The sequence below is a fragment of the Segatella copri genome (assembly GCF_009494395.1).
Classification (GTDB): Bacteria; Bacteroidota; Bacteroidia; order Bacteroidales; family Bacteroidaceae; genus Prevotella.
In genome coordinates this window covers 169,906-227,576 of sequence record NZ_VZCB01000079.1, presented here as the reverse complement: position 1 = coordinate 227,576, position 57,671 = coordinate 169,906, and the positions used below count along the sequence as shown (strand labels likewise).

The 57,671-nt window shown below is 47.5% G+C and carries 46 protein-coding genes, 1 tRNA gene and 1 pseudogene (1 of these 48 running past the window's edge); 22 read left to right on the top strand and 26 right to left on the bottom strand.

The features are described 5' to 3' along the window. Nucleotides 1-342, bottom strand: the beginning of a protein-coding gene (locus F7D73_RS10625) for a DUF4954 family protein (protein WP_153096309.1). It extends 1,515 nt beyond the left edge of the window; 342 of the gene's 1,857 nt are visible here — the first part of the coding sequence; it begins with the start codon at nucleotides 340-342; its stop codon lies off the left edge, out of view. A 21-nt stretch (nucleotides 343-363) separates the two neighbouring features. After that, nucleotides 364-1,611, bottom strand: a complete 1,248-nt coding sequence (hflX, locus tag F7D73_RS10620) for a GTPase HflX (RefSeq protein WP_153124559.1) — start codon at nucleotides 1,609-1,611, stop codon at nucleotides 364-366. 548 nt (nucleotides 1,612-2,159) lie between these two features. On the opposite strand from hflX, the gene F7D73_RS10615 reads away from it, so the two are divergent. Continuing rightward, nucleotides 2,160-4,160 carry a glycoside hydrolase family 97 protein gene (locus F7D73_RS10615; RefSeq protein ID WP_153124557.1) on the top strand — a complete coding sequence of 667 codons (2,001 nt, stop codon included), beginning with the start codon at nucleotides 2,160-2,162 and terminating at the stop codon, nucleotides 4,158-4,160. Between the two features lie 148 nt (nucleotides 4,161-4,308). Here F7D73_RS10615 and clpB read toward each other — a convergent pair whose 3' ends face one another. Further along, nucleotides 4,309-6,825, bottom strand: a complete 2,517-nt coding sequence (gene clpB, locus F7D73_RS10610; protein WP_153124555.1) for an ATP-dependent chaperone ClpB — start codon at nucleotides 6,823-6,825, stop codon at nucleotides 4,309-4,311. Between the two features lie 412 nt (nucleotides 6,826-7,237). Between clpB and F7D73_RS10605 the strand changes: the two genes are divergently transcribed. The 6 genes from F7D73_RS10605 (at nucleotide 7,238) to rodA (ending at nucleotide 13,878) form a co-directional block, all read left to right on the top strand. After that, nucleotides 7,238-7,831: an IMP cyclohydrolase gene (locus F7D73_RS10605; RefSeq protein ID WP_153124553.1), complete on the top strand. Its 594-nt coding sequence runs from the start codon at nucleotides 7,238-7,240 to the stop codon at nucleotides 7,829-7,831. Between the two features lie 129 nt (nucleotides 7,832-7,960). Then, on the top strand, nucleotides 7,961-8,983 hold the full coding sequence (locus tag F7D73_RS10600) for a rod shape-determining protein (protein ID WP_006847875.1): 1,023 nt from the start codon (nucleotides 7,961-7,963) through the stop codon (nucleotides 8,981-8,983). Between the two features lie 85 nt (nucleotides 8,984-9,068). Beyond that, the gene (mreC, locus tag F7D73_RS10595; protein ID WP_153124551.1) at nucleotides 9,069-9,947 is read left to right on the top strand and encodes a rod shape-determining protein MreC; all 879 of its coding nucleotides are present in this window, start codon (nucleotides 9,069-9,071) and stop codon (nucleotides 9,945-9,947) included. A gap of 54 nt (nucleotides 9,948-10,001) precedes the next feature. Further along, complete coding sequence (gene mreD / locus F7D73_RS10590) at nucleotides 10,002-10,499, top strand: rod shape-determining protein MreD (protein ID WP_153124549.1); 498 nt, start codon at nucleotides 10,002-10,004, stop codon at nucleotides 10,497-10,499. Nucleotides 10,500-10,516: 17 nt separating this feature from the next. Then, nucleotides 10,517-12,367 carry a penicillin-binding protein 2 gene (mrdA, locus tag F7D73_RS10585; RefSeq protein WP_153124547.1) on the top strand — a complete coding sequence of 617 codons (1,851 nt, stop codon included), beginning with the start codon at nucleotides 10,517-10,519 and terminating at the stop codon, nucleotides 12,365-12,367. Between the two features lie 47 nt (nucleotides 12,368-12,414). Further along, nucleotides 12,415-13,878, top strand: a complete 1,464-nt coding sequence (rodA, locus tag F7D73_RS10580; RefSeq protein WP_153124545.1) for a rod shape-determining protein RodA — start codon at nucleotides 12,415-12,417, stop codon at nucleotides 13,876-13,878. A 67-nt stretch (nucleotides 13,879-13,945) separates the two neighbouring features. Here the strand turns inward: rodA and F7D73_RS10575 are convergent, their stop codons facing one another. From F7D73_RS10575 to F7D73_RS10560, 4 genes and pseudogenes are all read right to left on the bottom strand, one after another. Continuing rightward, entirely contained in the window at nucleotides 13,946-14,431 is a 486-nt protein-coding gene (locus F7D73_RS10575; RefSeq protein WP_153124543.1) for a gliding motility lipoprotein GldH, read from the bottom strand. Further along, nucleotides 14,428-15,810: a PSP1 domain-containing protein gene (locus F7D73_RS10570; RefSeq protein WP_218416912.1), complete on the bottom strand. Its 1,383-nt coding sequence runs from the start codon at nucleotides 15,808-15,810 to the stop codon at nucleotides 14,428-14,430. The genes F7D73_RS10575 and F7D73_RS10570 overlap by 4 nt, the downstream gene beginning before the upstream one ends. 91 nt (nucleotides 15,811-15,901) lie before the next feature. After that, nucleotides 15,902-17,041, bottom strand: a pseudogene (locus F7D73_RS10565) (ATP-binding protein); the annotation flags it as partial. Between the two features lie 80 nt (nucleotides 17,042-17,121). Next, nucleotides 17,122-18,078 carry a methylenetetrahydrofolate reductase gene (locus tag F7D73_RS10560; protein ID WP_153124538.1) on the bottom strand — a complete coding sequence of 319 codons (957 nt, stop codon included), beginning with the start codon at nucleotides 18,076-18,078 and terminating at the stop codon, nucleotides 17,122-17,124. Between the two features lie 159 nt (nucleotides 18,079-18,237). Here F7D73_RS10560 and xylE point away from each other — a divergent pair, with 159 nt between their 5' ends. After that, nucleotides 18,238-19,689: a D-xylose transporter XylE gene (xylE, locus tag F7D73_RS10555; RefSeq protein WP_153124536.1), complete on the top strand. Its 1,452-nt coding sequence runs from the start codon at nucleotides 18,238-18,240 to the stop codon at nucleotides 19,687-19,689. Nucleotides 19,690-19,860: 171 nt separating this feature from the next. On the opposite strand, the gene F7D73_RS10550 is transcribed toward xylE, so the two are convergent. The 4 genes from F7D73_RS10550 to F7D73_RS10535 form a co-directional block, all read right to left on the bottom strand. Further along, a complete protein-coding gene (locus F7D73_RS10550; RefSeq protein WP_153124533.1) occupies nucleotides 19,861-20,511 on the bottom strand; it encodes a DUF4840 domain-containing protein in 651 nt (216 codons plus the stop codon). A gap of 250 nt (nucleotides 20,512-20,761) precedes the next feature. Continuing rightward, nucleotides 20,762-20,834, bottom strand: a tRNA-Lys gene (locus F7D73_RS10545). Nucleotides 20,835-20,900: 66 nt separating this feature from the next. Next, a complete protein-coding gene (locus F7D73_RS10540) occupies nucleotides 20,901-22,109 on the bottom strand; it encodes an AI-2E family transporter (protein WP_228117711.1) in 1,209 nt (402 codons plus the stop codon). A 69-nt stretch (nucleotides 22,110-22,178) separates the two neighbouring features. Further along, complete coding sequence (locus tag F7D73_RS10535; protein ID WP_153124531.1) at nucleotides 22,179-22,760, bottom strand: thymidine kinase; 582 nt, start codon at nucleotides 22,758-22,760, stop codon at nucleotides 22,179-22,181. 95 nt (nucleotides 22,761-22,855) lie between these two features. Here F7D73_RS10535 and rsmI point away from each other — a divergent pair, with 95 nt between their 5' ends. Further along, complete coding sequence (rsmI, locus tag F7D73_RS10530; protein WP_153124529.1) at nucleotides 22,856-23,593, top strand: 16S rRNA (cytidine(1402)-2'-O)-methyltransferase; 738 nt, start codon at nucleotides 22,856-22,858, stop codon at nucleotides 23,591-23,593. A 148-nt stretch (nucleotides 23,594-23,741) separates the two neighbouring features. Continuing rightward, nucleotides 23,742-24,593 carry a hypothetical protein gene (locus F7D73_RS10525; RefSeq protein ID WP_153124527.1) on the top strand — a complete coding sequence of 284 codons (852 nt, stop codon included), beginning with the start codon at nucleotides 23,742-23,744 and terminating at the stop codon, nucleotides 24,591-24,593. Nucleotides 24,594-24,685: 92 nt separating this feature from the next. Here the strand turns inward: F7D73_RS10525 and F7D73_RS10520 are convergent, their stop codons facing one another. After that, the gene (locus tag F7D73_RS10520) at nucleotides 24,686-25,132 is read right to left on the bottom strand and encodes a nucleoside deaminase (RefSeq protein ID WP_153124525.1); all 447 of its coding nucleotides are present in this window, start codon (nucleotides 25,130-25,132) and stop codon (nucleotides 24,686-24,688) included. A gap of 103 nt (nucleotides 25,133-25,235) precedes the next feature. Between F7D73_RS10520 and F7D73_RS10515 the strand changes: the two genes are divergently transcribed. From F7D73_RS10515 to pyrH, 3 genes are all read left to right on the top strand, one after another. Then, the gene (locus F7D73_RS10515) at nucleotides 25,236-25,613 is read left to right on the top strand and encodes a YraN family protein (protein ID WP_153124523.1); all 378 of its coding nucleotides are present in this window, start codon (nucleotides 25,236-25,238) and stop codon (nucleotides 25,611-25,613) included. 71 nt (nucleotides 25,614-25,684) lie between these two features. Next, on the top strand, nucleotides 25,685-26,422 hold the full coding sequence (locus F7D73_RS10510; protein ID WP_153124521.1) for a biotin--[acetyl-CoA-carboxylase] ligase: 738 nt from the start codon (nucleotides 25,685-25,687) through the stop codon (nucleotides 26,420-26,422). Between the two features lie 44 nt (nucleotides 26,423-26,466). Next, nucleotides 26,467-27,177 carry a UMP kinase gene (pyrH, locus tag F7D73_RS10505; protein WP_153124519.1) on the top strand — a complete coding sequence of 237 codons (711 nt, stop codon included), beginning with the start codon at nucleotides 26,467-26,469 and terminating at the stop codon, nucleotides 27,175-27,177. A 79-nt stretch (nucleotides 27,178-27,256) separates the two neighbouring features. Here the strand turns inward: pyrH and pssA are convergent, their stop codons facing one another. Together pssA and F7D73_RS10495 are read right to left on the bottom strand one after the other, a co-directional pair. Continuing rightward, the gene (gene pssA, locus F7D73_RS10500) at nucleotides 27,257-27,985 is read right to left on the bottom strand and encodes a CDP-diacylglycerol--serine O-phosphatidyltransferase (protein ID WP_153124517.1); all 729 of its coding nucleotides are present in this window, start codon (nucleotides 27,983-27,985) and stop codon (nucleotides 27,257-27,259) included. Between the two features lie 3 nt (nucleotides 27,986-27,988). Next, a complete protein-coding gene (locus F7D73_RS10495; protein ID WP_153124515.1) occupies nucleotides 27,989-28,681 on the bottom strand; it encodes a phosphatidylserine decarboxylase family protein in 693 nt (230 codons plus the stop codon). Nucleotides 28,682-28,846: 165 nt separating this feature from the next. Between F7D73_RS10495 and dnaE the strand changes: the two genes are divergently transcribed. Together dnaE and trxA are read left to right on the top strand one after the other, a co-directional pair. Then, on the top strand, nucleotides 28,847-32,557 hold the full coding sequence (gene dnaE, locus F7D73_RS10490) for a DNA polymerase III subunit alpha (RefSeq protein WP_153124513.1): 3,711 nt from the start codon (nucleotides 28,847-28,849) through the stop codon (nucleotides 32,555-32,557). Between the two features lie 50 nt (nucleotides 32,558-32,607). Beyond that, nucleotides 32,608-32,922, top strand: coding sequence for a thioredoxin (gene trxA / locus F7D73_RS10485; RefSeq protein WP_153124511.1), 315 nt, complete (start codon nucleotides 32,608-32,610; stop codon nucleotides 32,920-32,922). Nucleotides 32,923-33,453: 531 nt separating this feature from the next. Here trxA and tsaE read toward each other — a convergent pair. Next, a complete protein-coding gene (gene tsaE, locus F7D73_RS10480) occupies nucleotides 33,454-33,864 on the bottom strand; it encodes a tRNA (adenosine(37)-N6)-threonylcarbamoyltransferase complex ATPase subunit type 1 TsaE (RefSeq protein WP_153124509.1) in 411 nt (136 codons plus the stop codon). 69 nt (nucleotides 33,865-33,933) lie between these two features. Next, on the bottom strand, nucleotides 33,934-35,502 hold the full coding sequence (locus F7D73_RS10475) for a bifunctional response regulator/alkaline phosphatase family protein (protein WP_153124507.1): 1,569 nt from the start codon (nucleotides 35,500-35,502) through the stop codon (nucleotides 33,934-33,936). Nucleotides 35,503-35,693: 191 nt separating this feature from the next. Here F7D73_RS10475 and F7D73_RS10470 point away from each other — a divergent pair, with 191 nt between their 5' ends. Together F7D73_RS10470 and F7D73_RS10465 are read left to right on the top strand one after the other, a co-directional pair. Then, nucleotides 35,694-35,969 carry a LysO family transporter gene (locus F7D73_RS10470; protein WP_153124505.1) on the top strand — a complete coding sequence of 92 codons (276 nt, stop codon included), beginning with the start codon at nucleotides 35,694-35,696 and terminating at the stop codon, nucleotides 35,967-35,969. After that, nucleotides 35,966-36,568 carry a lysine exporter LysO family protein gene (locus F7D73_RS10465; RefSeq protein WP_153124503.1) on the top strand — a complete coding sequence of 201 codons (603 nt, stop codon included), beginning with the start codon at nucleotides 35,966-35,968 and terminating at the stop codon, nucleotides 36,566-36,568. Before F7D73_RS10470 ends, F7D73_RS10465 begins: the two co-directional genes overlap by 4 nt. A 58-nt stretch (nucleotides 36,569-36,626) precedes the next feature. Here F7D73_RS10465 and F7D73_RS10460 read toward each other — a convergent pair whose 3' ends face one another. The 5 genes from F7D73_RS10460 to F7D73_RS10440 all read right to left on the bottom strand — a co-directional run bounded on the left by F7D73_RS10460 (nucleotide 36,627) and on the right by F7D73_RS10440 (nucleotide 43,661). Next, the gene (locus F7D73_RS10460; protein ID WP_367383714.1) at nucleotides 36,627-39,806 is read right to left on the bottom strand and encodes a tetratricopeptide repeat protein; all 3,180 of its coding nucleotides are present in this window, start codon (nucleotides 39,804-39,806) and stop codon (nucleotides 36,627-36,629) included. 15 nt (nucleotides 39,807-39,821) lie between these two features. Further along, the gene (locus F7D73_RS10455) at nucleotides 39,822-40,625 is read right to left on the bottom strand and encodes a metal ABC transporter permease (RefSeq protein WP_153124501.1); all 804 of its coding nucleotides are present in this window, start codon (nucleotides 40,623-40,625) and stop codon (nucleotides 39,822-39,824) included. 72 nt (nucleotides 40,626-40,697) lie between these two features. Next, nucleotides 40,698-41,081, bottom strand: coding sequence for a hypothetical protein (locus F7D73_RS10450; RefSeq protein WP_153124499.1), 384 nt, complete (start codon nucleotides 41,079-41,081; stop codon nucleotides 40,698-40,700). A 75-nt stretch (nucleotides 41,082-41,156) separates the two neighbouring features. Then, nucleotides 41,157-42,398 (bottom strand): 3-phosphoshikimate 1-carboxyvinyltransferase, encoded by a 1,242-nt coding sequence (locus F7D73_RS10445; RefSeq protein ID WP_153124497.1) that lies wholly within the window; start codon nucleotides 42,396-42,398, stop codon nucleotides 41,157-41,159. A 36-nt stretch (nucleotides 42,399-42,434) separates the two neighbouring features. After that, a complete protein-coding gene (locus F7D73_RS10440; RefSeq protein ID WP_153124495.1) occupies nucleotides 42,435-43,661 on the bottom strand; it encodes a zinc-dependent metalloproteinase lipoprotein in 1,227 nt (408 codons plus the stop codon). A gap of 397 nt (nucleotides 43,662-44,058) precedes the next feature. Here F7D73_RS10440 and F7D73_RS10435 point away from each other — a divergent pair, with 397 nt between their 5' ends. Next, complete coding sequence (locus F7D73_RS10435; protein WP_153124493.1) at nucleotides 44,059-44,565, top strand: hypothetical protein; 507 nt, start codon at nucleotides 44,059-44,061, stop codon at nucleotides 44,563-44,565. A 232-nt stretch (nucleotides 44,566-44,797) separates the two neighbouring features. Here F7D73_RS10435 and F7D73_RS10430 read toward each other — a convergent pair whose 3' ends face one another. The 5 genes from F7D73_RS10430 to F7D73_RS10410 all read right to left on the bottom strand — a co-directional run bounded on the left by F7D73_RS10430 (nucleotide 44,798) and on the right by F7D73_RS10410 (nucleotide 49,766). Further along, on the bottom strand, nucleotides 44,798-45,553 hold the full coding sequence (locus tag F7D73_RS10430; protein WP_153124491.1) for an exodeoxyribonuclease III: 756 nt from the start codon (nucleotides 45,551-45,553) through the stop codon (nucleotides 44,798-44,800). An 89-nt stretch (nucleotides 45,554-45,642) separates the two neighbouring features. Beyond that, nucleotides 45,643-46,236, bottom strand: a complete 594-nt coding sequence (gene folE / locus F7D73_RS10425) for a GTP cyclohydrolase I FolE (RefSeq protein ID WP_153124489.1) — start codon at nucleotides 46,234-46,236, stop codon at nucleotides 45,643-45,645. Between the two features lie 95 nt (nucleotides 46,237-46,331). Beyond that, nucleotides 46,332-47,006 (bottom strand): SPOR domain-containing protein, encoded by a 675-nt coding sequence (locus F7D73_RS10420; RefSeq protein ID WP_153124487.1) that lies wholly within the window; start codon nucleotides 47,004-47,006, stop codon nucleotides 46,332-46,334. A gap of 104 nt (nucleotides 47,007-47,110) precedes the next feature. After that, a complete protein-coding gene (locus F7D73_RS10415; protein ID WP_153124485.1) occupies nucleotides 47,111-49,201 on the bottom strand; it encodes a BT_3928 family protein in 2,091 nt (696 codons plus the stop codon). A 19-nt stretch (nucleotides 49,202-49,220) separates the two neighbouring features. Then, on the bottom strand, nucleotides 49,221-49,766 hold the full coding sequence (locus tag F7D73_RS10410; RefSeq protein WP_228117710.1) for a DUF1599 domain-containing protein: 546 nt from the start codon (nucleotides 49,764-49,766) through the stop codon (nucleotides 49,221-49,223). A gap of 269 nt (nucleotides 49,767-50,035) precedes the next feature. Between F7D73_RS10410 and F7D73_RS10405 the strand changes: the two genes are divergently transcribed. The 4 genes from F7D73_RS10405 to F7D73_RS10390 all read left to right on the top strand — a co-directional run bounded on the left by F7D73_RS10405 (nucleotide 50,036) and on the right by F7D73_RS10390 (nucleotide 57,668). Further along, on the top strand, nucleotides 50,036-51,478 hold the full coding sequence (locus tag F7D73_RS10405; RefSeq protein ID WP_153124481.1) for a CCA tRNA nucleotidyltransferase: 1,443 nt from the start codon (nucleotides 50,036-50,038) through the stop codon (nucleotides 51,476-51,478). A gap of 173 nt (nucleotides 51,479-51,651) precedes the next feature. Then, complete coding sequence (locus F7D73_RS10400; protein WP_153124478.1) at nucleotides 51,652-52,863, top strand: efflux RND transporter periplasmic adaptor subunit; 1,212 nt, start codon at nucleotides 51,652-51,654, stop codon at nucleotides 52,861-52,863. Between the two features lie 116 nt (nucleotides 52,864-52,979). Next, a complete protein-coding gene (locus tag F7D73_RS10395; RefSeq protein WP_153124476.1) occupies nucleotides 52,980-56,246 on the top strand; it encodes an efflux RND transporter permease subunit in 3,267 nt (1,088 codons plus the stop codon). A 27-nt stretch (nucleotides 56,247-56,273) separates the two neighbouring features. Then, complete coding sequence (locus tag F7D73_RS10390; protein WP_153124474.1) at nucleotides 56,274-57,668, top strand: efflux transporter outer membrane subunit; 1,395 nt, start codon at nucleotides 56,274-56,276, stop codon at nucleotides 57,666-57,668. Nucleotides 57,669-57,671: the final 3 nt, after the last annotated feature.

Sequence of the window (57,671 nt, the reverse complement as noted above, 5' to 3'; positions counted from 1 at the left end):
GCCCTCGGTGGTTTCCATCGTAGAGATGTTGGAGATGTAGCAGTCATCACCAATGGTGTAGTTATTGATGAAGTTGCCCACGTTCTCGATGAGACAGTCGTCTCCGATGGTTACGTTTCTCAGGGTGGCATTGTTGATGCCGGAATGCTTTACGAAGCCTTGGCTCACCTCCACATTCTTGTTGAAGGCACCGATGTTTACCTCGCCATAGAGCATCACGCGATGCATGTAGTTGGGCTTGAAGTCTTCTGAAACATTGATTGAAGTCCAGTCTTCAGCCCAGCAGTCGTTGCTCTTGAGTACCTCGATTTCCTCGGAGGTCAGAGATCTGTAGTCATTCATTGTTGATATGTTTTTAGGGAATTATTCGTAATCCTGGTACAGGAAGTCGTTGTATGGATACTTCTGTACGTGCAGTTCTCTTACCTTTTTATATAGCACTTCTCTGAACTCGTCGATGTTCTCCTTGTTCTTTGCCGAGATGAAGAGACAGTCGTCGTTGAGCTTTGCCATCCAGGTTTTCTTGAGATCTTCCAGCGGGATGTTCTCCTTCTCCATCGGAGTGAGGTCGTCTTCCTCCTTCTCCACCCAGGAGTAGTTGTCTATCTTGTTGAAGATGATCATCGAAGGCTTGTCGGAGCATCCTATCTCCTCCAGGGTCTTTTCCACTACCTGGATCTGCTCCTCGAAGTCTGGGTGGGAGATATCCACCACGTGCAGCAGGAGGTCTGCCTCGCGGGTCTCATCCAGGGTGCTCTTGAAGGAGTCCACCAGGTCGGTAGGCAGCTTGCGTATGAATCCTACGGTGTCGGCAAGGAGGAATGGCAGGTTATCTACCACCACCTTTCTTACTGTGGTATCGAGGGTAGCAAAGAGCTTGTTCTCTGCAAACACCTCGCTCTTGCTGAGCAGGTTCATGATGGTGGATTTTCCCACGTTGGTATAGCCCACGAGAGCCACTCGGATCATTCTTCCGCGGTTCTTGCGCTGGGTAGTCTTCTGCTTGTCTATTTCTGCGAGTCGCTCCTTGAGCAGGCTCATTCTGCCGAGGATGATACGGCGGTCCATCTCGAGCTGGGTCTCACCCGGTCCACGCAGACCTACCGATCCCTTTCCGCCACCGGAACCTGAACCACCACCCTGGCGCTCCAGGTGAGTCCAGAGTCGCTGCAGTCTTGGCAGCATGTATCGGTATTGAGCCAGCTCTACCTGCGTCTTGGCAGCTGCAGTCTGGGCACGCATGGCGAAGATGTCGAGGATGAGCGAAGTACGGTCCAGAATCTTCACCTGCAGTTCCTGCTCGATGTTTCTGATCTGCTTTGCCGAGAGTTCATCATCAAAGATAACCATACCGATTTCTCTGTCTTCCTCCTCTTCTTCCTTGATATATTGCTTGATTTCCTCGAGCTTACCCTTGCCCACATAGGTAGTCTGGTTAGGCGAAACCACCTTCTGCGTGAATCGCTTCACGGTGACCGCGCCAGCCGTATCGGCAAGGAATTCCAACTCGTCGAGATATTCTTTTGTCTTGGCTTCGTCCTGTGTCTTGGTAATCAGACCCACGAGCACAGCGGTTTCCGCCTTGACTTCTGATATTACAAATTCTTTCATTTACGTATACGTGTCTATTATATATATAATTAGGTGCAAAGATACTGTAAAATGCAGACAATACAAAATAAAACCGAATGTTTTTTGATTTTTTATTGCTAATGGTCCCTTGTCGGTAGAGCAAAACTTGCAAACGTTTACGTTCTTTTTTGCATAAAAAACAGTCTTTTTTTTGATTTGCATCAATTTTATTATTACTTTTGCACCCAGAAAGAAAAACTGATTTTCAAAGATACAAATCATAACTACATAAAAAACACAAACTGCTGAAACATTCAAAAACTTCAAGAGCCTCGACGTGATGTCGGGGCTTTTGGTTTTCATTTTCGTTTCATTTTCTTTCATTATGCCTTTTTTTTCATGCCTTTATCGATTTTTGAACAAAATGTGCACTTCTTTGCTCAAAAAGTATACCCTCGCAGCTTAATTTTTGCTTATCTTTGCAACCAAATGGTTTGCATCTGAAGAAGAAAACTGAAGCTGATTCGCTTTTCTTGGGTGTATTTCCGACAACTGACAGAATTATTAAATCTATAAATACAGACAAGATGAAGCAAAAAATTGGTATTGCTGGTATTTATTTGCTCGGTGCTCTTGCAGCACAGGCGGGCAACTATACCGTCAAATCGCCTGATGGCAAATTGGCAGTGAACGTATCGTGTGAAGGGGGCAAGGCTTCCTATACTGTAGACTATGAGGGGAAGCGAATGCTCAGTCCTTCGGCTCTCGGACTTGTAGCCAACTATGGCGACTTCTCCCAGAAGCTCACGATGGGTGCCCTGAAGGGTGGGGAAGTGAAGCATCTCTCATACAGGATGAGTCGCATCAAGAAATCGCATATTCAGAAGGATGCGGTAGAGGCAACCATCGGATTCCTCAACGAGAAGAAGGATTCCATGACCCTTCATCTCCACGTTTCGGACAACGATATCGCCTACAAGTATGAGATGATCCGTCCTAAGAAGGATAATCCTAAGTCGGTAATCATATATAATGAGGTGAGCGGTTTCAATTTCCCGGAGAAGACCACTACCTTCCTCTGTCCTCAGATTACTCCGATGACGGGCTGGGAGCGCACCAAACCATCATACGAAGAGGAATATACTCCTGATGCCCAGATGAACGTGAAGTCGCAGTTCGGCGTAGGCTATACCTTCCCTTGCCTCTTCAAGGTAGGCAGCGACGGATGGGTTCTGGTAAGCGAAACGGGTGTTTCGAGTGCATATCCAGGCAGTCGACTTTCTGATTATGAGCCAGGAAAGGGCTATACCATCGCCTTCCCGCAGAAGGGCGAGAACAACGGCTTCGGGTCGGAATATGCCGGAATCCCATTGCCTGGAGAGACACCTTGGCGCACCATCACCGTAGGTTCTTCGCTGGCTCCTATCGTGGAGACAACCATCCCTTACGACGTGGTAGAGCCATTATATGAGGCTTCGCAGCAGTATAAGCCATCGCGCTATACCTGGAGCTGGCTCATCTGGCAGGACGGTTCCATCAACTATGATGACCAGGTGAAGATGATAGATGTGGCTGCTGCACAGGGATATGAGGCTATCCTGGTAGACAACTGGTGGGACAAGCAGATAGGCAGAAAGCGCATCGAGGAATTGAGCAGATATGCTCAGAGCAAGAAGGTGAGCCTGATGCTCTGGTATAATTCCAACGGTTTCGAGAATGATGCGCCTCAGACTCCTCGTCAGATCATGAACAATTCCATCGCCCGCAAGAAGGAGATGGCTTGGATGAAGAAGATTGGCGTGGTAGGTATCAAGGTGGATTTCTTCGGAGGAGACAAGCAGGAAACGATGAAACTCTACGAGGATATTCTGAGCGATGCCAACGATTACGGTCTGGAGGTTATCTTCCACGGTTGTACCATGCCACGTGGCTGGGAACGTATGTATCCTAACTATGTATCCAGCGAGGCAGCCCTGGCTTCAGAGAATGTTTACTTTACGGATTATCATGCCAAGAAGGAGGCTTTCGAAATGACGATGCATCCTTTCTCAAGAAATGCCGTAGCCAGCTTTGACTGGGGTGGCGTGATGATGAACAAGTATTTCTCCAAGGACAACAAGAGCCGTCATCAGCGTTATACCAGCGATATCTTCGAGATGGCTACAGCTATCACTAACCAGAGCAGCGTGAACTGTATCTGCTTATATCCTAACAACTTGCAGGATGTTCCACAGTGGGAGCTGGATTGGTTGAAGAATGTTCCTACAGACTGGGAGGATACCAAGTTTATCGCCGGTTATCCTACGAAGTATGCGGTAGTAGCTCGCAAGGCTGGCAATCTGAACGGTTCGGGCGCAGCCCTTTCTGCAGGCAAATGGTTTGTTGGCGGTTTGAATGCTACAGACAAGCCTCTTGCCCTGACCCTCGACTTGCCGATGTTTGCGGGCAAGACCGTGACTTATCTCACCGACCAGCCAAAGAAGAAGGGTGAGAAGTTCTTCACTTCTGTCAAGAAAACCTTGAAGGTTGGAAAGAACGGTAAGGCAAAGGTCTTGATTCAGCCTAATGGCGGTATCATCATCGAATAACCGGCTGTTTGAAGAAACGAAACGCTTGCTGTCAAGCATAAAAAAAGGTTCCTTCGAAGGATGTTACTCCTTGAAGGAACCTTTCTTGTGTATATATTATAGAACCTATTGAATCTTATGGTTCTCTTGAGACTTCCGGAGGGAAGCTTTAGTCATTCTTGAAAACCAAACCGTGATCCTTGACGTAATCGATGGTGATTGGCTTCTCACGACTTACTTCCTCTGAAAGAATCTTCTTGCTCAAATCGTTCAAGACGTAATCCTGGATGGCACGCTTTACCGGGCGGGCACCAAACTCTGGATCGTAACCTACCTCGGCAAGATAACCGATGGCAGCTGGAGTCCAGCGGAGATCGAAGCCCTGAGGCTCCAACATCTTCTTGACTCTGTTCATCTGCAACTCCACAACCTTGGCAATCTGATCCTTGGTCAATGGCTGGAAGGTGATGATGTCGTCAATACGGTTCAGGAACTCCGGACGGAAGGTCTTCTTCAACATCTCACGGCTTGCGTTGGAAGTCATGATGATGATGGTGTTCTTGAAGTTGACTACACGACCCTTGTTGTCGGTCAATCGGCCATCGTCCAATACCTGGAGCAGGGTGTTGAAGACATCTGGGTGAGCCTTCTCTATCTCATCAAAGAGAACCACGCTGTATGGCTTGCGGCGAACAGCCTCGGTCAACTGACCACCTTCATCGTATCCTACATACCCCGGAGGCGCTCCGATAAGACGGGTGACGCTGAACTTTTCCTGATACTCACTCATATCTATTCGGGTCATCATCGACTCATCGTTGAAGAGATATTCTGCAAGCGCCTTGGCAAGCTCGGTCTTACCTACACCGGTGGTGCCGAGGAAGATGAAGCTGGCGATAGGACGCTTAGGGTCCTGCAAACCGGCACGGCTGCGGCGAACGGCATCGCTTACGGCTGTGATAGCCTCATCCTGACCGATGACTCTCTTGTGGAGCTCCTCCTCCAGATGGAGCAGTTTCTCGCGCTCACTCTGCATCATACGGCTTACTGGTATTCCGGTCCAGCGGCTCACTACCTCAGCAATATCATCGGCAGTCACCTCTTCGCGGATCATGGCTTCACCGCCCTGAGTGCTCTTCAGCTGCTCCTGAATCTTCTTGATATCGTCTTCGAGAGCTACCAGCTTAGAGTAACGAATCTCGGCAACACGTTCGTAGTTTCCTTCACGCTCCATGCGCTCAGCCTCAAACTTGAGGTTCTCCATCTCCTGCTTATCTTGCTGAATTTTATTGACAAGAGCCTTCTCGCCTTCCCACTTTGCACGGAAGTCATGTTCCTTATCCTTCAACTCAGCAATCTCCTTATCGAGCTGCTGAATCTTTGGCTGGTCGTTCTCACGCTTAATGGCCTCACGTTCAATCTCTAACTGCTTCAAGTGGCGGGTGATTTCATCCAATTCCTCTGGTACGGAATCACGCTCCATACGGAGCTTGGCGGCGGCTTCATCCATCAGGTCGATGGCCTTATCCGGGAGGAATCTATCAGAAATATATCTCTCTGATAATTTGACTGCTGCGATACAGGCGTCATCCTGGATACGTACCTTGTGATGGTTCTCATAACGCTCCTTGATACCACGAAGAATGCTGATGGCATCTACTTCGTCTGGTTCGTTGACCATCACGGTCTGGAATCGGCGCTCCAGAGCCTTATCCTTCTCGAAGTACTTTTGGTACTCGTTGAGGGTTGTGGCACCGATGGCTCTCAATTCGCCACGAGCCAAGGCTGGCTTCAGAATGTTGGCTGCATCCATGGCACCTTCGCCACCTCCAGCACCTACCAGGGTATGAATCTCATCGATGAAGAGGATAATCTGACCATTGGCATTGGTTACCTCCTTGATGACGCTCTTCAAACGTTCCTCGAACTCACCCTTGTATTTGGCACCGGCAACCAGTGCACCCATATCGAGCGAATAGAGCTGCTTGTTCTTCAGGTTCTCAGGCACATCGCCACGGACGATACGCTCTGCAAGTCCCTCAACGATAGCGGTTTTACCTGTACCAGGCTCACCAATCAGAATTGGGTTGTTCTTGGTACGGCGAGAGAGAATCTGGAGCACACGGCGAATCTCTTCATCACGTCCGATAACCGGGTCGAGTTTGCCGCTGCGAGCCTGTTCAACGAGGTTCTTGGCGTACTTTTCAAGACTCTGATAGTTCTCATCGGCACTCTGGCTCTTCACGTTCTGACCCTGTCGCAAAGCCTGGATGGCCGCAGTAAGGTCCTTCTCGTTGGCACCCGCATCCTTGAGGATTCGGGCAGCGGTAGAGTTGCCTTTGAGGATAGCGAGGAGGATAGGTTCCACGCTGACGAATTCATCTCCCATCTTCTTGGCGATGTCCTCGGCGTTGATCAGTATCTGGTTGGTATCGCCTGAGAGGTATGGCTGACCAGCACCCTGCACACGAGGCAAGTGCTGCATCTCCTGCTGAAGGAGCATGGCAATCTGGTTGCCGTTCATGCCCAGCTTCTGGAAGATGTAGTTGGTTACATCAGGTGCTTTCTCGATGATACCGCTGAGAAGATGCACCGGTTCGATGGTCTGCTGACCATTTCTCTGCGCTATGTTCACAGCGGCCTGCACCGCTTCCTGCGCCTTGATTGTAAATTTGTCGAATGTCATATCTTAATCTCCTTTCTAATAATTGTTATTTTCTACTTATGTTATGGATGCTTCAGCTTTTGTGGGTTTTCTGCTTCGGGAAAGTTTCGGCCTTTTGGACTTTCAGCTTCTGAAACCTCAGCCCCGTCCGGCTTTCAGCATCGCAAACCCAGGAAGCGAATAGTGTGCCCTGTTGGGCTTTTTCTGTGTTTTTCTGACGTTTTGTCTGATTTTTCCAGAAACTCGTCTCTTTTTTCTCGGTTTCTCTGTCAAAATGTCTGAGCCATTTCTTGATTTACCGCAAAATATTAAAGAATTGCTTTAAATAATGTGATAATAGCTCTTAAATATTTGCGTATTTCAAATGTTTTTCGTAACTTTGCAGCGATTTAAAAAATAGATTGAAGTCTAATTCAAAATAGATAAATAGTTAATGGCTGAAACAAAGAAAATTAAGACAGCTTTGGTGTCTGTCTTCCACAAGGATGGCTTAGACGAGTTGCTCGCTAAGCTGAATGAAGAGGGTGTTAAGTTTTTGAGTACTGGTGGTACCCAGAAATTTATTGAATCTCTTGGTTATGAATGTCAGAAAGTAGAGGACGTTACCACATATCCATCTATCCTTGGTGGTCGTGTGAAAACTCTTCACCCAAAAATATTCGGAGGTATCTTGGCTCGTCGTGACAACGAGGGCGATCAGGAGCAGATGAAGGAGTATGAAATCCCTTCTATTGACCTCGTGATTGTTGACTTGTATCCATTCGAGCAGACTGTAGCTAGCGGTGCCAGCGATGCAGACATCATCGAGAAGATTGATATCGGCGGAATCTCTCTGATCCGTGCCGGTGCAAAGAACTTCAAGGATGTAGTCATCGTACCTAGCAAGGCAGAGTACAGCGTGCTTCTCGATATCTTGAAGAAGAAGGGTGCTGAGACTGACATTGAGGATCGTAAGATGTTTGCTGAGCGCGCATTCGGTGTAAGCTCTCACTACGATACTGCTATTCACGCTTGGTTTGCCAAGTAATCTCTCTCATGTAGAGACAAGGCTGAATCCGAGGTGTCTCTGAAAAATGCTTTCGGAGGCTTCTCGGATGTGTCTTTAAATACGATGAAATTTTAAGCTTAGAATATTTTTAGTATTACATTACAACAAATGGGATTTTTTTCATTTATTCAGGAAATCGCAATGGACTTGGGTACTGCCAATACCATCATTATCAGTGATGATAAGATTGTAGTGGACGAACCTTCTGTTGTAGCCCTCGACCGCAGAACAGACAAGATGATTGCTGTGGGCGAGAAGGCTAAGATGATGTACGAGAAGACTCATGACAACATCCGTACCATCCGTCCTTTGCGAGATGGCGTTATCGCCGACTTTACTGCCTGCGAGCAGATGATGCGTGGACTCATCAAGATGGTTCACACAGGAAGCCGTCTGTTCTCACCTTCACTCCGTATGGTTATCGGTGTACCTTCTGGTTCTACCGAGGTGGAGCTTCGTGCCGTGCGCGACTCTGCTGAGCATGCCGACGGTCGTGATGTTTATTTGATTTTTGAGCCTATGGCTGCTGCTATCGGTATCGGTATCGACGTAGAGGCACCAGAGGGTAATATGATAGTTGATATAGGTGGTGGTAGCACCGAGATTGCAGTAATCTCTCTGGGTGGTATCGTATCCAACAACTCTATCCGTACTGCAGGTGATGATCTTACTGCAGACATTCAGGAGTATATGAGCCGTCAGCACAACGTGAAGGTTTCTGAGCGTATGGCTGAGCGTATCAAGATTCATGTAGGTTCTGCATTGACCGACCTGGGTGATGAGGCTCCTGAGGACTTCATCGTTCACGGTCCAAACCGCATCACCGCTCTCCCTATGGAGGTACCTGTATGCTATCAGGAAATCGCACATTGTCTGGATAAGACAGTGGCAAAGATAGAGAACGCAGTGCTCTCAGCATTGGAGAACACACCTCCTGAGCTTTATGCTGATATCGTGAAGAACGGTATCTGGCTCTCTGGTGGTGGCGCTTTGCTCCGCGGTCTCGACAAGCGACTCCAGGACAAGATCAACATTCCATTCCATATTGCCGAGGATCCTTTGCACAGTGTGGCTAAGGGAGCAGGCATTGCATTGAAGAATGTGGATCGCTTCTCATTCTTGATGAGATAATAAGAATAAAATAAGGTAAGTTCCGCATTTGGACATTAATTCTATAGTGCCCATTTGCGGAATTTTAATCATATATAAGTAGTATATGCACAACCTTTTAGAGTTTTTCCAGAAATACAACCATTGGTTTCTCTTCCTGATTCTTGAGGTGGTGAGCATGGTGCTCTTGTTTCAGTATAACAGCTATCAGGGTAGCGCATGGTTTTCTACAGCCAACGTCGTAACGGGCAAGCTCTACGAATGGAATTCGAACGTGGAGACTTTCTTCTCGCTTACCAAGGTGAACCAGGAACTGACGCAGCGAAATGTGTATCTGGAACATCAGGTGAAGCAGCTTTCCGACAGTCTGGTCAGCCTGACCAAAGACAGCAGTTTCCTGAAACGTGACCAGTTTGCCATGCTGAAGAGCTATAGATTGATACCAGCCAAGGTGGTGGACAACAGTATCGATAAGCCAGGCAATCTCATGACCATCGACAAGGGACGTGCTGAGGGCATTCATAAGGATATGGGTGTGGTCAGCGGAACCGGTGTCGTGGGCATCGTTTATATCGTGGCTGAGCATTACAGCATCGTGATTCCTGTGCTCAATGTAAAATCGAATATCAGTTGTACCATCCAGGGCAGAGGATATTTCGGATATCTGAGATGGAAGGGCGGCTCTTCTGAGTTGGCTTATCTGGAAGATGTGCCTAGACATGCGCACTTTAAATTGGGTGACTATGTGGTGACCAGCGGATATTCGGCTGTGTTCCCTCCTGGCGTAAGAGTGGGCAAGATTCTGCACGTTTTCAATTCTGCCGACGGACTCAGTTATCGTGTACAGTTGCGACTCTCTACCGATTTCGCCCGTCTTCGTGATGTCTGCGTCATCGATGATGCTGCCATGAAGGAGCGATTGGAGATTCTGCGTGCTGCCCAGGATAGCATCAAGCCAGATGGTAGTACTGGAGATAATAATTAATATAAAATATAGTAAGAGGAGAAAAACTCAGAATTTAGAGGAGATATATTGGCAATGAGTATAGATTTAATGAAACGACTCGGCATCTTCGTGGTGCTGGTGCTGGTGCAGGGATTGGTGTTTAATCACATTCACCTTTTCAACTGCGCTACCCCCTTGCTGTATATCATCATGGTGCTCCATTTCCGCAGAAACCACCCTCGCTGGGCGGTGCTGCTCTGGTGCTTCATGATGGGACTTTGTATTGACGTGTTCGCCAATACCCCTGGTGTTGCAACTGCTTCCATGACTCTGGTAGGCCTGCTGCAACCGTATCTTTTCGAACTCTTCGTGCCTCGTGATAGTGCCGATGACCTTGAGCCGTCGGTGCGAACCATCGGTATGGGTTCGTATTTTCTGTATGTATTAATTATAGTTCTCGTTTATAATCTCTTGTTCTTTACACTCGAAACATTCAATTTCTTCAATTGGATGCAGTGGCTCATGTGTATTGGTGGCAGTACGGTCATTACTATGGTGATGGTCATGGCCATCGAGGGCTTCAGAAAATAATATATTAAATAAGGTGTATGATAGATTACAATCTTGAAAAGCGTAGATTTGTTATTGGGGGAGTGGCCATAGCTATTGTGGTCATTTACTCCATTCGTCTGTTTACGCTTCAGATTATGAGCGACGACTATAAGAAGAATGCCGACAGTAATGCCTTCCTGAAGCAGATAGAGTTCCCTTCACGTGGAGCCATTTACGACCGTAACGGCAAGCTGATGGTGTATAACCAGCCTTCCTATGACATCATGGTTGTGATGAAAGAGCAGGAAGGAAGACTCGATACCTTGGACTTCTGCAATTCCTTGGGAATTACAAGGGAACAGTTTGACAAGCGTATGGAAACCATCAAGGACCGTTCCAAGAATCCGGGTTATTCCAGATATACGCAACAGCTCTTTATGAGCCAGCTGTCTGACAAGGATTTCTCGGTATTCCAGGAAAAGATGTTCCGTTTCCCTGGCTTCTATGTTCAGAAACGAAGCGTGAGAGAATATACCTATCCTTACGCAGCCCATGTGCTGGGTGATGTGGGAGAGGTCTCGGAAAGCGATATTGAGGAGGACGATTACTATCAGCCTGGTGACTATATCGGAAAGCTGGGACTGGAGAAACATTATGAAAAGCAGCTCAGAGGCCAGAAGGGCGTGAAGATTATGCTTCGAGATGCCCACGGACGAATACAGGGCAGTTATCAGAATGGTAAGCTTGACCAGAGGCCGATTGCTGGTAAAGACCTTACCCTGGGTATCGACATCAATCTGCAGGCACTCGGGGAACGGTTGCTGCAGGGCAAGATTGGAAGTATCGTGGCAATCGACCCTCGTACCGGTGAAGTCCTGGCGATGGTTTCTTCACCAACCTACGACCCTCGTAAGCTGGTGGGTAAGAACAGAGGAAAGATGCATAAGTGGCTCTCCAAGAATCCTTGGAAACCGCTCCTGAACCGTAGTATCATGGGACAGTATCCTCCGGGTTCTACCTTCAAGACCACGCAGGCGTTGACTTTCCTGACCGAAGGTATCATCACTCCAGGAACAGCCTTCCCATGTAATCACGGATTCTCTTACAGAGGATTGCACGTAGGATGTCACGGTCACCCATCGCCTATTGCGCTTGTGGATGCCATCAGTACTTCCTGCAACGGTTACTTTTGTTGGGGACTTTACTACATGATAGGTAAGAAGAGCAAGTATGGTTCTGTTCAGAACGCCATGACAACCTGGAAAGACTATATGGTGAGTATGGGATTCGGCTATAAGCTGGGTATTGACTTGCCGGGTGAGAAGCGAGGACTGATCCCGAATGCACAGTTCTATGACAAGGCTTACAAGGGATCATGGAACGGACTTACCATCATCAGTATCTCTATCGGACAGGGTGAGGTGAACCTGACACCGTTGCAGATAGCCAACCTGGGTGCTACTATTGCCAACCGAGGTTATTACTATGTGCCTCATGTGGTGCGCAAGGTAAAGGGTGAACCGCTCGATACGCTCTACACCCGTAGGCACGTAACCAAGGCTTCGCGCAGAGCTTACAACTATGTAATTGCCGGTATGAGAAGTTCTGCCTTGAAGGGAACCTGTAAGATGCTTTCCCGTTACGATTTCGAGCCTTGCGGCAAGACGGGTACTGCCCAGAACCGTGGTCATGACCACTCTGTATTCATGGGTTTTGCACCAATGAACAACCCGAAGATTGCCATTGCGGTATACGTAGAAAATGGTGGATGGGGTGCCGACTATGGTGTGCCTATCGGAGGCTTGATGATGGAGCAATATCTGAAGGGTAAACTGTCGCCTGCTTCTGAAAGTCAGGCTGCCCAGATGCAGGCACGCAGAATTGCATACGGTTCTAGCAGTAGATAAGGGAACAATTGATAATGTATAATTAATAATGTATAAATTATATTATTATGAGCGATAATAAACAACCTAGTGTGTTGCGTTCGCTCGACTGGTGGACGATAGGCATCTATCTGGCACTTCTGGCTTTTGGCTGGATCAGTGTCTGTGGTGCCAGTTACACATACGGTGACAATGAAATCTTCAGCTTGGGCGCTCGTTCGGGTATGCAGATTGTATGGATTGGAACATCGATAGCATTGGGTTTGGTTCTTCTTTTGCTCGATGACCGGTTTTACGATACATTCTCGTATGTGATCTATGCGGTACTGATATTGCTGCTCTTTGCCACGATATTCAATCCGCATAGCATCAAGGGTTCGCATTCGTGGCTCGTCCTGGGACCGCTCCGACTGCAACCTGCCGAGTTCGGTAAGTTTGCCACGGCTTTGGCTGTAGCGAAATTCATGTCGAGCTATGGATTCAATATCCACAACATGAAGCATTTCATGGCGGCAGTAGGCATCATCATGCTTCCTATGGTATGTATCGTGGGACAGCGTGAAACGGGTTCGGCGCTGGTTTATTCAGCCTTCTTCCTGATGCTCTATCGCGAAGGAATGCCGGGTGCCGTGCTCTTTACGGGAGTTTCGATGGTGGCTTATTTCGTGTTGGGAGTGAAGTATGAGAACGTGATGATGTGGGATACCTATACCTCGGTGGGCAAGTTTGTGGTGCTTTTGCTGGTACAGATTTTCACTTCGGGTATGGTCTATTCGTATACGGGCAATAAGAAACATGCGCTTATCATCCTGGGCTATTCCCTGGGTATTACGCTGATATTTGCCCTTTTCTCCACCTATGTTATTCCGTTCGATATCGTGTGGATACAGCTCCTGCTATGTGCGCTGATGATAGGATTCCTGGTTTACCATGGTTTGAGAACGAGATTCAGAAACTATTTCCTCATCTCGTTATTCTCTCTCGGTTCTATCGCCTTCTTCTATAGTGCCGACTACGTACTGAATAATGTGATGGAACCTCACCAGCGAGTTCGTATCAACGTGCTTCTGGGTCTGGATGAAGACTTGGCGGGTGCCGGATATAATGTTCATCAGAGCGAGATTGCCATCGGTTCGGGAGGTTTGCAGGGTAAGGGATTCCTGAATGGAACCCAGACTAAGCTCAAGTTCGTGCCAGAGCAGGATACTGACTTCATCTTCTGTACGGTAGGAGAGGAGGAAGGATTCCTGGGTTCGGCAGGTGTTCTGCTGCTCTTCCTGGCGTTGATATTGAGACTGATACACCTGGCAGAGCGACAACCGTTCAAGTTCGGACGAATATACGGCTATTGCGTGTTGAGTGTTTTCCTGTTCCACCTGTTTATTAATGTAGGAATGGTGCTGGGACTGACGCCTGTAATCGGTATTCCGCTGCCGTTCTTCAGTTATGGTGGTAGTTCGCTTTGGGGCTTTACCATTCTGCTCTTCATCTTCCTGAGAATAGATGCAGGTAGAAATCTGGTAAGAAGCTAGAATCTGGTAAAGAGCTAGAATTCTGCTAAGAAACTGGGATAAAAGAAAAATGACCAATGGGAAATCCTCATTGGTCATTTTTTGTTATCTTCACTCCGATATCGCTTACGCCAGGCAGAATCTCGCGCTTCATGTCATGACGCACAGTGATATGGATAGAGTCTCCCTGATTCAACCTGTAGACGTTGATAGGGAAGTTGTACTGATAGTAGCTGATGCCTTGCCCTTTGCTCACACCGTTCTTGTCTATCAGCTGACAGTTTACGGTGTCTGTCTTGCATGCGCTGCGCACATGCTTGTTGTTGTGGTAGATGTTCTGCTCCACGATGAGGGTAAGTCCCATGAAAGGATAATTACCCGTGATGCGGAGCCCCAGGCTCTCGTTGTAATAGCCGCCTTCCAGAAGAGGTGGAATCTCGAACGAGAGCGTGTCGTTCTTCTCCCATCCTGCAATCGGGGTATGCGCATAACTGTCGAATACGGTAGAATGCTTGCAGGAAGGGAGCGACATGGTTGCTACCATTACCAATATCAAATATATCAGTCGTTTCATTTCTTATCTTCTGGCTTTTTATCACCGCCATGCTGCTGGCGTGGCTGACGATTGCGATTGTCGCGACGGCGATTGTTGTTGCCGTTCTGATGACGGTTGCCCTGACGGTTCTCGCCTTGCTGCTGTTTCTCGCCCTGCTGACCGTTCTGCTGCTGTCGGTTCTCGCCCTGCTGCTGTTTCTCGCCCTGCTGGCTGTTCTGCTGCTGGCCGTTCTGCTGCTGTCGGTTCTCGCTCTGCTGCTTGTTTGCCTTATTGTCTGCGTCCTGGCGGTTACGATTCTTGTTATTTTTCTTTTTCTTTTTCTTAGACTTGTCGAAGCGGCTCAAGTCTGATTCGTTGAGCAAATCGATAGGCTTGGAAGATTCCTTGATCTTTCCGTTCTCCAACAGGCTGAGAGGCTTTTCGCCTTTCCGGTTCATCTCTATGATTTCCTTGGCACGTGCTGCGGTAATGGTTTCGAGGTTTGAAGCCAGATTCTTATCAGAAGAATAGGTGATGAGACCAGCCAGAATATCTACCTTGAACTGATGGAATTCACCATCGGCAGTCTGCAGAACAGCATCCTTTGGAGGCATCTTGCGACTTGCTTCTACATAGTTGTCTACCTCATAGTTGAGACAACATTTCAGCTTGGCACACATACCTGCCAACTTCTGAGGGTTGAGCGAGATGTCCTGATAGCGTGCGGCATTGGTGCTGACGCTCACAAAATTCTTCATCCATGTAGCGCAGCAGAGTTCGCGACCACAAGGACCGGTACCACCGATGCGGCCTGCTTCCTGACGGGCACCAATCTGCTTCATCTCGATGCGCACGTGGAAGGTATCAGCAAGCACCTTGATGAGCTGACGGAAGTCTACTCGCTCATCGGCGATATAGTAGAAAATAGCCTTGTTGCCATCACCCTGATACTCTACGTCTCCGATTTTCATCTTCAATCCCAGGTCCAGGGCAATCTGTCTGCTCTGAATCATGGTAGCATGCTCGCGGCTCTTTGCTTCCTTGCATTTGTCGAGGTCTACCTGCTTGGCAATGCGATAGATGCGCTTGATGTCATCCTGCGACTTGAGATTTGCCTTCTTCAGCTGCAGTTTCACGAGTCTACCGGTGAGTGTAACCACACCGATGTCGTGACCAGGGTTGGCTTCCACAGCCACTATGTCGCCCTTTTTGAGATCGAGGTTATTCACATTATGGTAATATCCCTTTCGGGTATTCTTGAATTGCACTTCTACGAGGTCGGTGCTCTCGGCGTTACCTGGCACGTCTGCGAGCCAGTCGTATGTGTTCAGCTGTCTGTCCTGTCGTCCCACCGCCTTGCAGCAGAGTCCTCGGTCGCAGCCGTTCCACAATCTGAATTTCATATTCTTGTAATCCACGATAAAATCTATTTTATAATATTATTAATGTATATTGATAGGCTTACGCCCTTTGTTTCTCTTCATTTTTCCGCTCTTCTTGATTCATTCCTCACTTCCTGATGAGCAGTACGATAATCTTGAGTGCCAGGTCGAAGAATACAATCTTAGGATTGGCATTCTGCCCGATGAACCGTTTGCTCTCCTCGAAGAGGTTGGAGATGTCGATGATGTTCGCCTCGTTGATGAAGCGGGCGAAGTTCCTGGCGAAGTTTTCCTCTTCCTGCGTCATGTAGTTCAGTTCCGGCTGTCGGAAGTTGTACATGAAGCTTTCCCTGAGCATGTGCATGAAGTAATCGAGCATTCTCTTCTGCTTCTCTCTTCCGAAGGTAGAAACCACTTCGCTCCATTTCTTCAGGTCGTGAATATTTCGCATGTAGGCGAGTCGCATCAGCATGATAAACATGTCGAGATGCTGTCTTTTCTCATTGCCGGCATTGAGTTCTTCCAGTGCTGCATTCCAGTTGCCGTTGGCGATGCGGGCTATCCGGTGTGCCATGTCGGGTTCCAAAGCCCTGCGTTCTATCAATGCCTGCTCGATGTCTTCTGTAGCTATCTTCTTGAAATCGATGCGCTGTGTACGGCTTCTGATAGTTTCCAGTAGGAGTTCCGGCTGTTCGCTAACGAGCAGGAAGAGGGTTTGGCGAGGTGGTTCTTCCAGGAGTTTCAATATCTTGTTGGCACTCTGCTGGTTCATTCTTTCCGGCAGCCATATCAGGCTGATCTTGTAACCGCCCTGGCTCGACATCATGATGAGTTTCTTGGCAAGAGCATCACTTTCTTCGGCGGTGATGATGGCTTGCTTGTTTAAGTCGGCATCGCTTTTGCCCATCTTCTGCATCCATTCACCAATCAGCACGTAAGGTCCATCCTTGAGCAGCATCTCGCGCCATTCCTTGATGAAATCATCGCTAACCGGAGTATGGTCGCTGCCCATATCGGACGTCTTGATGGTTGGGTAGGTGAAGTGAAGGTCGGGATGTTCCCATTTGTTGAGCATCGGAGAATCTCCAAGCAGATAGCTGGCGAAAGCCAGTGCCATCGCCAGTTTACCGCAACCTTCCGGTCCGCAAAACATCAAAGCATGGGGGATGCGGTTCTCCTGAACCATCTCCATCAGACGGTTCCATACTTCTTGCTGACCTATCACATCCTTCTTTAACATTGAACTCTTTTTACTTTGAACTTTGAATTTTGAACTTTATGATTAGTAGCCTGAAGTTTTTGCTCCAGGCACCTAACCTTTACCTTCCTGTAGCAGGATCCTCTACCCTAAAACAGAGTTTTGGCAATCTGCTTTACGCTTTCCACAGCCGAAACGGTGAAGAAATGTATATTGTTGTAGCCGTGCTCGAACAGGTCTTTCACCTGGGCGGTTGTCCATTCGATGCCGAGAGCTTTGGCGTCTTCATCCGTCTTGCACTTTAATACCTCCTGCGCCAAATCCTCAGGAATGTCGCAATGGAAGGTCTTTGGTACCACGGTGAGCTGGCTCAGCTTGGCAAATGGCTTCAGGGCAGGGATGATAGGAATGGTGATACCTATCTTCCGAGCCTTGTCTACAAAGTCATAGAATTTCTGGTTGTCGTAGAAGAGCTGGGTTACAGCGTATGCTGCGCCCAACTTCTGCTTCTCCAGCAAGTGCTGCATATCCATTTCCAGATTAGGAGCTTCTTCGTGCTTCTCCGGATAGCAAGCTACGCCGCAGCAGAATTTCTCGCCAGGATGCTTGATAGGAGTACCGTCGCAGAAGAAACCTTCGTTGAATTGGTTCACCTGCTTCAAGAGGTCGGTTGCATTCGCATGACCATTCAGGGTTGGGGTGAATACTCTATCATCCTTAGCCTTATCACCGCGAAGTACCAGGATATTGCTGATGCCCAGAAACTGGAGATCGAGCAGCTCGTACTCAATGTCTTCCTTGCTGACGCCACTGCAGATGACGTGCGGAATGACAGGAATATCGTACTTGTTCTGGATGGCAGCTGCAATGGCAACGGTACCCGGACGTCGGCGTACACGCTGGCGCGACAACAAACCGTTTTCCAATTCCTTGTAAACGTATTCGCTGTGATGTGTCGTAATGTTGATAAACCTAGGGGCATAATCCTTCAAGCTGTCGATGGTGCGGAACAGGGTTGCTGTTCCGTTACCCTTGAGTGGAGGCAGAACTTCGAAAGAAAAGCCTCGCTTATTGCCCTCATTTTGTAGAAAATCTGCTATATTCATATGACGTAATCTCTGTTGAAATTATAATTTGGTTGCAAATTTACAAAAAAAATAGGGGAAAAGTGCACTTTATACGTAATATTTTAAGAGAAGAGGCGTTAATATATAGAATATTTTCGCTGAACTACAAAAACAAAACAGATTCAAACCTAAAAAATAATGGAACAAAAACAAACGGGCTCTAAAGCCTATCTTATCTCAATTGTGATGGTCGCAGTATTAGGCGGCTTGCTTTTCGGTTACGATACCGCAGTGATATCAGGTGCCGAGAAGGGCTTACAGGCATTCTTCATGGGTGCAAGTGATTTCGTATATACAGATTTCTGGCATGGATTTACCAGTTCCAGTGCTTTGATTGGCTGTATCATTGGTTCGGCACTTTCCGGAGTGCTTGCTTCTAGCTGGGGACGTAAACGCTCGCTGATCTTTGCGGGTGTGATGTTCTTCATCTCTGCATGGGGTTCTATGTGTCCTGAAAGTTTGGTCTTGCCAAAGGGAGAACCAAATCTAACCTTGCTTATCGTCTTCAATCTTTATCGTGTTATTGGTGGTATTGGTGTAGGCTTGGCTTCTGCTGTTTGTCCTATGTATATTGGTGAGATTGCCCCAAGTAATATCCGTGGTATGTTGGTTAGCTGGAACCAGTTTGCCATCATCTTTGGTCAGCTGGTGGTTTATTTCGTCAACTTCTTTATCCTTGGCGACCATATAGCTCCTGCTATTCAGAGTGTGGGTAATGGTATGAATGAGATTCTCAATGGTGGTGAAGCTGCTTGGGCTATCGAGACTGGTTGGAGATACATGTTTGGTTCAGAGATGATTCCTGCAGGTTTGTTCGCCTTGCTTATCTGCTTTGTTCCTGAGACTCCACGTTATCTTGCTATGGTAGGTCAGGATGCGAAGGCAGAGCGTATTCTTGCCCGTATTAATGGTGCTGCAGAGGCAAAGAAGATTCTGGATGAAATCAAGAATACGGTAACCGAGAAGACAGAAAAGCTGATGACTTACGGTTTTCTCTGTATTTTCGTAGGTGTGATGCTCTCTGTATTCCAGCAGGCTGTAGGTATCAATGCGGTGCTTTACTATGCACCACGTATTTATGAGGCAATGGGATTTGACAATCCTATGGTGCTTACCGTATTCAATGGTATTGTGAACCTCAGTTTCACTTGTGTTGCTATCTTTACTGTAGAGAAGCTGGGTCGCAAGCCTTTGCTCATTGCGGGCTCTCTGGGTATGGCTTTGGGTGCTATTGGTGTGGCAATAACCTTTGGAAATCCTAATATGCAGCTTTTCTGCATGGTTTCCATCATGGTTTATTCAGCATCGTTTATGTTCTCTTGGGGACCTATCTGCTGGGTACTTATTGCCGAGGTGTTCCCTAATACCATCCGTGGTGCTGCTGTAGCTATCGCTGTAGCTTTCCAGTGGATTTTCAACTGGATTGTTTCTACATCGTTCGTACCACTTGCTAATAGCATGGGTTATTGGTTCACATACGGTTTGTATGGCGTTATCTGTATCCTTGCTGCTGTCTTTGTATGGAAGTTGGTTCCTGAGACAAAGGGTAAGACTTTGGAGGATATGACCAAGCTTTGGAAGAAAGATTAATTGATTGTGGAATATTGATAAAAAAGTAGGCGCGATAGTCAATCCCGACTGTCGCGCCTTTTATTTAGTTTTCATACTGAGTGATTTCAGAACATATATTTGTAAGTTGTTTTATAAGAGAGTATTAACTATATTCTTTTTTACTTTTGATTCTTGTTTCTAATCTTATTTTTATTTCTTGAATGCATTGCGGCAAGCGAAACTTACAGAGCTGTAGCCGGATACAGAGTTCTTGAGATAAGATGTCTGTGCTCCGTCAACCCAAAGCTGGGCAAGATAGAACTGGAATCCTAACTGTCTTGGCTCGTTCAGTGTGCAGTAGCCATAATACATCTGGTTAGGCGCAAAGGCAAACTGTACCTTGTGGCTCTTGTTGTCCGTACCGTAAGTCAGGTTCAGCTCGATTACGCTAGGACATGCCAGGAAGTAAGCCATAGTTGATGTACTGTTTGGTGCAACCTGATACTTGCATGTAATGGTTCTTGGCGCTTCCTTTGCGAGAGCTTCAGCCAGATTTTTGTTAGAGATGTGCTCTGCGAGCTGAGCGATAGGGAAGTTGGTCATAGTGATTGTACTGTCACCGTACATGCTTACTCTGCAAGATACTGCAACAGAGTCAATCTGCTTGTTTACATTGGCTTCATTCTTCTTCTCAAAGAGAAGCATCATGTTGTTGTATGAACCTACAGCCATTGCTGTCTGAAAAGACTTCTGCTGTTCGAGAGTCAATGGTGTGTAGCTGTCGCCATCAGTGTTACAGGAAGTGAAAGAGAATGCAGCAACGAAAGCTGCCAAAACAGTGAGTAATGTAAATTTCTTCATTTTGTTTTCTAATTTATTTTGCTATAATATTGTTTATTATCAGTATTTCCGTATAATAAAACGAGATTTTTCATGAATCTTGCATCTGTTTTTGTTAAGAACTATTAAAAGGCTCTGTTTTTTATTCTTTTTATTCCTTCTGATGTGCAATGGTTGTCTTGCAGGATATTCCAGCTTTGTCTGGGCGTCTCAGTTAAATGTATACGAAAAAAGGACTTGCCATAATGGAAAGTCCTTTTTCAGAGATCTGTGACTCGCATGGGGCTCGAACCCATGACCCCAACATTAAAAGTGTTGTGCTCTACCAGCTGAGCTAGCGAGTCAATCTCCAACCTTTGGTTTCAAAAGCGAGTGCAAAGGTACGACATATTTTTCAAATAACCAAATATTTAGTCGTTTTTTTGCTGTTTTTCTTCATTTTCGCTCTCTGGGATAGCTTTTTCAGCCATTTTTCCACTCATTTTGAGGGAATGAGCTATCTCTTCAGCATTTTGCAGAGTTTTATCAGGTGGAGTGCTTGGAGTCTTGTATTGTGGCTTTTCTCGCGTTACATACCGTTGCCAATAAGCAATGAGCAGTGTGGTGAGAGGTAGTGCGATAATCAGACCGATGAAGCCCAGCAGGGCACCCCAGATGGAGAGACTCAGCAGCAGGATGGCTGGGTTCAAACCCATCGCCTTGCCCATAATCTTTGGTGTAACCACCATATCCGTAATCACCTGAACCACGCAGAATACCAGGAAGGCAAGTCCGAAGACCATCCAGAAGTTTTGACCGGTATCTGCCGCCTTGAGCATGGCAAGGAAGGCGGTAGGGATGAGGGCGAAGGTATGAAGGTAAGGTACCAGGTCCATGATACCTATCAGAATGCCCAGACCGATAGCCATCGGGAAGCCGATGATGGTAAAGCCAATACAGAACATGATACCCATGCAGAGGGCCACCATTCCCTGGCCGCGGATGTAGTTGTTGAGCTCTCGTTCTACATCTTTCATCAGCTCTTGCCAGAAAGGGCGGTTCTTCTTAGGGAAGATGCGAACCCAGTTGGCGGTTAATGTCTCATAGTCGAGCAGGATAAAGAACATATATAATAAGGTAATCATGGATGCCACGATGCTGATGATGATGTTTGCCGTTTGTCCTACAACGGAGAACAGCTTGGGCATCGTTGTCTTGAGGGCATCGCTGAAGTCCTTGCTCTTCAGGAAATGTTCTATCTGTGCCTGATTTTCCTGCAGCCACTCCTTGATCATCGCCGTCAGGTTGTTGGTGTGGGTGGTTTGGTGCAGCCAGCGGGTCAAGACTTCCCCTAGTTTGTCAAACTGGTCGATCATCGGTGGAATGATGAGCCACAGTACGCCACCGATGACTGCGATGGCAGCTCCCATTGCCAGTATGATGGACAGGGCACGAACCTTGATGTGGAGTTTGTTCTCGATAAACTTCACGACCGGATAGAGCAGGTAGGCAAAAAACCATGCTATGACGAATGGTAAAAGTACCTCGCTCAAGTAATTGGTGATATATAACACCGCAAAGACGATGAGCGTAATGCCTGCCCATCGTATAAACTTATCGAATGTAATCTCCTTAGGCATATTACTTTGAACTTTAAGCTTTGAACTTTATGATTAGCAAAGGCTATTGAATTCTTCACTCTTCACTTTTCACTCCTCCTTGTGGAGGGCTTTCTGATAGCAGTCGCGGCAGAGCGGCTCGTATTCATCCTTTTCACCCAAAAGCACCCGCTTTTCGTTATGCACCAGTCGATGGCTCACGTAAGCCAGGGCACCGCATTTCACGCAGATGGCATGAACCTTGGTCACTTCGTCTGCAATGGCGCAGAGGGCAGGGATTGGTCCGAAGGGAACGCCCTTGAAGTCCATGTCGAGACCGGCAACGATCACACGGACGCCACGGTTGGCAAGCTGGTTGCATACATCTACCAGGCCATTGTCTAGGAACTGGGCTTCATCAATACCGACCACGTCGATATCAGAGGCCAAAAGGAGTATAGATCCAGAGGACTCGATAGGAGTAGATCGGATAGAGTTCAGATCATGGCTCACTACGTCTTCCTCGGAGTAACGAGTGTCAAGCGCAGGTTTGAAGATTTCTACCTTCTGCTTGGCGAACTTCGCACGCTTCATTCTTCGAATCAATTCCTCTGTTTTTCCAGAGAACATAGATCCGCACACCACTTCAATTCTTCCGGGGCGATGTGCCTCCCCAATTAGATTTTCTGTCATTTCGGGGACAAAATTACTAATAAGGTTTTAAAAAATGCAAAGAAAACGCATTTTTTTTTGCTTAGAAAGATTAATTAACTACATTTGTACCCTGTATGGGCATATTGTATATCGTACCTACTCCTGTTGGTAACATGGAGGACATGACAATGCGAGCCATCAGAGTCTTGAAAGAAGCTGATTTGGTACTCGCTGAGGACACTCGGACATCGAGTGTCCTGCTGAAGCATTTCGATATTCGAAATCGATTAGTTGCGCATCACAAGTTTAATGAGCATGGCACTTCGGCTTCCATCGTTGAGCGGTTGAAGGCTGGTGAGACCATCGCTCTTATCAGTGATGCAGGAACACCAGGTATCAGCGATCCGGGTTTCTATCTGGCTCGCGAGGCGGCAAAGGCGGGCATCACCGTTCAGACCCTTCCGGGACCTACGGCTTGCATTCCAGCCATCGTGTCGTCGGGATTGCCTTGTGATAGATTCTGCTTTGAGGGTTTCATTCCTCAGAAAAAGGGCAGACAAACCTATCTGGAATCTCTCAAGGACGAAGTGCGGACCATGATATTCTATGAGTCGCCTTATCGTGTGGTGAAAACCTTGCAGCAGTTTGCCGAGAATTTCGGTGAAGACAGGCAGGTGAGTTGTTGCCGGGAAATCTCCAAGATACACGAGGAGAGCGTAAGAGGAACCCTCGCTGAGGTCATCGCCCATTTCGAGGAGGTGGAGCCTAGAGGTGAGTTCGTCATCGTGCTGGCTGGTAAGGATCCTAAACAATTAAAAGAGGAATTGAAGGAAAAAAAGCGTGAAGAACGTAGAAAAAACATGAATCAGTAAATAAATTCGTGTTTAAATATAATAAATGCGGGTTTATCACGTAATAATAATGAAGCGACAGCGTAATTACTATGTATGGAAGGCGTATACACGCATTCTTTCATGTAGTATAAATACGAATTATTAAATCATATTAAGGAGACAGATTATGAAAAAGCTTTTTTTAGTAGCATGCGTAGCAGCATTTTGTTTGACTGGTTGTAACAACGGCAAGAATGATTCTGCTGCTCAAAACACTGCTCAGGCAGATTCTCTTAATGGCATTATTGCACAGAAAGACAGTGAAATTAACGATTTGATGGGTACCTTGAACGAAATCGAGGAAGGTTTCCAGCAGATTAGTGAGGCTGAGCATCGCGTTAGTCTTGCTAAGGATGGCGAGGGTGTCAACAAGAAGCAAAAGCTCAAGGAAGACATCCAGTTCATTGCTGACCGTATGAAGCAGAACCGTGAACTCATTGCCAAGCTCCAGAAGCAGCTTGCCAACGGTACCTTGAAGGGTGCTCAGCTGCAGAAGACCATCGAGGGCTTGCAGAAGCAGTTGGAGGAGAAGGATGCACAGCTCCAGACTCTGCGTGAGGAACTTGACAAGAAGGATATTCATATTGCTGCACTCGATGAGACAGTAAATAACCTCAATACCAAGACCAACCGTCTTACTGCTGAGAGCAATCAGAAGACTGAGACTATCAATGCTCAGGATAAGCAGATCCATACCGCATGGTATGTATTCGGTACCAAGAAGGAGCTGAAGGAGCAGAGTATCATTCAGGACGGTAAGGTCATGACTGGCAACTTCAACAAGAATTACTTCACCAAGGTGGATATCCGCAACCTCTCAGAGATTAAGTTGTACTCTAAGTCAGCTAAGTTGCTTACTACCCACCCATCAAGCAGCTATTCTCTGGTTCGTGATGCCAACAAGCAGTATACTCTCCGCATCACCAACTCACAGATTTTCTGGAGCACCAGCAAGTACCTGGTTGTTTTGGTTAAGTAATCAGTAGAAATAAGGTAATCATCCGGAGATTGATTTATCATCCGGATTTTACAATCAAGTGATAAGCCGGGAAGAGATAGAGAAAAAGATTCCTATCTCTTTCTGGCGAAGAATTCCTGCATGAGTGCCCGGCACTCATCTTCCAGTACGCCCGATGTAACTGTAGTCTTAGGATGCAGTGCATCGGGCGCATATTTTGTATACCCCCTCTTCTCATCTCCTGCTCCGTATACTACCCGGCTTATCTGTGCCCATCCCAATGCTCCGGCGCACATGACGCAAGGTTCTACGGTGACATAGAGCGTGCAGTCCTTCAGATATTTCCCGCCCAGCATGTTGGCGCCTGATGTGATGGCCTGCATTTCGGCATGGGCTGTGACATCGGTCAGCATCTCGGTAAGATTGTGGGCACGGGATATGATTCGGTCCTTGCATACGATGATGGCGCCCACCGGTATTTCGTCTTCATCAAATGCCGCTTGTGCCTCTATCAGGGCACGGCGCATGTAGGCTTCGTCTTTTTTCTTGATATCTTCCATTGTTTTTAGTGCAAAATTACATAAAAAAGTTTGAAGTGTGAACTATTTTTATTATTTTTGCAAGGTAAAAGTATCTTTTGATGCAAAATAAAGGAAATAGACTATGGCAGAGCATAATGAATTAGGTGCATGGGGAGAAGACGAGGCGGCTCTTTACCTTGAAGGCGAAGGCTATGTTATCATCGACCGGGACTGGAAGATAGGCAAGAGAGACCTGGATATCCTGGCTCTTTCGCCAGATGGAAAGACCTTGGTGGTGGTAGAGGTGAAGACCCGTTCCGGTGATGATTACCAGCGGCCGGAGGAAGCTGTTGATGGCAGAAAGATGCGCAATCTGGCGATAGCTGCCAATGCTTATGTCAAGGAGCATCAGGTGGATAAGGAACTGCGCTTCGATATCATCGCTGTGGTAGGTGTAGGCCATCAGGTGAAGTGCCTCGAACATCTCAAGGATGCCTTCAATCCGATGCTGATACTGTAATCATGTCATGAGGGGTGTACCTATGTATATAAGTACGGTCTGTACATTATCTATATTAGGAAAAAGATAAAATGGAAAAGAAGATAATAAGATTGAAGGAAGTGGATTCTACCAATCGCTTCCTGAAGGAATTAAGTTCATACGATGAGACTGCACTCACCATTGCCGTGGCTGATTTCCAGACAGCCGGCAGGGGACAGGGCACGCATACCTGGGAGAGCGAGGAGGGCAAGAACCTCCTGTTCAGTATGTTGGCTTGCCCTGTGTGGGTGCCGGTTCGTCAGCAGTTCCTGCTTTCCGAGGTGGGAGCCCTTGCCATCAAGGATGCCCTGGATTCCTATGCTGACGGGTTTACGCTGAAGTGGCCTAACGATGTGTATTGGAAGGACAGGAAAATCAGTGGTACGCTGATAGAGACGTCTATCGATTCCAGGGGCATCAAGCGCTGCATCTTCGGCATCGGCATCAATATCAATCAGATGGAGTTCAGGAGCGATGCACCTAACCCTGTGTCTCTGGCTCAGATCCTGGGGCATGAGGTGGATAGGGAAGAGGTGCTGCAGAAGGTGATTGAGGCTTTCTGCAGATACTATGAGCTCCTGCGCCGTGCCGACTATATGGATGTGTCGGGCATCTACCATCTTTCGCTCTACCGTCGCAAGGGCTATCATTGGTATGAGGACAAGGATGGCAAGTTCGAGGGAGCCTTCGTTGAGGTTGAGGACGATGGTCATCTTATCCTTCACGACAAGAAGGGAGTGATTCGTTCGTATGCATTCGGCGAAATCAAGTTTCTGATAAATACTTAATCCCTGAAGTAAACATTAAACAATAAACATTTAACAAAATATTTATGGCAAAGTTTAAAAGAATTCTTTTGAAGTTGAGCGGTGAGAGCCTGATGGGCAAGCAGAGCTTCGGTATCGACCCTGAGCGCTTGAGTGATTATGCTAAGCAGATCAAGGAAGTTCACGAGATGGGTGTGCAGATTGGCATCGTTATCGGCGGTGGCAATATCTTCCGTGGATTGAGTGGCAGCCAGAAGGGTTTCGACCGTGTGAAGGGCGACCAGATGGGCATGTGTGCTACAGTTATCAATTCTCTTGCTTTGAGTAGTGCGCTCGGAGCTTTGGGCGTCAAGAACAAGGTGCTCACAGCCATCCGCATGGAACCAATCGGTGAGTTCTATACCAAGTGGAAGGCTATCGAGGCTATGGAGGATGGCTATATCTGCATCTTCTCTGCCGGTACAGGCAGTCCTTACTTCACTACTGATACCGGCTCTTCTCTCCGTGGTATCGAGATTGAGGCTGATGTCATGTTGAAGGGTACCCGTGTGGACGGTATCTATACTGCCGACCCGGAGAAGGATCCTACCGCAACCAAGTTCAGCGACATTACATACGATGAGATTTATACAAAGGGCTTGAAGGTTATGGACCTGACAGCTACTACCATGTGTAAGGAGAACAACCTTCCTATCTACGTATTCAATATGGATGTTGTAGGTAACCTGAAGAAGGTGATGGACGGTGAGGAGATTGGTACGCTTGTGCACAATTAATCTGCCAGTCCCGGCAAACGATAAAAGGCTTACTTCCCTGTCTGGGGAGTAAGCCTTTTGTTTTATCTGATTAAATCCTTTATTTCTTTCTCATGAATAGGATGGCAGAGAGGAGAACATACATCAGGATGATGATCCACCAGCCCTGCAGGAATCCTCTTGCGCCCTCGTCTGCTACCGAGAGGGCAAGAATTGCCACGGCAAAGCCTGCGAAACCATATTTCACCTCATTGCCCTTGAACGACCACTGCTTGAACTTCAGGGCAAACAGTGGCATCTCGCATACCAGCAGGTAGCTGGTGATGAGGATGAGAGCCAGAACCAGATATACTGACCAGCTCAGGTTTGTAAGCCAGGCAGGATTGAATACTACCAGCGAGCCCCAGAACAGGGCGTTGGCTGGAGTAGGAACCCCGATGAAAGAGGTGGTCTGGCGCTCATCAAGATTGAACTTGGCCAGTCGCAATGCCGAGAAGGCTGCGATGATGAAGGCTGCATAAGGCAGCCATGGGCGCATCGGCTCCAGAAACTCTGGGTATTCCATCACCTGGAGATGAGAGAATACGATGGTGGCAGGCGCCACGCCGAAGGTTACGTCGTCAGCCAGCGAATCCAGCTCCTTGCCGATAGGTGATGAAACGTGCAGCAGACGTGCACTCATACCGTCGAAGAAGTCGAAGGTGGCTCCAATGATTATCCACAACAAAGCCATCTCTGGATTTCCACCGAAGGCAAACGATGTAGCAATGCAGCCTGATATCAGGTTGCAGCATGTTATCGTGTTAGGGATATGTTTCTTCATGCTCATTTTTTATTTCAATTTTGCAATGATGGTTTGGTCACCCGTGGTAGACTGTCCCATCTTCACACATACTTCTGTTCCGAGAGGCAGGTAAACATCCACACGTGAACCCAGTTTGATAAAGCCAAGGTGCTCGTCGATATAGCACTCTTCGCCTTCCTTTGCATAAGTTACGATACGGCGCGCTACGGCACCGGCAATCTGACGACACAATACATCTACGCCTTCAGGGGTAGTGATCATGACGTCGGCATGCTCGTTTTCCTCGCTTGCCTTAGGCAGCCAAGCCTTGTGGTAGTTGCCATCCACATGCTTTACGAATTTCACCTTTCCGTCTACCGGGAACCAGTTGGCATGTACGTTCCAAAGGCTCATGAAGATGGAAATCATCAATCGCTTGTCATTAAAATATGGCGCATTATCTACTTCTTCTATTACCACAATCTTGCCATCGGCAGGAGCTACGACGAGCTTCTCAGTATCCTCTACGTTCAGGTAGCGGATAGGGCAGCGATAGAAATTGAGCACGATGCAGTAAACCACACCGAAGACAACCAGGAAAATCCAGAATGGAATTTTGGTGTCAAAAGCTCCCCATAATATTGCCGCAATGGCTACTAACGCTATCGCTCCGCCCACCAGCTGATCGGTGCCTTCGCGATGCAGTCTTATCTTTTTCAGTTTCTTTATTTTTTGTCCCATAAGGTAGGATTAAGTTTTTATTGGTGCAAAGGTACTGTATTTTTGTCGTTTTAGCAAATTTTTTGGGCGTTTCTTTTATGTTTTTCAATTTTTTCTCTTTTTTCTTTTGGAATATCAACTTTTAGCCGTAACTTTGGACTCAAATTTTGAAATTTAGAACGTTTAATGGAAGATTTTGTTCATTTACATGTGCATACCCAGTATTCCATCCTCGACGGTCAGTCTAAGATTCCGCATCTCGTTGACAAGGCCATCAAGGACGGCATGAAGGGTATGGCTGTTACCGACCATGGTGTGATGTTCGGTATTAAGGAACTCACGGATTATTGCGCCAAGGTGAACAAGGATCGCAAGAAAGAGGGACTGGAGCCCTTCAAGCCTATCATTGGCTGTGAGATGTACGTGGCCCGCCGAAGAAAGGAAGACCGTGAGAAGGACAAGGGCGATATGAGTGGTTACCACCTCATCGTGCTTGCCAAAAACTATAATGGATACAAGAACCTCATCCAGCTGGTCAGTAATGCCTGGGTGGATGGATACTATATGCGTCCGCGAACCGACCGTGCCGACCTGGAGAAATACCACGAGGATCTGATAGTCTGTTCGGCATGTATTGCCGGTGAGGTTCCGTCTAAGATATTGCATGGCGACATCGAGGGAGCCCGCGAGGCTTGCGAGTGGTATCATAATCTCTTTGGCGACGATTACTATCTGGAGCTTCAGCGCCATGAGGTGAAGGAACCGCTTCCTTTCCTGGCCAACCGCGAGGCTTTCCAGCTGCAGCAGAAGGCCAACAAGGTGCTCATAGAGATGGCTAGGGAATACGGCATCAAGCTCGTATGCACCAACGACTGCCACTTCGAGGACAAGGAGACGGCTGAGGCCCACGACCACCTGCTCTGTATAGCTACCGGCAAGGACCTGGACGATCCTAACCGTATGCGATATTCCAAGCAGGAGTGGTTCAAGACCCGTCAGGAGATGAATGACGTCTTCTCGGATATTCCCGAGGCACTGTCTAACACGCTGGAGGTGCTTGACAAGGTGGAAATCTATAGCATCGACCACGGACCAATCATGCCTTTCTTCCCGATTCCTGAGAGTTTCGGTACCGAGGAGCAACTGCGCCAGAAGGTATCAGAGGAAGACCTCTACAAGGAATTCACCAGCGATGAGAACGGCGAGAATCAGCTGCCGCCGGAGGAAGGACAGAAGGTGATTGACCGTCTGGGCGGCTACGACAAGATATACCGCATCAAGTTTGAGGCCGAGTATCTGCGCCATCTTGCCTACGAGGGAGCCAGGCAGCTCTATGGAGATCCGCTGCCGGCGAACGTGGACGAGCATGTGAACTTCGAGCTCCACGTGATGAAGACCATGGGTTTCCCTGGCTACTTCCTTATCGTGAGCGACTTCATCAGGGCGGCTCGTGAGGAACTGGGCGTGATGGTGGGTCCGGGCCGTGGTTCTGCGGCTGGTTCCGTGGTGGCCTATTGCCTGGGCATTACCAAGATTGACCCTTTGAAGTACGACCTCCTGTTTGAGCGTTTCCTAAACCCTGACCGTGTCAACCTGCCTGATATCGATACCGACTTTGATGATGATGGACGAGGCAAGGTCTTGCGCTGGGTAATGGATAAGTACGGTCATGAGAACTGTGCCCACATTATTACATACGGTTCGATGGCAACGAAGAACTCCATCAAGGACGTGGCCCGAGTGGAGAAGCTGCCGCTCGACAAGGCGAATGCGCTCTGCAAGGCGATTCCCGACCGACTGCCTGACGGCGCGAAGATGAATCTTCCCAATGCCATCAAGTATACGCCGGAGCTGAGAGAGGCAGAATACTCCACCGATCCCCGCGAGAGCAATACCATCAAATATGCCAAGATGCTGGAGGGCACCATCCGTGGCACGGGTATCCATGCCTGCGGATTCATCATCTGCCGAGACCCTATCAGCAACTGGGTGCCTGTATCTACTGCCGATGACCCTGATTTTCCGGGACTGAAGACGGCAGTAACCCAATACGACGGTCACGTCATCGAGACCACCGGACTCATCAAGATGGACTTTCTGGGCTTGAAGACCCTCTCCGAGATGAAGGAGGCATGCAAGGTCATCAAGCAGACCACGGGCGACGTGGTAGACCTCGATACCATCCCTATCGATGATGAGCTGACCTATCAGCTCTACCAGCGCGGACAGACCATCGGAACCTTCCAGTTTGAGTCGCCTGGCATGCAGAAGTATCTCCGCGAGCTGAAGCCTACGGTGTTTGAGGACCTCATCGCCATGAATGCCCTCTACCGTCCGGGTCCTATGGACTATATCCCTGACTTCATCGCCCGCAAGAACGGTAAGCAGGCGATTACCTACGATATCCCGTGCATGGAGAAGTATCTGAAGGATACCTACGGCATCACGGTCTATCAGGAGCAGGTGATGCTCCTTTCCCGTCAGCTTGCCAGCTTCACCCGAGGTGAGTCTGATGCCCTCCGTAAGGCGATGGGTAAGAAGAAGAAGGCAATCGTAGATGCAATGAAGCCTAAATTCATCAAGCAGGGACAGGAGAACGGACACGATCCGAAGGTGTTGGAGAAGATATGGAGCGACTGGGAGAAGTTTGCTTCCTACGCCTTCAACAAGTCGCATGCCACCTGCTATTCGTGGGTAGCCTATCAGACGGCTTATCTCAAGGCTCACTATCCAGCCGAATACATGGCAGCGCTGATGACCCGCCGCTTTGCCCAGATTACCGAAATCACCAAGCTGATGGAGGAGTGCCAGTCGATGGATATCAAGACGCTGGGACCTGACGTGAACGAGAGTTACCGTGCCTTCGGTGTGAACGAACATGGCGAAATCCGATTCGGTCTTTCTGCTATCAAGGGTATGGGAGCTCCGGCTGCCGATGCCATCGTGGCAGAAAGGGAGAAGAACGGTCCCTATAAGACCATCTTCGATTTTGCAGAACGTGTAGACTTCTCCTGCGTTAACCGCAAGGCTTTCGAAACCCTGGCGCTGAGTGGCGGTTTCGACAGCTTCGGCATCCGCCGTGAGCAGTTCTTCGGCAAGAACAGCAAGGGCGAGACCTTCCTCGATACCTTGGTGCGCTATGGCCAGCTCTATCAGCGCGAGCAGCAGGAGGCGGCTACATCGCTCTTCGGAGGAACCGAAGCAGTAGAGATAGCCACTCCGCCTATTCCTGAGGTGGAAGGCTGGAGCACCATCGAGCGACTGAACAGGGAGCGCGAGCTGGTGGGCATCTATCTCTCGGCTCATCCGCTGGATGATTATGAGATTATCCTCAACAACCTCTGCAATACCCATTGTGCGGAGCTGGGCGACAAGGTTGCGCTTGCCAAGAAGGAAGACATCGTCTTCGGCGGCATCATCACCGAGGTGAAATCCAAGTTTACCAAGACCGGAAAGCCTTGTGGATTCGTTACCCTCGAAGACTTTGAGGGGTCGGGCGAACTGGCTCTCTTCGGTGAGGACTGGGGCACCTGGCGAGGCGTCATGGTGGAGGGAAGTACCATCTTTGTTACGGCAAAGTGCGTAGCCCGCTATGGCAACAGCAACTATCTCGACTTCAAGATCAGTACGGTGGAATATCTGCAGACCGTGAAGGAGAACAGATTGGAGAAGTTTACGATTTCCATCGACAGTTCTATCGTTGATGATACGCTGGTGAACGACCTCAAGACGCTGGTTGAGAACGATGAGGGCCATGCGCAGCTCTTCATACAGATTCATGACTCTGAGACCAACACCAACTTTACGATGCGTGCACAGGACAGGGCGATAGGAGTGAGCCGGGAACTGATTCAGTTCGTGAACGACAACCCGAAGATGTCTTATCAGATTAACTAGTGAATATACTCAGATAATATCAATCATAAATAAAACAAAAAGTAAAGAAAATGGAAGTAACAATTACAACAGAGAATTTCGAGAGTTACAAGAATGGCGAGTTGCCATTGGTAGTAGATTTGTGGGCTACATGGTGTGGTCCTTGCCGTCAGATTGCTCCTATCGTGTCAGAATTGGCTGAGGAGTTTGATGGTAAAATCGTTGTTGGTAAGTGTGATGTAGAGGAGAATGACGACATCGCTATGGAGTTTGGTGTTCGCAACATCCCTACTATCCTCTTCTTCAAGGGTGGTCAGCTGGTAGACAAGTTCGTTGGTGCTGCATCAAAGGCAACCCTGACTGAGAAGTTCCAGGCTCTCTTGTAAAATCCTGAAAGCGAAATGGTTAAAAGCATCTGGCTGGAGATTTTCCGTCTCTGGTCAGGTGCTTTTTTGTTGGCAGAAGGTGACAAAGTCACTCGTCACTCGTCACTTTTCATTTTTAGTGCATGTTGCATCTTTTGTTTCCTAAGGACCTTATTATTAATAATAGGTGTATTATTGAGGGATTATGATAAATAGATAATAATAATATATATAATAAATATAAATATTATTCATCATATATATTTATAATATACATATTGTATTTATCATAATACCTCATAATAATAAGGATATATAATAATAAGGGGTGTACAATGTGCAAAAAACAAAAAGTGACGAGTGACGAGTGACTTTGTCACTTTTTGCATGCCCGTTGGGTAGCGTTACGAGTGGGCTGTAGCTGCACGGCGAGGGGCGGGCAACTGCATCACGAGGGGTATGAAAATACGTCCCGACGCAGACTGTGCTACGTCGGGACGTACTGAGAACTGCGTCGGGACGTAGTAAAGTCTGCGTCGGGACGTATTTTTCTTACCATTCTACGCTTCTGCTGCCATCCTCCTCGGCGGTGATAGTCACCTTGGTGCAGTCTTCTGGCAGGAGGTCTTCTATCAGCTCCGGCCACTCCAGGAAGCAGAGGTTTCCGCTGTAGAAATAGTCCTCATAGCCCATATCGTATACCTCGTCCAGCTTCTTGATGCGATAGAAATCGAAGTGATAGACAGGGTCGCCATTACCAGCGGTATATTCGTTGACGATGGCAAAGGTAGGAGAGGTGATGACATCCTCTACTCCCAACTCTTCGCAGATAGCTTTGACAAATGTTGTTTTTCCGGCACCCATCTTGCCATAGAAGGCAAAGACCTTGCCGTCGCCCATGTTATCCAGAAATTCCCTGGCAGCTACATGGATGTTGTCTAATGAATCAATCTTAATCTTCATATATTTACTTTGAACTTTGAATTTTGAACATTGAACTTTATGATTAGCTAAGGCTGCTGGAGTCTTTGCTTATCTCTTTCTCGGTGTCAGCGTGATGAGCGGAATGAGCATTTCCTCCATCGAGATGCCACCATGCTGGAAGGTGTCCTTGTAGTAAGACACATAATAATTATAGTTGTTCGGATAGGCGAAGAAGGCATCACCGTAGGCGAAGACATACGCAGTGCTCAGATTAGGAGCAGGCAGCTGTGCCTTGTGGGGCTCCTTGATGGTGAATACTTCCTTGGCATTATACGCCAGGTTCTTGCCCAGTTTGTAGCGCAGGTTGGTGTTCGTATTGCGGTCGCCTACAATCTTGATGGGCTTCGATGCGCGGATACTGCCATGGTCGGTGGTGATGATTACCTTGAAATCGCTCTGGGCAAGCCGCTTGAACAGCTCTGCCAGTACCGAGTGGCGCAGCCAGCTCCGGGTGATGCTGCGGTAGGCAGATTCCGTATTCGCCAGCTCCCTTACCATCTTGGATTCGGTTCGTGCATGCGAGAGCATGTCGATGAAGTTGATGACGAGCACATTCAGGTCGTTGCCCTTGCATTCATTGTAATGCTCCAGGAACTTGTCGGCTCCAGCCGAATCGTTCACCTTGTGATAGCTGAAGCTGTAGTGCTTGCGATATCTGTCCAGCTGCGTCTGGATGAGCGGCTTCTCGTTGAGGTTCTTGCCTTCCTCTTCGTCTTCGTCCACCCACAGTTCCGGAAACATTTCGGCTATCTTGTTGGGCATCAGTCCGCTGAAGATGGCATTCCGGGCATACTGGGTGGCTGTGGGCAGGATGCTCATATACATGTCTTCCTCGATGTCGTACATGTCGCCGATGTCTTTTGCCAGCATCTTCCACTGGTCGTAGCGGAAGTTGTCTATCACGATGAGGAACACCTTTTCGCCCTTGTCGAGCATCGGGAAGAGCTTGGTCTTGAAGATGTCCGGACTCATCACGGGTCTGCCTTCCACCACCTTGCCCAGATTCTTCGGGTCTACCCAGTCCATATAGTTCCTGGCGATGTATTTGGCAAAGCCGATGTTCGCCTCCTCCTTCTGCATGGAGAGCATCTCGGTCATTGAACTGTCGGTATCGCTCAGTTCCAGCTCCCATTTCACAAGCCGGCGGTATACTTCCATCCAGTCCTGAAAGTTGCGGCAGTCCATCATCTGCATGGCTATCTGCTGGTAGTCCTGCTGGTATCCGCTCTGCGTTACCTCCGTCACGATGTCCTTTCGGTGTATATTCTTCTTGAGCGACAGGAGAATCTGGTTCGGGTTTACGGGCTTGATGAGATAGTCGGCTATCTTGGAGCCTATAGCCTGGTCCATGATGTTTTCTTCTTCACTTTTTGTACACATCACAACGGGTGTGGCTGGCTGGATGTCCTTGATATGCTGCAAGGTCTCCAGTCCGCTCAGTCCCGGCATCATCTCGTCGAGGAGGATGAGGTCGAAGGTCTGCTGCCTGCATTGGTCGATGGCATCGGCCCCGTTGCTCACCGTCACCACCTCGTATCCTTTCTTTTCCAGAAAGATGATATGGGCTTTGAGAAGCTCTATCTCGTCGTCTACCCAAAGTAATAATCCGTTGCTCATTAATGTATCTTTTTTTTTAAGGTGCTAAAGTACAAAGAATTCTTGAATGGAGAACGATTCTTGCTATTAAAGTATGTTAATAGGGCTGAAAGTGTTGTATTCTTGGGTTAGGATATAATATAAAGACCGGGAATCCGTTATTATTATTTAGTAATGAATAAACGAAAAATAAACGAAGAAAGAAGAAAACAATGCTCAAGATTGTAATGATTATGTTGTGCGGAATAGGTACGGGATATCTGCTTCGCAACAGGAAAATGAGTTTTATTGGCCGGGGTATCACGGCGCTGATATGGGTGCTGCTGTTCCTGCTCGGTATCGAGGTGGGGGCTAACCCGCATATCGTCAATGGTCTGCAGACTCTGGGTCTTGAGGCCATCGTGCTGACGATAGCCGGAAGTCTGGGTAGTGCAATCTTTGCCTGGGCATTGTGGAGATACGTCTGCAGAAAGGAGGCTGGGAAATGAAAGGTAGTCTGATTATCGTGGGTTTCTTCGTGCTGGGCATCATCGTGGGCTTGTGTGATGTGATTCCGTCCAGCTTCCCGGCGAGCGACGTGAGCTATTATGCGCTCTGCTGCCTGATGTTCTGCGTGGGTATCAGCATCGGTTGCGATACCTCTATATTGAAGAGTTTCAGAAAGGTGAACCCCCGGCTGATGATGCTGCCGGTGATGACCATTCTGGGTACTCTTGCCGGATGTGCTGCTGCCTCCCTGGTATTGGGGCATCGCCAGCTCAGCGACTGTCTTGCCATCGGTTCGGGCTTCGGATACTACTCGCTGTCGAGTATCTTCATCACCCAGTATCGTGGTGCAGAACTGGGTACCATCGCCCTTCTTGCCAACATCTGCCGCGAGATTCTCACCCTGCTGTGTGCTCCGCTGCTGGCTAGGTATTTCGGCAAACTGGCACCTATCAGCGTAGGTGGCGCCACCACGATGGATACCACGTTGCCCATCATCACCCGCAGTTCGGGCGAGAGCTTCATCATCGTTTCCATCTTCCATGGTTTCTGTGTGGATTTCTCCGTACCGTTCCTGGTGACATTCTTCTGTTCATTATAAACGAAACTTGCCCATAGCGCTGTGCATTGGTTATGCATCAGGCGCTATGGGCAATTCTTTAGAACCCTTCCAGTTCGAAATATTCATCTTCCAGTTCGATGCTTTCTGAAGAGTTGCTGTCATCAAAATAGATGCCGGTATCTTCTTCCTTCTTATCTTTCTTCTGGTTTGGAATCACGAGGGTTCCGTCGTCTTTCTTTTCCTTCTGGTTTGGAATCACGAGGATTCCGTCGTCTTTCTTTTCCGGAATCTCCTCCTTCTTGCCTTCTACTTCGAGTTCTCCGCTGCTTAGCGGTTCGTCCTGTGGGGTTATTGGAACTGTCAGCGTGTTATCTTCTTGTGATTGTTCCGCTTTGGGCGATTCTTCAGAAGTAGCCTCTTCTGTCGAAGGCTCTTCTTCTGCTGCTGGAGCTGTTTCGGCAGGCTCGAGAAGCAATGGAAGCTTGCTGACAGGGAGAGGGGCGAAATGCTTGCTGTAGAACTTCTCATACTCCTCGTAGGTATGGCTGGTACCCAGGAGCTTCAGGTTCGGCTCGCTGATGACGTAGGCACGTACATTGCCTAGCAGACGCTTGATGGCGGGCTGCTGGTATACGGCGTTGGCGTACTGGCGGGCTTCGTCATAACTGTTGAAACCGCTAATCTGCATGCGATGCAGTCCCTCCAAGTCCTCGATATTGATATCGAAATAGCGTGCCATGTAGGAGGTAAAGTTGTACTTCGCCATCTCGAAGAGCAGCTGGTGCTCGTTGGTCTTGTCCGGATCGTAGGCAAGGAGGAACACGAAGCTGGCATTGCGTTCCGGGCTATATCCCTTCTGCCTGGTGGAATCCCGGTTGTTGAGCTCTATGCTTCTGCGGGTCCATACGTCGTTGAGGTCGAATTTGCCCCCATAGAGTCGTCTGCCGGCATCCACGCCGTTGATGATCATACCTGCCATCTCGCTCAGACGGCTGTCGGGATACTTGCTGACCACTTCCTTGAGGTCTGCCAGGCAGCTCTTGATATTGCCGTCGTTCAGCTTGCTGAGGCCGCCGATGAAGAGGAATTTATCACGGTTTGCCCCATCAGGGAAGCGGTTCCGGGATATCAGGGCGTTCCTTTCCACCTTGTCATATTCCCCGTCCCTGAAAGCCTGATAGGTGCGCGTATAGAGAGAATCTTCTATCTGCACACCCCGCTTGGCATTCTCTGCATAGTATGGGTCGGAAAGGAGGGTAGTCCACTGGCTTTCCGGGTATTCTGCCTTCAGTTTCTGCAGATAGGTCTGTGCCATCTCCGGTTTCCGTTCTCTGGAATAGAGCAGATACAGATGGTAGTAGGCGTCATCCAGATGTGCATAGTCAGGATGGTTGTTGACCAGTCTCAGCAGGGATTTCCGGCTCAGTGGCAGGTTGTCGAGCTTGTCCTTGAAGATTACTCCGGCATGATACAGACCGTCTTCCAGCAGCTTGTTGCTCTCAGCCAATTGTTCTGGGGTGAACGGAATCTGTGCCAGGTAATACTCGCGTCTGTGCGGATCGTTGACGGCACTGTCTGAAGTCTGCTTGAGTAATTCTTCCTGTTCGGCAGCCTGTGCCAGCGAGTCTCTCTGTTCATCTGTCATCTCTTCAGCTCCGGCAGCGTTGGCAACAACGGTCTTGTTGATGCGCTGCCAGTTGTCCACGTTATCTCGCTTGCCCCAGAGTTTCTGGAATTGCGCCTTTCCCTGGCTTACGGTCAGCGGAGAGTAGAAATACCATTGCCCGTTGGCAGGGGTGTTGGCGCTATTTTCATTGTTTTTCTGCGGGCTGTTGCTGGAGGCGAAGTTGTTGTTGTTGGCAAAGTTGCCGCCGTCCTGCCGGAGGGTTGATTCCGCTTCTTCCTCCGCCTTTCTGTTTCTTTCTTCCTTTTCCTTCTTTTTCAGGGCGTCAATAACCCTGTCGATGGCAGCATTGCGTTCTTTCTCGCTCATCCTGGCAAGTTGCTGCAATGAGTCTTGCAACTGCACGGCATCGGTATAGGGCACCAGTTCATCGAGCACCTTGGATCGGTTGGCGAGTTGCTGGTAGTCCTTTCTGTCCTTATCCAGCAGTCCGATGGCTTCTCCGTAGCATCTGCGTGCATCGGAGAATTTCTCCTTGGTCCAGTACAAATCGCCCAGATGCAGCAGCAAGACGCCTTTTTCTATTCCGTTGCGGGTAGATTTCTGATTGCCTTTCTCGTATGCCGTTATGGCTTGCAGGGTATCTTTCCTGCTGAGGTGTATATTGCCGATGGCATAGTATATCTGGTCCTGATATTCTTTGTTGTTGTCGGAGGCAGCCATTCGTTTCAGCCTGTTGATCATCTTGCCGGCATTGTCTTTCGCCATCACTTCGGTCATGGCAATGCGGGCGTTGAAGGCGAGTTCGTAAGGTGGATTCTGGCGAATCACGTGCCTGAAGGCTTTATAGGCTTCTTTCTTGTTGCCGATGGATGCCTGAAGCTGTCCCATCAGATACCATTCGCGTGCTTTCTGCTTGCGGCGCATCTCGTGGCTGATTACTTCCCTGAGGTAAGGAATGGCCTGCTCGGCATTGCCGGTGTGGATATAGTAATCGGCAAAGGTATAATCCCATTCTTTCTGGGCACGCCAATGGATGGAATCGCGAAGCATGTTGCGAATCACGTCTTCGGCATCGTAATTCCAGTTCTGCTCGATATAGCATTTGGCGAGCCAGGCCCGGGCTTTGCCGTAGATGGCGGGCTGGGTGGCGTAGAGGCGACTCATATAGGAAAAGGTGGCGGCTGCCGACTCGAAATCTCCCTGATAGAACTGCGAACGGCCCATCAGCATCCATGCCTTCCAGAGGAACGGGTTGTATTCCCGGCGACTCAGCCATTCGATGTCTTTGGCTGTCTTGCGGCGGTTTTTGGTCCATTCCGGTCTTCGCTTGATGCTGTGCTGATGGATGGCCTTCTCGCATTTCTCGATGGCGCGGTCGAAGTTGGCCTTGCCGATTTCCCGGCTGTTCTTGTTGCTCACGGTATAGAGCGGAATCTGCTCGGTATAGTTGTCCTTGTTTTCCGTCTCTTTCTCCAGCGAACCATCGATATAGGCGAGTGTACCATTATAATAGGTGTTGTACTTTGCATTAAAGGCGTGCCACCATCTGCTCTGCGCTGTATTCTTCTGCGTAGAGCATCCGGTAAGAATCAGGGCTATCGTCAGGAAGACAAAGCCTAGGGCGTAATGAAAAGTATTCTGTTGTTTCACCTTATTATATTATCTTTATGAATGACGGAGCATCTTATATCCCTTGGCGAGGGCAAAGAGGATGATGCTGACGAATATGATGGTGGCGCCTGAAGGCACGTTGAGCAGATAGCTGGCATATAATCCCACCAGGCAGTCTATCCATCCCAGCAGGATGCTGACGGCAATCATGTTCCTGTAATTGTTGGTAAAGAGATTGGCGGTCATCTGCGGAATGGTAAGCAGGCTGATGGCGAGTACGATGCCCACCATCTTCAGCGTGGCTACAATGGTCATGGCGATGAGCGTCATCATCAAATATTCTATGGCTGTGACGGGCAGGTGCTGCGACCTGGCAAACGTGCTGTCGAAAGCAATGTTCTGAATGGGGCGCAGCAGGAATGTGAAGAGCAGCGCAACGATGAGGGTGAGACCGCCCAGCAGCCACAAGTCAGCACTATCGATGGCTAGGATGCTGCCAAAGAGGAAGGAGGGAAGATCGGGCATGAATCCGGGTGTAAGGAAACAGCAGATGATGCCCACGCTCATTCCCAATGTCCAGAACATGGCGATGGCAGAGTCTTTGCGCACGTCTTTCTTCCTGGAAATCCATTGTACGCCAAAAGCACTCAGTATGGCAAAAGCCATGGCTGAGAAAATGGGGTTGAGCCCCGCATATACACCGATTCCGATGCCACCGAAAGAGGCATGGGTGATGCCGCCGCTGATGAAAACCAGTCGGCGGGTAACTATATAGGTTCCGATGAATCCGCATAGGATGCTGGCTAGGAAAGCTCCTATGAGCGCATTCTGGAAAAATGTATACTGCAGTATATCCATTACTTTGAACTTTGAGCTTTGAACTTTATAATTAGCGAAGCTGCTGAATTTTTAAGTTTGAACAGTAAAATTCTAGCTTAAAAAGTTGATGACTTCATCTTTCAGCTGGTTAGGAAGGTTGATGCCCCGAAGGATGAGGCTTCTGTTCCAGCCGGCTACTTCTTCTGGTTGCATCGTATAGAGCACCTCTGAGAATTCCTCCACCTCTTCGTCGGTATAGGAATCGGCTTCCCGACCAGCAAACCGGTCGAGGTCTTCGTCATCGTAATATTCTATTTCCTTGATGGCAGCTTCCATCATGCAGTCCTGTTCGCATTTAGAGTTTTCCCCATTGCAGGTGTTGCACGATACTCCTTCCTGCAAAGGTTCCTCGTCCTCTCCCTTGCGATGAGAGAAGATACCGAACAGGGCGCTTATCAGGCCTAATACCACCAAGGCTAAAACTAAATATAGCATTTACTATTTACTTTGAACTTTGAACTTTGAGCTTTGAACTTTGAACTTTATGATTAGCAAAGGCTGTTGAATTCTTCACTCTTCACTTATTTCAAACCCCACCTTTTTGAGGTCTTCCCAGTATTGTGGATATGACTTGCTCACAACTTCCGGGTTGTTGATTTCTATCTGTGGAAACTTGAAGGCGAGAGGTGCGAAAGCCATAGCCATGCGATGGTCTTCGTAGGTGTCGATAGGAGCGAACGTAGGCTCGCAGGTTTCACCATCCCAGATGAGCGTATTGTCATTCTCATCGCGAATCACATAACCCACCTTCTTCAGTTCCGTCTTCAATGCTTCGATACGGTCGGTTTCCTTGATCTTCAAACTGGCAAGACCGGTAAACTTGAACTTGACACCAAGGGCGCAGCAGGCTACGACGATGGTCTGAGCCAAATCTGGTGAGCCCGTGAAATCATATTCGAATTTCGGCAACAGGCAGCGATTCGCCTTCAAGGTAACAGTGCTCAGGGTATCGCGACTTTCGAATTCACTCTTTACACCCAGCAGACTGAAGATGTATTTCACAACCGAATCGCCCTGCTTGGAGCTGTCCATCAGACCTTCGAGCTTGATGAGGGAATTGGAATTGCTGTTGAGGGCCATCATCTCATACCAGTAAGAAGAGGCGCTCCAGTCGTTTTCTATCTGATAAGGAGTGCTTTTATATGGCTGCGGTTTGACGGTGATGGTATCCATATCAGTCCATTCTGCTTCAGCGCCATATTCCCTCATCGTCCAGAGCGTCAGGTCGATGTATGGTCGGGATGCAATTTCGCCTGTCAGTTTCAGTTCCATTCCGTTCTTGAGGATAGGACCAATCATGAGGAGGGCTGAGATGTATTGCGAACTGATGTTGCCCACAATTTCCAGATGGCCTCCTTCCAGCGGCTTGCCCTTGATATGGAGTGGGGGATAGCCTTCCTTCTTTTCATAGGTGATGTCTGCGCCCAGATAGCGAAGGGCATCTACCAGAATGCCTATAGGGCGGTTCTGCATGCGCTCGGTACCCGTGATGGTGTGTTCACCTTCTGTAGAAGCCAGGTAAGCAGTCATGAATCGCATGGCAGTACCTGCAGCTTTGATGTTGATGACCTCTGGCATATCCTTAAGGGCTGCAATAATCACCTCTGTATCATCACAGTCGCTCAGGTTGTCGGGCTGGATGTTGCTTCCTGCCATCGCACTGATGACGAGCGCTCTGTTGCTGATACTTTTGGATGCAGGCAAGTTGATGCTTGCGTTGAGTTGGCTTGGAGCCTTGATTGTATATTTCATATTCTATATTCTGCTGTTTGATGATATTGAATCTGTTTATTTGCCATGGAAGGTGCGGGTCTGAATGTCTTTCAGCCTGATGGTTCTTCCCTTGGCCAAGACATTCGGAAGGTCGAATTCTTCTTCTGGCATCTCATTCCATGCTCTTGTGGTGGTTCTTGCCTTCTTCGGACCCGGAATGAGCGGCGAATAGTACAATACCTGTCTTATTCGATAGGCTTGATCTGGAGTGAACCGCATGCTGTAGCAGATGCTGTAATCCATCAGATTGTCTGCCTGCCATTCTTTTCCCTGATTGTTGGAGCGTTTGGCAAGTTGTTTCACCGTGAAAGTCGTATCTGGCTTGATCTTTTTGGCTTCTGCCATGTAGCTGACGAGCCATTTGTTATACGCTATTCTGTTGTAGCTAGGTGTATCTTGGCAATAGTCTGAATCATCATCGTCATCAGCCGGCTCTGATTTGTCTTTCTTGTCTGGCTTTTCGGAGAATGTGTGGAAAAGTCCCAGATAATGCCCCAGTTCGTGGGCCAGTGTGGCATTCGGATCTGCTGTGTTATACTGATAATTCTTCTGCTTCTTGTCGGTCGTATATCGGGTACCCTCGTATTTCTTATCCACATAGATGGCATTGAGGGATACGCAGTATGGGAAACTGCTTGGCTTGCTGAGCGGATAATTCTTGCCGTTGGTCAAGCCTTCCAGATCAGGATAACCGGCTACCTTGTAGGGTACATTGCTGATGCCAAGAGTTGTCGACGTTGCATCGGTATTCTTGAAGGTATAGACCATCACATTGATGTAGTCGTTCTGGTTCCAGGAGTATTTGGCGTTCGACTTGCTGCGCATGAACTCTTCACAGTCTAGGGAGTCTTCTGCTATCTTGATGTATTCTACGCCTGGCGTCTTCAGTTTCTTTCCATTGAGGTCGTATTCGGCAAGTTCGAACTGTATATGGAGGTTCTCACTCTCGATGGTGTCGAGACTGATATTATATACATTGCCTTGATATAGCTCGTTGACATTGTCTAGCAGCTCCTTGAGTCGGGCATTGGGTATATACTGTTTCGGGTTTTTGCTGTCTTTGTAGAAAACATGGAATATGACGGGGAGATGGTAGATGTAGTCATCTCCCGTAATGAAGTCACTATCCCTATCCTGTCCGTTGGCAGTGATGGGTGAATCTCCGATGGTTCCCTCTGAGTCTTTGCAAGACCAAAGCCCAAGTGTGGCCAATATGATGATGAAAATTGCAAAATGTTTCATGCGTGTACCTTATTATATGATATAATTTATGATATATTTTCTGCAAAAGTACAAAATAAAATGAACATAAGCTAGCAAACGGGCGAAAAAGTTTATGTTTCTGATGAAAAAAAAGTTTCTTTTATACGATATGAAATGATAAATGAGTTTACAATATGTAAAGAGATGATGGGTAAAATAGGGTATTATTTCTTGTAGCTACTTTCAAAGTGCGTAATTGGAGGTGCGAAAATAACAAATTGTAATTCTGTGTACGTTTTCACGGAAAAAGTAAAACTGGGGTAAAAAATAAAATAAAATTGCGTTAAGAGAATATACAACATTGAGAAATTCATTGTATCTTTGCACCAGAAAAAAGAAATAAACAACAACAAATTCAATCTAAAAAATTAAGAATATGAAACGAGTTATATTATTCTCATTGATGGCTTTGATGACTGTAGCAGCTTTCGGTCGCAAGCACGTAGAGAATGCAACAGTAGTTGCTGACACTATTTACTATGCAGAAAATATGAGTAACGTAGCTAGTGCAGGTCAGGCTAGTTATTACAGACTGCTGATGACTACTGGCACTGGCATCAATAAGAAGGATGTATTCCAAGACTTCTATATGAATGGTAATCTCCGTGCTGAGGGTGGCTACAGTTTCGTAGACCTCGGTAACGATCGCAATACTATCTTCAATGGTGAGGTTACTACCTACTATAAGAATGGCAAGGAGAAGTGGCATGGCAAGTATGTCAATGGCAAGCGCGAGGGCTACTTCACTCTTCAGCTCCGTGAAGGCGGTGTAGCTGTCGTTCAGTTCAAGAACGGTAAGTCTATTCACAATTACTTCATGGTTACTTACAAGGATGGTTCTACTGAAAAGAGAAATCTCTCAGAAATTCAGCAGCTCTTGTAAGATAAGTAAACCTTAGAAAAGGTTTCTTCATTGAAATAAAAGAAAATCTCTCTTATATAAATTAAAATTTTATGTTGATATGACCAATATGGGGATGGCTTCCGTGAGGAAGGTACATCCCCATCTTTTTTCTGATATGTGCGTAACTGAAAAGGGCTGGCGAAATCTCGCCAGCCCTTCTTTTGCCTTTGTATTTGATATCTGAATCTTTTGTCTGTCTAGGGATATCTGATTAGATGTCTAAATCAACTTCTACAGGACAGTGGTCGCTGCCCATGATTTCTGTATGAATCCTGGCTTCTGTTATCCTGTCTTTGATGCTGTCGGATACCAGGAAGTAGTCGATACGCCAACCTGAGTTCTTCTCACGGGCCTTGAAGCGGTAAGACCACCACGAATAGGTTACTTCTTCCGGATGAAGATAACGGAAACTGTCGGTAAAGCCGTCGTTGAGGAGGATGGTCATCTTTTCTCGTTCCTCGTCGGTGAAACCTGCATTGCGACGGTTGGTCTTCGGATTCTTGATATCGATTTCTTCGTGAGCTACATTCAGGTCACCACAGATTACAACAGGCTTCTTGGCGTCAAGAGCCTTCAGAAACTTGTGGAAATCGTCTTCCCAAGTCATTCGATAATCCAGACGCTTTAATTCTGTCTGAGAGTTTGGGGTATAGCATGTAACGAGATAGAACTGCTCATATTCCAGAGTGATGATGCGGCCTTCGTTGTCGTGTTCTTCCACACCCATACCGTAGCTTACGCTCAAAGGCTTGTGCTTGGTATAGATGGCCGTACCTGAGTATCCTTTCTTTTCTGCATAGTTCCAATAACTCTCGTAGCCTTCAAAGGTCAGATCGAGCTGTCCTTCCTGCATTTTTGTTTCCTGCAGGCAGAAAAAATCAGCATCGAGTGCCTTAAACTGGTTCTCGAAGTCCTTGCCAACGCAAGCGCGCAGGCCATTTACATTCCAGGATATAAACCTTAACATCGTGTTTATTGATTATTTTATAGTGATTAGTGATTACTAATAGACTCTCATGCCAATCAATAATCACTAATAACTAATCATTATAATAATTAGATTCTCTTTGTTTCTCCTCTCAGCAAGCTCATGAACTCTTGGCGGGTATTCAGGGAATTGAATACGCCACTGTAGTCACTTGTTGTTGTAATGGAATTCTGCTTCTCCACACCTCTCATCTGCATGCACATGTGCTTGGCTTCAATGACCACCATCACTCCCTGAGGATTCAATGTCTCTTGGATGCAGTCTTTAATCTGTTGGGTAAGTCGCTCCTGTACCTGCAGACGATGACTGTAGATGTCTACCACACGTGCAATCTTGCTGAGGCCGGTAATCTTTCCGTTTGGGATATAGGCTACATGAACTTTTCCGTAGAAAGGCAGCATGTGGTGCTCGCACATCGAGAAGAAGTCGATGTCTTTAACGATAACCATCTGGTTGTATTTCTCCTCAAACAAGGCATCAGTCAATACCTTATGAGCATCCTGTGTGTAGCCGCGAGTCAATATCTGCATAGCTTTGGCTACGCGCATCGGAGTCTTCGCAAGACCTTCACGTTCAGGATCTTCTCCTAAGAGTTTCAATACTTCTTTATAGTGTCCTGCGAGTTCGTCTAATCCCTCGCGAAATTCTGTTTCTGGATTCATATCTTATTTACTTTGAACTTTGAGCTTTGAACATTGAACTTTATGATTAGTAAAGCTGTTGAATTCTTCATTCTTCATTCTTCACTCTTCACTTTTTAATACTGCACTTTAATCTGTCCCTTTACGAGGCAGGCTTGCTTGTATCCAAGTGCTTTTACCTTAATCAATACCTTCCGGGCATCGTTAAGGTTGCGGAAGTTGCCCATGCGGCAAATCCATCTTGGTGAGTAGAAATGAACATATACTGGCTGCTCCGGGAATTTCATCTTGAGTGTATTGCCAGTCTGTTCTGCTTTCAGACGGTCGTTGCGTGAATTGCCTCCGGCATAAACCTGTACTCTATATCCTGTAACCTTATAGCTCTTGCGCATCACTTTCTTGCGCATGTCTACAACAGTGTTGTCTTTTTCGTCTTTTGGGGTTTCTGATTTTTGCGCATTACTTTCATGGACACCTTCTTTGGCTGTCTCATGGCGCTGAGGTTCAGTCTTCTTTAATGAGTCTGGACCCTGTTTGTGCTGAGTAGTAGGAGTTACTCCCTTCTGCTGAGTATCTGTTCCGTTCTTTTGTGGTTGTGGTGTAGTCTTGGTCTTGTCGTCTTGGGGCGTAAACTTCTTTCCGTTAACCAATTCATCTATTGCCTTGCTTTGGTGAACGGTCACAACACCCTGTCCCTGATTCTTCTCTTTCAGATGATCCAGGTAAGTTTGAGCATGAGCGGTCATGCTTGTACTGAGGATGATAATCAATAATGTGACGAATTGTTTCATGACTATTCCTTTTATTATTAATATCGTAGTTTTGATGAAGAAGGGATGCTTCTTCACTTAGAAAACATCCCTTCAATTTTTTATTAAGTCTGTAGACTTATTAATTACTTCTTCCAAGCGTCGATGATACCCTTGAAATCAGCAGCCTTCAAAGAAGCACCACCAATCAAGCCACCGTCGATGTTTGGCTTAGCGAAGAGCTCAGGTGCGTTGCTAGCCTTGCAGCTACCACCGTAGAGGATTGATGTCTCCTCAGCAGCCTCGTTGCCATACTTCTCAGCTACGATAGAGCGGATGTATGCCAACATCTCCTCAGCCTGGTCAGAAGTAGCAGTCTTACCTGTACCGATAGCCCAGATTGGCTCGTAAGCAAGGATGATGTTCTTCCAAGCCTCAGCGCTCAAGTGGAATACTGAACCCTCCAACTCAGCCTTAACAACCTCGTTCTGCTTCTCTGCCTCACGCTCCTCGAGAGTCTCACCGCAGCAGAAGATGACCTTCAAACCGTTAGCCAAAGCCAACTCTACCTTCTCCTTCAAGATCTCTGCTGTCTCGCCATAGTACTGACGACGCTCTGAGTGGCCGAGGATAACGTACTGAGCACCTGTGCTCTTTACCATCTCAGCTGAAACCTCACCTGTGAAAGCACCCTTAGCCTTGTCTGCGCAGTTCTCTGCACCGAGACCTACAATCTTTGAATCCAAAACCTGAGCTACAGAAGCCAAGTGGATGAATGGAGTACAGATTACTACGTCGCAGTTTGGCTTGTCTGCTACCAATGCCTCGTTGATCTCCTTAGCGAGAGCAACACCGTCCTGCAGGTTCATGTTCATTTTCCAGTTACCTGCTACAATTTTCTTTCTCATTTTTCTTTTCTTTTTAAAAGTTGATAATATTCTGTTTGAATTCTCTTTCTTTCTAATCCATGCGCCCCAAGCCCAGAGCCTGTCGGCGATGGTGAGTAATACCAATGGTATGACGAACCATGAAACCATGCCTGCTATCTTCTTGGCTGCACTTACTTCCGGCATCTTGCCTATCTCTGTCTGCTCCAGCGGCTTGCCTGCTATCTCTGTCATATTTGGGAGATCATTGTGGCTCCATTTCTGGATAATGGTTCCGTCTTTCAGCAAGAGCAGACCCGGATTGCTGCGGATCACAGTCTTCAGCGTGGTCTCGTCAGTGAGATAGAACGGATACTCTGCGCCTGTGATGTCTTGCCAGTGCTTGATACCTTTTTCGGTACTTGCCGTAAGGCAGATGAACTTGTAGCCATGATCATTGGCGTATTCATAGATCTCATCGATGTTCCCAAAGTTGGCATCATCGGCAAATTCCAGATGGGGCGAAACCAAGATGAAGGTGTATCCCTTACGATGGATCACCTCTTGGGTGATGTCTAGACCCGTCTGAGTGTCTTCGATACTGAAATCGTGGATAGGAGGCACATATCCCTCTTCTGTCTGTACCGTCTTACTGTCGATGAATGTCCAGGTAGAGTCTGGGTAGTTGTCTATCGTGAACTCCTTTCGCTCTCCGTTCTTTTCCAGAATGAAGGTCGTATCAAACTTAGGCTGTTTGGCTCCCTTTGGTATTTCCATCCCTTTAGCGATGTTGGCACCGATATGATATGGGCGGAAGTCGAATTGTGGAAGTGTCCAAAGACTCCATAAGCTTACGCAGATAGAGAAGATGAACGTATAATTGATTACGATCCATTGAGTCGGCTTTGATATCAGTCGTTTCATTTCAAACGGCTTTCTCCACAATAAGAGAGCTATCGCCAGGAGGATGATGTTCTTGATGAAAGTCTCTGTATTCGATAGGATAATGGCATCACCGAAGCATCCGCAGTCTTTTACAGGGTCTGCGATGACTATCCATAAAGTAATCAGCGTCATCACGCTCATGATGAACAGAGTAATCCGGCTGACCTGCCTCCTATGGATGGCAAACAGCAGGAAAATACCGATGGCAAACTCTATCATTCCTAGCAGAACCGACATGCCAAGTGTACTCCATGAGGGGAATATCCAGTCAATATGCAGTGCTTCCAGATAGTCGGTTATCTTGTATTGCGTACCCAATGGGTCCATTCCCTTCACGAATCCTGAGAATATGAAGGTTGTCGCCATGAGCAATCGCCCGATATTCACCGCAATCTTGGTTAAGATATGAGTAGCCTTATTCTCCATTTGAATTATTCATTTACCCTTATTCGCTCATCTTGATGGCTCCAAACACGGCATAGTTGATGATGTCCATATAGTTGGCATCAATGCCTTCTGACACGAGCGTGGCACCAGCGATATCTTCTATTTCCTTTACGCGCTGAATCTTGGTAAGGATGAAATCGGTATAGCTGCTGACTCTCATCGAACGCCAAGCCTCGTCATAGTCATGGTTCTTCCTGAGCATCAGTTCCAATGCTTCCTGTGCATGGAGGTCATATAACTTCATTGCCTCTTCTGGCGTCATGTCTACTTCATCCACGAATGGTTTTTCCAGCTGGATGAGTCCCACAATACCATAATTAATAAGGGCGATGAATTCCGGACGTATGCCTTCGCCAACCAAAGATTCTTTCTTGATTTCGAGCGAGCGGATACGCTTAGCCTTGATATAGAGCTGGTCTGTCAGAGAAGAAGGGCGCAAGATTCTCCAAGAGGCTCCATAATCATGAAGCTTCTTCTCAAATAATGCCCTGCATTCACCCATGACAGCCTTAAACTGCTGTTCTGTTTTTAATAAATCTGCCATAATAATTTCGAAATTCGGTGCAAATTTACGCATTTATTATGAAATAGCCAAATAATTATTTTGTATTTTACATAATTTGCAGTAACTTTGGATAAGTTACGCTGCATTCGGAAGAAAAAATAAATCGCAATTTATTTTGTTTTTCGCTCATTTTGCAGTAACTTTTGATAAGTTACGCGGCATCTCAACAATAAAAACAAAAAAAATCTTTTTTTATTTTGTATTGTCTTCGATTTGCAGTAACTTTGCACCCCGAAAGAAAAAAGAGTATGAGAAATTTGACCAATGCCGAACTGGCACAAATACTGGATAAGGATATATTTCATAAGATTTCAGAGGTAGCGGATTCGTTGGCTGTGGAATGTTATGTGGTTGGTGGATATGTGCGTGATTTGTTCTTGGAGCGACCTTCCAATGATATAGATGTCGTTGTGGTGGGTAGTGGTATTGAGGTAGCTTCTGCCTTGAAAACATTGCTCGGAAAGAATGCATATCTCTCTGTGTTCCGGAATTTCGGAACTGCTCAGGTGAAGTATCATGATATGGAAGTGGAGTTTGTGGGAGCCCGTAAGGAGAGCTATAACCATGATTCCAGAAAGCCTATTGTGGAAGATGGAACTCTGGAGGATGATCAGAACCGCCGGGATTTCACTATCAATGCAATGGCTATCTGCTTGAATAAAAAGCGATTCGGTGAACTTGTAGATCCGTTCGATGGCGTTTATGATATGGAAGATGGTATTATTGCCACTCCTCTCGACCCAGATATTACCTTCTCTGATGACCCGCTCCGTATGATGCGTTGTGTGCGTTTTGCCACTCAGCTCAATTTCCAGATAGAAGATGAGACCTATGATGCTCTCTCCCGTAATGCCGAGCGCCTGAAGATCATCAGTGCCGAGCGCATCTGTGACGAGATGAACAAGATTATGCTCTCTAAGCATCCTAGCAGTGGATTTTATTATTTGAAGGATACAGGTCTGCTTGACCTCATCCTGCCGGAACTGGTAGTGATGGATAAGGTGGAAACACGGAACGGAAGAGCGCATAAGAACAATTATGACCATACGATGGAGGTGCTTGAGAATGTATGCAAGCATTCTGATAATCTCTGGCTTCGTTGGGCGGCACTCTTCCATGATATCGGCAAACCGAAAAGCAAGCGATGGGATAACAGCATCGGTTGGACCTTCCATAGCCATAATATCATAGGCGCCAAGATGATTCCGAACATCTTCCGCCGTATGAAACTGCCGATGGATGCAAAGATGAAGTATGTACAGAAGCTGGTGGAACTCCACATGCGTCCGATTGTGATTGCTGATGAAGAGGTGACGGATAGCGCCGTTCGCCGTCTGCTGAATGATGCTGGCGATGATATCAACGATCTGATGACCCTCTGCGAAGCAGATATAACCAGCAAGAACCAGGTTCGCAAGCAGCGTTTCCTGGATAATTTCAAGATGGTGCGCGAGAAACTTGTTGATTTGCAGGAACGTGATTACAAACGTCTGCTCCAGCCATGTATCGATGGCAATGAGATTATGGAGATGTTCCACCTTACTCCATGTCGCGAGGTCGGTACCTTGAAGCAGTATCTTAAGGATGCTGTACTGGACAATAAAGTGGCTAACGAGCGGGAACCATTGATGGAGCTTTTGATGAAGAAGGCACAGGAGATGGGACTTGTAAATGCAGAAAACTTAAAATAGAGAATAATTTTTGTTAAATAACGGCTCCATGCGAGCCGTTATTCGTTTATTATTAGTAATTTTGCAGCGCCTTTAAAACTTAGAGGCGTTTCTTAGTTTTCGCCGGAGGGCGGAAAAGCGTTGTAACTTAAGGAAGTAAAAAGATTAAATAATAAATTATAATATAAATAGGTATGAAAATTAAAAGCGTTTTGTTTGTTGCAGCAGTTTGTGTTCTTGCTGCGTTGACATCATGTGGTGGAAGTAAGAAGGGCGGTCTGCCTAACTTCGGCGACGATGAGTTCGCTGTGGCTACTATCGGCACTTCCAGCGCCGCATTGCAGACTACCTATCCTGCTACCATCAAGGGTATTCAGGATGTTGAGGTGCGTCCTAAGGTTTCTGGCTTCATTACAAAGGTTTTTGTACATGAGGGTCAGACAGTTTCTGCTGGTCAGGCTTTGTTCTCAATCGATAGCGAGACTTATCAGGCCGCTGTCCGTTCAGCTGCTGCCGCTGTCAATACAGCCAAGGCTCAGGCTAACACTGCAAAGTTGACTTACCAGAACAATAAGAAATTGTATGATAGCAAGATTATCGGTGAATATGAACTTTCTACAGCAGCTAACAGCTATGCAACCGCTAAGGCTCAGGTAGCTCAGGCAGAGGCTTCTTTGGCTTCAGCCCGTGAGCAGTTGGCTTGGTGTACCGTTACCAGCCCTTCAGCAGGTGTTGTAGGTAGCCTTCCTTTCAAGGTGGGTGCTTTGGTTAGCGCTTCTGGTCAGGCTTTGACTACTGTTTCCAACATCAGCACCATGGAGGTGTTCTTCTCACTCTCAGAGTCTCAGATATTGAGTATGTCTAAGACCAATGGTAGTGTTCAGGCAGCCATTGCTGCGTTCCCAGCTGTTAAGTTGCAGTTGGCTGATGGTTCTATCTATAATCATCCAGGTAAGGTTGTCAAGATGAGTGGTGTCATCGATGCAACTTCTGGTTCTATCTCTCTCATTGCTCACTTCCCTAACCCAGAGAAGTTGCTGAAGAGTGGTGGTGCAGGTTCTATCGTGGTTCCTAACGATCATAACAGTGCTATCGTCATCCCTCAGGAGGCTTGCTCTCAGGTGCAGGATAAGATCTTCGTTTACGTAGTAACCAAGGATAACAAGGTGAAGTATTCTGAGATCAAGGTAAATCCACAGGATGATGGCAAGAACTATATCGTAACTTCTGGTCTCCATGTAGGCGACCGCATCGTTTTGAAGGGTATCACCAAGTTGACCGATGGTCAGCAGATCAAGCCTATCACTCTGGAGCGTTACAATCAGAAGATTGCTGAGGCTGCCAAGTTGAGTGAGTCTCAGGACAATGCTCACGCATTCGCTACTGCAATGGGCGGAAAGAAGTAATATAATTAATAATGTATAATGTATAATTAATAATGTATGATGTGCATCCGCAACAGAACGGTATGCGCTGGAATGTAATTATTAATTGTTAATTATTAATTCTTAATTAAAGCAATATGACATTTACAAACTTTATAAAGCGCCCGGTACTTTCGACGGTGGTTTCCATCTTCTTCGTCTTGCTGGGTATCATCGGCTTGGTATCGCTGCCTATTGAGCAGTATCCGAATATCGCGCCGCCTACCATCTCGGTATCTACCTCCTATCAGGGTGCTGATGCCCAGACGGTGTTGAACTCTGTCATCGCTCCTCTGGAGGAGAGTATCAACGGTGTGGAGAACATGACCTACATGACCTCTTCTGCGTCTAACTCAGGTTATGCCAGCATCACCGTTTATTTCAAGCAGGGTTCTGACCCTGATATGGCTGCGGTCAATGTACAGAACCGTGTGTCTCAGGCGCAGTCTCTGCTGCCTGCCGAGGTTACCAAGGTGGGTGTCACCGTAACCAAGCGACAGAGTTCCAACGTCATCATGTTCGCTCTGACTACAGACGATGGCCGTTACGACGACCAGTTTGTTACCAACTACGCCCTGATCAACGTCGTTCCTCAGTTGAAGCGTATCAATGGTGTGGGTGATGTGCAGAGCCCTTCTACCCGTAACTACTCTATGCGTATCTGGTTGAAGCCAGAGAAGATGAAGGAGTTCGGACTGGTTCCTTCTGATGTTTCTCAGGCTTTGGCAGAGCAGAATATCGAGGCTGCCCCTGGTAGCTTCGGTGAAAGCTCTGATATGCAGTATGAATATACCTTGCGCTACAAGGGTCGTTTGAAGACTCCATTGGAGTATGAGAACATCCTCATCAAGAGCAATACTTCCGGTCAGACTCTCCGTCTGGGTGAAGTTGCCAAGATTGAGTTGGGTGGTTTGCAGTATAATGTAAACCTGCTCAATGATGGTCAGCCTGCCGTGATGGGTATGGTTCAGCAGATTGCCGGATCCAACGCTACCCAGATTGCAAGCGACGTAAAGAAAACGTTGGATGAACTGGAGAAAAGTTATCCTCCAGGGTTGAAGAATGTCATCCTGATGGATGTTACCGAGTTCTTGTTCGCATCTATCGAGGAGGTAATCTTCACCTTGATCATCACCCTGGTACTGGTGTTCATCGTAGTGTATATCTTCTTGCAGGACTTCCGTTCTACGCTGATTCCTATGATTGCCGTACCTGTGGCTTTGATTGGTACGTTCCTCTTCCTCTGGATCTTCGGATTCTCCATCAACCTGCTTACGCTGTCAGCCCTGCTGCTGGCTATCGCGATTGTGGTCGATGATGCCATCGTGGTGGTCGAGGCGGTTCACGCCAAGCTCGACCAGGGTTACAAGAGTGCTCTTACAGCATCTATCGATGCGATGAACGAAATCTCCAGCGCCATCATCTCTATTACATTGGTGATGTCTGCCGTGTTCGTTCCTGTATCATTCATCGGTGGTACTTCCGGTTACTTCTACCGTGAGTTCGGTGTAACCATGGCGGTATCTATCGTTATTTCGGCTATCAATGCGTTGACCTTGTCTCCTGCACTTTGTGCCGTATTGCTGAAGCCACACGAGGAGGGTCACGAGAAGAAGATGTCTTTCATCGACCGATTCCACGCAGGATTCAACTATCAGTTTGAGAAGATTACCAATAAGTATAAGGGTGGCGTCAAGTGGGTTATCAACCACGGTGTCATCGCAGGTAGCCTCGTGGCTGTCAGTATTGTAGGTCTGGTTGCCCTGATGGGTACTACCAAGACGGGTCTGGTGCCTGATGAGGATACCGGTACTATCTTCGCTTGTATCTCTACAGCTCCTGGTACCTCTCAGGAACGTACTGCCGAGGTGGTAAAGCAGGTGGATAAGATGCTGGCTAACAACCCAGCCATCGCAACCCGTAACGCCATCATGGGTTATAGCTTCATTGGCGGTGCCGGTTCTAACCAGGGTACCATCATCGTGAAGCTGAAGCCATTCGAGGAGCGTCCGGGTGGATTCTTCCACCGTATCAAGGAGGCTTGTACGGGTGGCGGTATTGAGGCTTTGTTTGTCAACCCTATGGAATATACTTCTGTATTGGGTATGATCTACAAGCAGACTGCTTCCATCAAGGATGCACAGGTTCTTGCCTTCGCTCCACCTATGATTTCCGGTTTCTCTGTACAGAATGGTATTACCATGACTATGCAGGATAAGACCGGTGGTGACTTGAACAAGTTCTATGACAATGTGAAGAAGTTCCTGGCAGAGTTGAACAAGCGCCCTGAAATCCAGACCGCTCAGACTCAGTACAACCCTAACTATCCTCAGTATATGGTGGATGTAGATGTTGCCAAGACCAAGCAGGCTGGTATCTCTCCATCTTCTGTATTGTCTGTGATGCAGGGTTACCTCGGTGGTCTCTACGCATCTAACTTCAATGCCTACGGTAAGCTCTACCGTGTCATGATTCAGGCTGGTCCGGAGAATCGTATGAAGCCAGACGATCTGAGCAAGATTTACGTTCGTTGTGCTGATGGCACCATGTCTCCTGTAAGCGAGTTCGTGAACTTGAAGAAAATTTATGGTCCATCTAACATTACACGTTTCAACCTGTTTACCTCTATGGATGTATCTGTAACTCCTAACACCGGTTACTCTACCGGTGACGGTATGAAGGCGATTGCTGAGGTAGCCAAGGAGACATTGCCAGAAGGCTATGGTTATGAGTACTCTGGTTTGACCCGTTCTGAGGCTGAATCAAGCAACTCTACAGGTTTGATCTTCGCACTCTGTATCGTATTCGTTTACCTGATCTTGAGTGCCCAGTACGAGAGTTACATCTTGCCTCTGTCTGTGGTATTGTCTATCCCATTCGGTTTGGCAGGTTCGTTCATCTTTACCAATATCTTCGGTCACTCTAACGATATCTACATGCAGATTTCGTTGATTATGTTGATCGGTCTGTTGGCTAAGAATGCCATCCTGATTGTACAGTTCGCCCTCGAGCGTCGTCGTACGGGTATGGCCATCAAGTACTCAGCTATCCTGGGTGCCGGTGCCCGTCTCCGTCCTATCCTGATGACCTCTCTGGCGATGGTTATCGGTCTGTTGCCTCTGATGTTTGCATCAGGTGTAGGTAAGAATGGAAACCAGACCCTGGGTGCTGCCGCTGTAGGTGGTATGTTGATTGGTACTCTCTGTCAGATCTTTGTGGTTCCTGCTCTCTTCGCAGTCTTCCAGTGGTTGCAGGAGAAGTTGACTCCATTGAAGTTCGAGGATGAGTTGAACGAGGAGGTTGCTGTCGAGTTGGAGCAGTATGCCAATGCCGCTCAACAGCATAAGGGTATCGAGAAGAAGTAATAACGCAATGTAACTTCAAAGGAAACAATGAAAAAGAATTTAAATATCATCATATTAGGTCTCGCAGCGCTCTCATTGAGCAGCTGCAAGACTCTATACGGAAAGTATGAGCGTCCGGATGTGAAGACCAGTGGATTGGTTCGCGATGTAGCTTCTGATACAGATACTTTGGCTGTAAAGGATACTACTACCTTCGCTAACATCCCTTGGCGCAGTGTCTTCACCGACCCTCAGCTCCAGTCAATCATCGAGAAGGGATTGAACAATAATGTCAACCTCCTCAATGCGGCTTTGAACGTGAAGATGGCTGAAGAGCAGTTGAAGTGTGCCAAGTTGGCGTTTGTGCCTTCCTTGTCTTTCACTCCTCAGGGAACCATCGCTTCCTGGGACGGTCAGGCTGCTACCAAGACTTACAGCTTGCCTGTAACTGCCAGTTGGACTGTTGACCTCTTCGGCAACCTGCTCTCTCAGAAGCGCAGTGCCCAGATGGCGCTGCTCCAGTTGAAGGACTATCAGGTGTCTGTGCAGACCAACCTCATCGCCAATATCGCCAACATGTATTATACACTGTTGATGCTCGACAAGCAGGTGGAGCTGGTTAACAATATGGAAGGCTTGACCAAGGATACTTGGGAGATGATGAAGGTGCTGAAGGATACCAAGCTGGGTTATCGCGGAACTTCCGTTCAGGCTGCCGAGAGCAACTACTATGCTGTGTTGACTCAGAAGACCGACCTGATGCGACAGATTCGTGAGACAGAGAATTCCCTGAGTCTTCTCATCGGCGACCAGGCTCATTCTATTGCCCGTGGCAAGCTGGAGACCCAGAGTCTTCCTACTACTTTCTCTACCGGCGTAGGCATCCAGTTGCTCAACAACCGTGCTGATGTTCACGCAGCCGAGATGAATCTGGCTCAGTGCTTCTATGGCATAGAGACTGCCCGCAGCAAGTTCTATCCATCTATCACCATTTCTGGTACAGGTGCATTCACCAATTCTGCTGGTGCAGGCATCGTGAATCCAGGCAAGTGGTTGCTTTCTGCTGTTGGTTCATTGGTTCAGCCAATCTTCCAGAATGGTAGAATCATTGCCGGCTTGAAGGTGGCTAAGATGCAGTACGAGCAGGCTTACAACACCTGGCAGAACACCGTGCTGAAGGCAGGTAGCGAGGTGAGCAATGCACTCGTGCTCTACAACTATTCTGACGAGAAGGGTAAGGTGGAGGCTAAGCGCATCGCCGTACTCGAGAAGAATGTGGAGGATACACGTAAGTTGATGTCAGAGGCTGGCGGTTCTTATCTGGAAGTAATCCAGGCACAGTCTTCACTGCTCAACGTACAACTCTCAAAGGTAGCTGATGACTTCTACAAGATGCAGGCAGTGGTAAACCTCTACTATGCATTGGGTGGAGGAGCTAAGTAATTG

Bases quoted from the DNA above. Each gene is read 5' to 3' on its own strand.
- hflX (WP_153124559.1), bottom strand. From the start codon at position 1,611: ATGAAAGAATTTGTAATATCAGAAGTCAAGGCGGAAACCGCTGTGCTC.
- F7D73_RS10615 (WP_153124557.1), top strand. From the start codon at position 2,160: ATGAAGCAAAAAATTGGTATTGCTGGTATTTATTTGCTCGGTGCTCTT.
- clpB (WP_153124555.1), bottom strand. From the start codon at position 6,825: ATGACATTCGACAAATTTACAATCAAGGCGCAGGAAGCGGTGCAGGCC.
- F7D73_RS10605 (WP_153124553.1), top strand. From the start codon at position 7,238: ATGGCTGAAACAAAGAAAATTAAGACAGCTTTGGTGTCTGTCTTCCAC.
- F7D73_RS10600 (WP_006847875.1), top strand. From the start codon at position 7,961: ATGGGATTTTTTTCATTTATTCAGGAAATCGCAATGGACTTGGGTACT.
- mreC (WP_153124551.1), top strand. From the start codon at position 9,069: ATGCACAACCTTTTAGAGTTTTTCCAGAAATACAACCATTGGTTTCTC.
- mreD (WP_153124549.1), top strand. From the start codon at position 10,002: ATGAGTATAGATTTAATGAAACGACTCGGCATCTTCGTGGTGCTGGTG.
- mrdA (WP_153124547.1), top strand. From the start codon at position 10,517: ATGATAGATTACAATCTTGAAAAGCGTAGATTTGTTATTGGGGGAGTG.
- rodA (WP_153124545.1), top strand. From the start codon at position 12,415: ATGAGCGATAATAAACAACCTAGTGTGTTGCGTTCGCTCGACTGGTGG.
- F7D73_RS10575 (WP_153124543.1), bottom strand. From the start codon at position 14,431: ATGAAACGACTGATATATTTGATATTGGTAATGGTAGCAACCATGTCG.
- F7D73_RS10560 (WP_153124538.1), bottom strand. From the start codon at position 18,078: ATGAATATAGCAGATTTTCTACAAAATGAGGGCAATAAGCGAGGCTTT.
- xylE (WP_153124536.1), top strand. From the start codon at position 18,238: ATGGAACAAAAACAAACGGGCTCTAAAGCCTATCTTATCTCAATTGTG.
- F7D73_RS10550 (WP_153124533.1), bottom strand. From the start codon at position 20,511: ATGAAGAAATTTACATTACTCACTGTTTTGGCAGCTTTCGTTGCTGCA.
- F7D73_RS10540 (WP_228117711.1), bottom strand. From the start codon at position 22,109: ATGCCTAAGGAGATTACATTCGATAAGTTTATACGATGGGCAGGCATT.
- F7D73_RS10535 (WP_153124531.1), bottom strand. From the start codon at position 22,760: ATGACAGAAAATCTAATTGGGGAGGCACATCGCCCCGGAAGAATTGAA.
- rsmI (WP_153124529.1), top strand. From the start codon at position 22,856: ATGGGCATATTGTATATCGTACCTACTCCTGTTGGTAACATGGAGGAC.
- F7D73_RS10525 (WP_153124527.1), top strand. From the start codon at position 23,742: ATGAAAAAGCTTTTTTTAGTAGCATGCGTAGCAGCATTTTGTTTGACT.
- F7D73_RS10520 (WP_153124525.1), bottom strand. From the start codon at position 25,132: ATGGAAGATATCAAGAAAAAAGACGAAGCCTACATGCGCCGTGCCCTG.
- F7D73_RS10515 (WP_153124523.1), top strand. From the start codon at position 25,236: ATGGCAGAGCATAATGAATTAGGTGCATGGGGAGAAGACGAGGCGGCT.
- F7D73_RS10510 (WP_153124521.1), top strand. From the start codon at position 25,685: ATGGAAAAGAAGATAATAAGATTGAAGGAAGTGGATTCTACCAATCGC.
- pyrH (WP_153124519.1), top strand. From the start codon at position 26,467: ATGGCAAAGTTTAAAAGAATTCTTTTGAAGTTGAGCGGTGAGAGCCTG.
- pssA (WP_153124517.1), bottom strand. From the start codon at position 27,985: ATGAGCATGAAGAAACATATCCCTAACACGATAACATGCTGCAACCTG.
- F7D73_RS10495 (WP_153124515.1), bottom strand. From the start codon at position 28,681: ATGGGACAAAAAATAAAGAAACTGAAAAAGATAAGACTGCATCGCGAA.
- dnaE (WP_153124513.1), top strand. From the start codon at position 28,847: ATGGAAGATTTTGTTCATTTACATGTGCATACCCAGTATTCCATCCTC.
- trxA (WP_153124511.1), top strand. From the start codon at position 32,608: ATGGAAGTAACAATTACAACAGAGAATTTCGAGAGTTACAAGAATGGC.
- tsaE (WP_153124509.1), bottom strand. From the start codon at position 33,864: ATGAAGATTAAGATTGATTCATTAGACAACATCCATGTAGCTGCCAGG.
- F7D73_RS10475 (WP_153124507.1), bottom strand. From the start codon at position 35,502: ATGAGCAACGGATTATTACTTTGGGTAGACGACGAGATAGAGCTTCTC.
- F7D73_RS10470 (WP_153124505.1), top strand. From the start codon at position 35,694: ATGCTCAAGATTGTAATGATTATGTTGTGCGGAATAGGTACGGGATAT.
- F7D73_RS10465 (WP_153124503.1), top strand. From the start codon at position 35,966: ATGAAAGGTAGTCTGATTATCGTGGGTTTCTTCGTGCTGGGCATCATC.
- F7D73_RS10455 (WP_153124501.1), bottom strand. From the start codon at position 40,625: ATGGATATACTGCAGTATACATTTTTCCAGAATGCGCTCATAGGAGCT.
- F7D73_RS10450 (WP_153124499.1), bottom strand. From the start codon at position 41,081: ATGCTATATTTAGTTTTAGCCTTGGTGGTATTAGGCCTGATAAGCGCC.
- F7D73_RS10445 (WP_153124497.1), bottom strand. From the start codon at position 42,398: ATGAAATATACAATCAAGGCTCCAAGCCAACTCAACGCAAGCATCAAC.
- F7D73_RS10440 (WP_153124495.1), bottom strand. From the start codon at position 43,661: ATGAAACATTTTGCAATTTTCATCATCATATTGGCCACACTTGGGCTT.
- F7D73_RS10435 (WP_153124493.1), top strand. From the start codon at position 44,059: ATGAAACGAGTTATATTATTCTCATTGATGGCTTTGATGACTGTAGCA.
- F7D73_RS10430 (WP_153124491.1), bottom strand. From the start codon at position 45,553: ATGTTAAGGTTTATATCCTGGAATGTAAATGGCCTGCGCGCTTGCGTT.
- folE (WP_153124489.1), bottom strand. From the start codon at position 46,236: ATGAATCCAGAAACAGAATTTCGCGAGGGATTAGACGAACTCGCAGGA.
- F7D73_RS10420 (WP_153124487.1), bottom strand. From the start codon at position 47,006: ATGAAACAATTCGTCACATTATTGATTATCATCCTCAGTACAAGCATG.
- F7D73_RS10415 (WP_153124485.1), bottom strand. From the start codon at position 49,201: ATGGAGAATAAGGCTACTCATATCTTAACCAAGATTGCGGTGAATATC.
- F7D73_RS10410 (WP_228117710.1), bottom strand. From the start codon at position 49,766: ATGGCAGATTTATTAAAAACAGAACAGCAGTTTAAGGCTGTCATGGGT.
- F7D73_RS10405 (WP_153124481.1), top strand. From the start codon at position 50,036: ATGAGAAATTTGACCAATGCCGAACTGGCACAAATACTGGATAAGGAT.
- F7D73_RS10400 (WP_153124478.1), top strand. From the start codon at position 51,652: ATGAAAATTAAAAGCGTTTTGTTTGTTGCAGCAGTTTGTGTTCTTGCT.
- F7D73_RS10395 (WP_153124476.1), top strand. From the start codon at position 52,980: ATGACATTTACAAACTTTATAAAGCGCCCGGTACTTTCGACGGTGGTT.
- F7D73_RS10390 (WP_153124474.1), top strand. From the start codon at position 56,274: ATGAAAAAGAATTTAAATATCATCATATTAGGTCTCGCAGCGCTCTCA.